At 66.9% G+C, this 55661-nt stretch carries 53 protein-coding genes and 2 tRNA genes (2 of these 55 only partly in view); 30 read left to right on the forward strand and 25 right to left on the reverse strand.

Features of this window, described 5'->3' with window-relative positions; translation table 11 throughout:
• The 3 genes in view from rpoD to ACIQCS_RS03675 are tightly spaced (at most 41 nt apart) and all read right to left on the reverse strand, a layout consistent with a single transcriptional unit that may run on beyond the window.
• Nucleotides 1-1818, reverse strand: the 5' portion of a protein-coding gene (gene rpoD, locus ACIQCS_RS03665) for an RNA polymerase sigma factor RpoD (protein ID WP_345851951.1). Its footprint begins 210 nt before the window's first position; 1818 of the gene's 2028 nt are visible here — the first part of the coding sequence; the start codon lies at nucleotides 1816-1818; its stop codon lies beyond the left edge, outside the window.
• 41 nt (nucleotides 1819-1859) lie between these two features.
• Nucleotides 1860-3743 carry a DNA primase gene (dnaG, locus tag ACIQCS_RS03670; RefSeq protein ID WP_345851953.1) on the reverse strand — a complete coding sequence of 628 codons (1884 nt, stop codon included), beginning with the start codon at nucleotides 3741-3743 and terminating at the stop codon, nucleotides 1860-1862.
• Between the two features lies 1 nt (nucleotide 3744).
• Nucleotides 3745-4197 carry a GatB/YqeY domain-containing protein gene (locus ACIQCS_RS03675; protein ID WP_280280130.1) on the reverse strand — a complete coding sequence of 151 codons (453 nt, stop codon included), beginning with the start codon at nucleotides 4195-4197 and terminating at the stop codon, nucleotides 3745-3747.
• Nucleotides 4198-4322: 125 nt separating this feature from the next.
• Between ACIQCS_RS03675 and carA the strand changes: the two genes are divergently transcribed.
• The 5 genes from carA (at nucleotide 4323) to ACIQCS_RS03700 (ending at nucleotide 10517) form a co-directional block, all read left to right on the forward strand.
• Nucleotides 4323-5486, forward strand: coding sequence for a glutamine-hydrolyzing carbamoyl-phosphate synthase small subunit (gene carA / locus ACIQCS_RS03680; protein ID WP_345851956.1), 1164 nt, complete (start codon nucleotides 4323-4325; stop codon nucleotides 5484-5486).
• Nucleotides 5483-5842 (forward strand): hypothetical protein, encoded by a 360-nt coding sequence (locus ACIQCS_RS03685; RefSeq protein WP_345851958.1) that lies wholly within the window; start codon nucleotides 5483-5485, stop codon nucleotides 5840-5842. The genes carA and ACIQCS_RS03685 overlap by 4 nt, the downstream gene beginning before the upstream one ends.
• On the forward strand, nucleotides 5842-9171 hold the full coding sequence (gene carB, locus ACIQCS_RS03690) for a carbamoyl-phosphate synthase large subunit (protein ID WP_345851959.1): 3330 nt from the start codon (nucleotides 5842-5844) through the stop codon (nucleotides 9169-9171). Before ACIQCS_RS03685 ends, carB begins: the two co-directional genes overlap by 1 nt.
• Before the next feature lie 207 nt (nucleotides 9172-9378).
• Nucleotides 9379-9855, forward strand: a complete 477-nt coding sequence (gene greA, locus ACIQCS_RS03695) for a transcription elongation factor GreA (RefSeq protein WP_187476922.1) — start codon at nucleotides 9379-9381, stop codon at nucleotides 9853-9855.
• Nucleotides 9856-9857: 2 nt separating this feature from the next.
• Entirely contained in the window at nucleotides 9858-10517 is a 660-nt protein-coding gene (locus ACIQCS_RS03700; RefSeq protein WP_345851960.1) for a rhomboid family intramembrane serine protease, read from the forward strand.
• Nucleotides 10518-10622: 105 nt separating this feature from the next.
• On the opposite strand, the gene ACIQCS_RS03705 is transcribed toward ACIQCS_RS03700, so the two are convergent.
• The 5 genes from ACIQCS_RS03705 to ACIQCS_RS03725 are packed head-to-tail and all read right to left on the reverse strand — an operon-like array spanning nucleotide 10623 to nucleotide 12347.
• On the reverse strand, nucleotides 10623-10841 hold the full coding sequence (locus tag ACIQCS_RS03705) for a DUF4170 domain-containing protein (RefSeq protein WP_086129681.1): 219 nt from the start codon (nucleotides 10839-10841) through the stop codon (nucleotides 10623-10625).
• Between the two features lie 59 nt (nucleotides 10842-10900).
• Entirely contained in the window at nucleotides 10901-11212 is a 312-nt protein-coding gene (locus ACIQCS_RS03710; protein ID WP_345851961.1) for a hypothetical protein, read from the reverse strand.
• Nucleotides 11212-11544 (reverse strand): DUF3618 domain-containing protein, encoded by a 333-nt coding sequence (locus ACIQCS_RS03715; RefSeq protein ID WP_345851963.1) that lies wholly within the window; start codon nucleotides 11542-11544, stop codon nucleotides 11212-11214. The genes ACIQCS_RS03710 and ACIQCS_RS03715 overlap by 1 nt, the downstream gene beginning before the upstream one ends.
• Nucleotides 11541-11882, reverse strand: a complete 342-nt coding sequence (locus ACIQCS_RS03720; protein WP_401530084.1) for a phage holin family protein — start codon at nucleotides 11880-11882, stop codon at nucleotides 11541-11543. Before ACIQCS_RS03720 ends, ACIQCS_RS03715 begins: the two co-directional genes overlap by 4 nt.
• A 15-nt stretch (nucleotides 11883-11897) precedes the next feature.
• The gene (locus ACIQCS_RS03725; RefSeq protein ID WP_345846434.1) at nucleotides 11898-12347 is read right to left on the reverse strand and encodes a hypothetical protein; all 450 of its coding nucleotides are present in this window, start codon (nucleotides 12345-12347) and stop codon (nucleotides 11898-11900) included.
• Nucleotides 12348-12461: 114 nt separating this feature from the next.
• Between ACIQCS_RS03725 and eno the strand changes: the two genes are divergently transcribed.
• The 7 genes from eno (at nucleotide 12462) to ACIQCS_RS03760 (ending at nucleotide 18631) form a co-directional block, all read left to right on the forward strand.
• The gene (eno, locus tag ACIQCS_RS03730; protein WP_345846436.1) at nucleotides 12462-13739 is read left to right on the forward strand and encodes a phosphopyruvate hydratase; all 1278 of its coding nucleotides are present in this window, start codon (nucleotides 12462-12464) and stop codon (nucleotides 13737-13739) included.
• A gap of 158 nt (nucleotides 13740-13897) precedes the next feature.
• Nucleotides 13898-14161 (forward strand): hypothetical protein, encoded by a 264-nt coding sequence (locus ACIQCS_RS03735; protein ID WP_345846438.1) that lies wholly within the window; start codon nucleotides 13898-13900, stop codon nucleotides 14159-14161.
• A gap of 234 nt (nucleotides 14162-14395) precedes the next feature.
• On the forward strand, nucleotides 14396-14839 hold the full coding sequence (locus ACIQCS_RS03740; protein WP_345846439.1) for a hypothetical protein: 444 nt from the start codon (nucleotides 14396-14398) through the stop codon (nucleotides 14837-14839).
• Entirely contained in the window at nucleotides 14836-15576 is a 741-nt protein-coding gene (locus ACIQCS_RS03745; protein WP_401530087.1) for a TorF family putative porin, read from the forward strand. The genes ACIQCS_RS03740 and ACIQCS_RS03745 overlap by 4 nt, the downstream gene beginning before the upstream one ends.
• Nucleotides 15577-15667: 91 nt before the next feature.
• The gene (locus tag ACIQCS_RS03750) at nucleotides 15668-16015 is read left to right on the forward strand and encodes a septum formation initiator family protein (protein ID WP_280280117.1); all 348 of its coding nucleotides are present in this window, start codon (nucleotides 15668-15670) and stop codon (nucleotides 16013-16015) included.
• A gap of 170 nt (nucleotides 16016-16185) precedes the next feature.
• A complete protein-coding gene (gene pdhA / locus ACIQCS_RS03755) occupies nucleotides 16186-17232 on the forward strand; it encodes a pyruvate dehydrogenase (acetyl-transferring) E1 component subunit alpha (RefSeq protein ID WP_345846443.1) in 1047 nt (348 codons plus the stop codon).
• Between the two features lies 1 nt (nucleotide 17233).
• Complete coding sequence (locus ACIQCS_RS03760; RefSeq protein WP_345846445.1) at nucleotides 17234-18631, forward strand: pyruvate dehydrogenase complex E1 component subunit beta; 1398 nt, start codon at nucleotides 17234-17236, stop codon at nucleotides 18629-18631.
• Between the two features lie 74 nt (nucleotides 18632-18705).
• Here ACIQCS_RS03760 and ACIQCS_RS03765 read toward each other — a convergent pair whose 3' ends face one another.
• Genes ACIQCS_RS03765 through ACIQCS_RS03775 form a run of 3 tightly spaced genes read right to left on the reverse strand, consistent with a single transcriptional unit; the run spans nucleotide 18706 to nucleotide 21811 of the window.
• The gene (locus ACIQCS_RS03765) at nucleotides 18706-19374 is read right to left on the reverse strand and encodes a pilus assembly protein (RefSeq protein WP_345846447.1); all 669 of its coding nucleotides are present in this window, start codon (nucleotides 19372-19374) and stop codon (nucleotides 18706-18708) included.
• On the reverse strand, nucleotides 19371-19997 hold the full coding sequence (locus ACIQCS_RS03770) for a TadE/TadG family type IV pilus assembly protein (RefSeq protein ID WP_401530091.1): 627 nt from the start codon (nucleotides 19995-19997) through the stop codon (nucleotides 19371-19373). The genes ACIQCS_RS03765 and ACIQCS_RS03770 overlap by 4 nt, the downstream gene beginning before the upstream one ends.
• Entirely contained in the window at nucleotides 19994-21811 is a 1818-nt protein-coding gene (locus ACIQCS_RS03775) for a TadE/TadG family type IV pilus assembly protein (protein WP_345846449.1), read from the reverse strand. Before ACIQCS_RS03775 ends, ACIQCS_RS03770 begins: the two co-directional genes overlap by 4 nt.
• A 105-nt stretch (nucleotides 21812-21916) precedes the next feature.
• Here ACIQCS_RS03775 and ACIQCS_RS03780 point away from each other — a divergent pair, with 105 nt between their 5' ends.
• Both ACIQCS_RS03780 and ACIQCS_RS03785 read left to right on the forward strand, forming a co-directional pair.
• A complete protein-coding gene (locus tag ACIQCS_RS03780) occupies nucleotides 21917-22576 on the forward strand; it encodes a squalene/phytoene synthase family protein (RefSeq protein ID WP_345846450.1) in 660 nt (219 codons plus the stop codon).
• 51 nt (nucleotides 22577-22627) lie between these two features.
• Nucleotides 22628-23128, forward strand: a complete 501-nt coding sequence (locus ACIQCS_RS03785; RefSeq protein ID WP_345846451.1) for an EF-hand domain-containing protein — start codon at nucleotides 22628-22630, stop codon at nucleotides 23126-23128.
• Here ACIQCS_RS03785 and trmFO read toward each other — a convergent pair.
• Entirely contained in the window at nucleotides 23101-24444 is a 1344-nt protein-coding gene (gene trmFO / locus ACIQCS_RS03790) for a methylenetetrahydrofolate--tRNA-(uracil(54)-C(5))-methyltransferase (FADH(2)-oxidizing) TrmFO (protein ID WP_345846452.1), read from the reverse strand. The genes ACIQCS_RS03785 and trmFO overlap by 28 nt on opposite strands.
• A 56-nt stretch (nucleotides 24445-24500) precedes the next feature.
• On the opposite strand from trmFO, the gene ACIQCS_RS03795 reads away from it, so the two are divergent.
• Genes ACIQCS_RS03795 through ACIQCS_RS03805 form a run of 3 tightly spaced genes read left to right on the forward strand, consistent with a single transcriptional unit; the run spans nucleotide 24501 to nucleotide 25977 of the window.
• A complete protein-coding gene (locus ACIQCS_RS03795) occupies nucleotides 24501-25145 on the forward strand; it encodes a lysoplasmalogenase family protein (protein WP_345846454.1) in 645 nt (214 codons plus the stop codon).
• Nucleotides 25142-25573: a DUF488 domain-containing protein gene (locus ACIQCS_RS03800; RefSeq protein ID WP_345846456.1), complete on the forward strand. Its 432-nt coding sequence runs from the start codon at nucleotides 25142-25144 to the stop codon at nucleotides 25571-25573. Before ACIQCS_RS03795 ends, ACIQCS_RS03800 begins: the two co-directional genes overlap by 4 nt.
• Before the next feature lie 14 nt (nucleotides 25574-25587).
• Complete coding sequence (locus tag ACIQCS_RS03805; protein WP_345846458.1) at nucleotides 25588-25977, forward strand: VOC family protein; 390 nt, start codon at nucleotides 25588-25590, stop codon at nucleotides 25975-25977.
• Between the two features lie 120 nt (nucleotides 25978-26097).
• Here ACIQCS_RS03805 and ACIQCS_RS03810 read toward each other — a convergent pair whose 3' ends face one another.
• From ACIQCS_RS03810 to ACIQCS_RS03860, 11 genes are all read right to left on the reverse strand, one after another.
• On the reverse strand, nucleotides 26098-28821 hold the full coding sequence (locus ACIQCS_RS03810) for a PAS domain S-box protein (protein ID WP_345851968.1): 2724 nt from the start codon (nucleotides 28819-28821) through the stop codon (nucleotides 26098-26100).
• A 147-nt stretch (nucleotides 28822-28968) separates the two neighbouring features.
• On the reverse strand, nucleotides 28969-30342 hold the full coding sequence (locus ACIQCS_RS03815) for a class II 3-deoxy-7-phosphoheptulonate synthase (protein WP_345851969.1): 1374 nt from the start codon (nucleotides 30340-30342) through the stop codon (nucleotides 28969-28971).
• A gap of 288 nt (nucleotides 30343-30630) precedes the next feature.
• On the reverse strand, nucleotides 30631-31587 hold the full coding sequence (locus ACIQCS_RS03820) for a hypothetical protein (protein ID WP_345846459.1): 957 nt from the start codon (nucleotides 31585-31587) through the stop codon (nucleotides 30631-30633).
• 105 nt (nucleotides 31588-31692) lie between these two features.
• Nucleotides 31693-32148 (reverse strand): SRPBCC family protein, encoded by a 456-nt coding sequence (locus tag ACIQCS_RS03825; RefSeq protein ID WP_345846461.1) that lies wholly within the window; start codon nucleotides 32146-32148, stop codon nucleotides 31693-31695.
• The gene (locus ACIQCS_RS03830; RefSeq protein ID WP_345846462.1) at nucleotides 32141-32476 is read right to left on the reverse strand and encodes a metalloregulator ArsR/SmtB family transcription factor; all 336 of its coding nucleotides are present in this window, start codon (nucleotides 32474-32476) and stop codon (nucleotides 32141-32143) included. The genes ACIQCS_RS03825 and ACIQCS_RS03830 overlap by 8 nt, the downstream gene beginning before the upstream one ends.
• A gap of 60 nt (nucleotides 32477-32536) precedes the next feature.
• Nucleotides 32537-33472: an NAD(P)-dependent oxidoreductase gene (locus ACIQCS_RS03835; RefSeq protein ID WP_345846464.1), complete on the reverse strand. Its 936-nt coding sequence runs from the start codon at nucleotides 33470-33472 to the stop codon at nucleotides 32537-32539.
• A gap of 97 nt (nucleotides 33473-33569) precedes the next feature.
• Nucleotides 33570-35018, reverse strand: coding sequence for a cysteine--tRNA ligase (gene cysS / locus ACIQCS_RS03840; protein ID WP_345846466.1), 1449 nt, complete (start codon nucleotides 35016-35018; stop codon nucleotides 33570-33572).
• 83 nt (nucleotides 35019-35101) lie between these two features.
• Nucleotides 35102-35320 (reverse strand): hypothetical protein, encoded by a 219-nt coding sequence (locus tag ACIQCS_RS03845; protein WP_345846468.1) that lies wholly within the window; start codon nucleotides 35318-35320, stop codon nucleotides 35102-35104.
• A gap of 243 nt (nucleotides 35321-35563) precedes the next feature.
• Nucleotides 35564-35860 carry a hypothetical protein gene (locus ACIQCS_RS03850; protein ID WP_345846469.1) on the reverse strand — a complete coding sequence of 99 codons (297 nt, stop codon included), beginning with the start codon at nucleotides 35858-35860 and terminating at the stop codon, nucleotides 35564-35566.
• On the reverse strand, nucleotides 35857-36333 hold the full coding sequence (locus tag ACIQCS_RS03855) for a M15 family metallopeptidase (protein WP_345846471.1): 477 nt from the start codon (nucleotides 36331-36333) through the stop codon (nucleotides 35857-35859). Before ACIQCS_RS03855 ends, ACIQCS_RS03850 begins: the two co-directional genes overlap by 4 nt.
• A 691-nt stretch (nucleotides 36334-37024) precedes the next feature.
• Nucleotides 37025-37098: transfer RNA gene (locus ACIQCS_RS03860), tRNA-Cys, on the reverse strand.
• A gap of 168 nt (nucleotides 37099-37266) precedes the next feature.
• On the opposite strand from ACIQCS_RS03860, the gene ACIQCS_RS03865 reads away from it, so the two are divergent.
• From ACIQCS_RS03865 to ACIQCS_RS03920, 12 genes are all read left to right on the forward strand, one after another.
• Nucleotides 37267-37947 (forward strand): protein-L-isoaspartate O-methyltransferase, encoded by a 681-nt coding sequence (locus tag ACIQCS_RS03865; RefSeq protein WP_345846473.1) that lies wholly within the window; start codon nucleotides 37267-37269, stop codon nucleotides 37945-37947.
• 14 nt (nucleotides 37948-37961) lie between these two features.
• Nucleotides 37962-39551 carry a TolC family outer membrane protein gene (locus ACIQCS_RS03870; RefSeq protein WP_345846474.1) on the forward strand — a complete coding sequence of 530 codons (1590 nt, stop codon included), beginning with the start codon at nucleotides 37962-37964 and terminating at the stop codon, nucleotides 39549-39551.
• A gap of 36 nt (nucleotides 39552-39587) precedes the next feature.
• Nucleotides 39588-40079: a DUF2497 domain-containing protein gene (locus ACIQCS_RS03875; protein WP_345846476.1), complete on the forward strand. Its 492-nt coding sequence runs from the start codon at nucleotides 39588-39590 to the stop codon at nucleotides 40077-40079.
• A 209-nt stretch (nucleotides 40080-40288) separates the two neighbouring features.
• Nucleotides 40289-42358 (forward strand): S9 family peptidase, encoded by a 2070-nt coding sequence (locus ACIQCS_RS03880; protein ID WP_345846477.1) that lies wholly within the window; start codon nucleotides 40289-40291, stop codon nucleotides 42356-42358.
• A gap of 131 nt (nucleotides 42359-42489) precedes the next feature.
• Nucleotides 42490-45285: a valine--tRNA ligase gene (locus ACIQCS_RS03885; protein ID WP_345846478.1), complete on the forward strand. Its 2796-nt coding sequence runs from the start codon at nucleotides 42490-42492 to the stop codon at nucleotides 45283-45285.
• 145 nt (nucleotides 45286-45430) lie between these two features.
• Complete coding sequence (locus tag ACIQCS_RS03890; protein WP_345846481.1) at nucleotides 45431-46471, forward strand: choice-of-anchor A family protein; 1041 nt, start codon at nucleotides 45431-45433, stop codon at nucleotides 46469-46471.
• 73 nt (nucleotides 46472-46544) lie between these two features.
• Entirely contained in the window at nucleotides 46545-47993 is a 1449-nt protein-coding gene (locus ACIQCS_RS03895) for an MATE family efflux transporter (RefSeq protein ID WP_345846483.1), read from the forward strand.
• Between the two features lie 18 nt (nucleotides 47994-48011).
• The gene (gene hemB / locus ACIQCS_RS03900; RefSeq protein ID WP_345846485.1) at nucleotides 48012-48998 is read left to right on the forward strand and encodes a porphobilinogen synthase; all 987 of its coding nucleotides are present in this window, start codon (nucleotides 48012-48014) and stop codon (nucleotides 48996-48998) included.
• Nucleotides 48995-49531 (forward strand): GNAT family N-acetyltransferase, encoded by a 537-nt coding sequence (locus ACIQCS_RS03905; RefSeq protein WP_345846486.1) that lies wholly within the window; start codon nucleotides 48995-48997, stop codon nucleotides 49529-49531. Before hemB ends, ACIQCS_RS03905 begins: the two co-directional genes overlap by 4 nt.
• The gene (locus tag ACIQCS_RS03910) at nucleotides 49528-50070 is read left to right on the forward strand and encodes a GNAT family N-acetyltransferase (RefSeq protein ID WP_345846488.1); all 543 of its coding nucleotides are present in this window, start codon (nucleotides 49528-49530) and stop codon (nucleotides 50068-50070) included. Before ACIQCS_RS03905 ends, ACIQCS_RS03910 begins: the two co-directional genes overlap by 4 nt.
• Nucleotides 50067-50597 carry a GNAT family N-acetyltransferase gene (locus tag ACIQCS_RS03915; protein WP_345846490.1) on the forward strand — a complete coding sequence of 177 codons (531 nt, stop codon included), beginning with the start codon at nucleotides 50067-50069 and terminating at the stop codon, nucleotides 50595-50597. The genes ACIQCS_RS03910 and ACIQCS_RS03915 overlap by 4 nt, the downstream gene beginning before the upstream one ends.
• A 632-nt stretch (nucleotides 50598-51229) precedes the next feature.
• Nucleotides 51230-53512 (forward strand): fused MFS/spermidine synthase, encoded by a 2283-nt coding sequence (locus tag ACIQCS_RS03920; protein WP_345846491.1) that lies wholly within the window; start codon nucleotides 51230-51232, stop codon nucleotides 53510-53512.
• Here the strand turns inward: ACIQCS_RS03920 and ACIQCS_RS03925 are convergent, their stop codons facing one another.
• A complete protein-coding gene (locus tag ACIQCS_RS03925; protein WP_345846492.1) occupies nucleotides 53513-54010 on the reverse strand; it encodes a hypothetical protein in 498 nt (165 codons plus the stop codon).
• Nucleotides 54011-54092: 82 nt separating this feature from the next.
• On the opposite strand from ACIQCS_RS03925, the gene ACIQCS_RS03930 reads away from it, so the two are divergent.
• Nucleotides 54093-54169 (forward strand) — tRNA-Arg (locus ACIQCS_RS03930).
• Here ACIQCS_RS03930 and ACIQCS_RS03935 read toward each other — a convergent pair.
• Nucleotides 54125-55661, reverse strand: the 3' portion of a protein-coding gene (locus ACIQCS_RS03935) for a recombinase family protein (protein WP_345851971.1). The gene runs 161 nt beyond the window's last position; only the last 1537 of its 1698 coding nucleotides appear in the window; its start codon lies beyond the right edge, outside the window; its stop codon occupies nucleotides 54125-54127. The genes ACIQCS_RS03930 and ACIQCS_RS03935 overlap by 45 nt on opposite strands.

Here is a 55661-nt window from a genome sequence, read left to right on the forward strand (position 1 = left end):
GACCGTTTCCTTCAGGTTCGCCTGGATCGCGGCATCGACCGGAATGACGGCGTTCTTGTCCTCGATGAAGTCGCCCAGGTGCGAATCCTCCTCGTCGCCGATCGGCGTTTCGAGGCTGATCGGCTCCTTGGCGATCTTCATCACCTTGCGCACCTTCTCGAGCGGCATGCTCAGCCGCTCGGCCATTTCCTCCGGCGTGGGCTCGCGGCCCTGCTCATGGAGGAACTGGCGGCTGGTGCGGACCAGCTTGTTGATCGTCTCGATCATGTGGACCGGGATGCGGATCGTGCGCGCCTGATCGGCGATCGAGCGGGTGATCGCCTGGCGGATCCACCAGGTGGCATAGGTGCTGAACTTGTAGCCGCGGCGATACTCGAACTTGTCCACGGCCTTCATCAGGCCGATATTGCCTTCCTGGATCAGGTCCAGGAATTGCAGGCCGCGGTTCGTGTACTTCTTGGCGATCGAGATCACGAGGCGGAGATTGGCCTCGACCATCTCCTTCTTCGCGATGCGTGCCTCGCGCTCGCCCTTCTGCACCATGTTGACGATGCGGCGGAACTCGGCGAGCGCCATGCCGGTCGACTGCGAAATCTCGGAGATCTCGATGCGGATGCGGTCGACCGCGCCGCCCTCGTTCGCGGCAAAGGCCGCCCATTTCTTGTCGAGGCCCTGGACCGACTGCAGCCACTGCTCGTCGAGCTCATGGTCGACATAGCGATCGAGAAAGTCCTTGCGGCTCACCTTGTGGCGCTCGGCAAGGCGCAGCATCTGCCCGCCCAGCGCGGTGAGGCGCCGGTTGAAGCTGTAGAGCTGGTCGACGAGATACTCGATCTTCTGCTGGTGGAACTGGACCGATTCGACCTCGGCCGTCAGCTCCTCGCGCAGCTTCTGGTACTTCTTCTCGTCCGAAGCGACGAGCTCGCCGCCGGCAGCCATCGCGTCGAGGCGCTGGAGCTGCATCTTCGAGAATTTCTTGTAGATCGACGTGATGTTGGCGAACTTCTCGAGCGCCTGCGGCTTGAGCGTCTCCTCCATCTGGGCGAGGCTGAGGGTATTGTCCTCCTCCTCGTCGTCCGAGGGCCGCGGCGTGCGGCGCTCGGTCATCGAATCCTCGTCTTCCTCCTCGGCGACTTCCTCGACCTCTTCCTCTTCCTTGTAGGAGGGGCCGGCGGCGGCTTCGCTGATCTCGCCATTGTCGTCCTCGGCGCCCTCGACCTGTTCGGCCGACGGACCCTTGGAGAGCATCGCGTCGAGATCGAGGATCTCGCGCAGCTGCATCGTGCCTTCGTTGAGCGCGTTGGACCAGCCGATGATCGCGTTGAAGGTGATCGGCGATTCGCACAGGCCCAGGATCATCGTGTCGCGACCGGCCTCGATGCGCTTCGCGATCGCGATCTCGCCCTCGCGGCTGAGCAGCTCCACGGCGCCCATCTCGCGCAGGTACATGCGCACCGGATCGTCGGTGCGATCGACAGTTTCCTTCTTCTTGGTCTCGAAGGCCGGGGCCGAATCGTCGTTGCCGTCGCTCGAATCGGTATCGTCGGCGCTGTCGTCCTCGGGCTCGGCGTCCTCGCCGGCTTCCTCGTTCTCGACGACGTTGACGCCCATGTCGTTGAGCGCCGCCATCACGTCCTCGATCTGCTCCGAGGACATCTGGTCCTGCGGCAGCATCTCGTTGAGCTGGTCGACGGTGATGTAGCCGCGCTTCTTCGCCCGCGCGACTAGCTTCTTGATCGAACCCTCGTTCAGATCGATCAGCGGCGCGTCACCCGCCTCGCCGGTATCGGTGACGTCCGCCATGTTCGCCTTGGCCATTCAAATCCTCGAAACTTGGATGGCGGCAATTATACGCCGCCCTAATCCTCGAAATTCTCGTCGTCCGCAAGCATCAGATTCGCAAGACGTGTTTCCAGCTCTTGTCTCTGCCGGAGCAAAGCCGTCTGCCGGGCGAACGCCGCGTCGTCGAAACGCTCGAGCATCGCAGCCGTTGCCTCCGCCAGCGCCGCGTCCACCGCCGGGCGCGCCACCATCACCGCGATCGCCTCGTTCAGGTCTTCGCGCGCCTTCTTTTCCTCGGCCTCGGGCCGGGTAAAGGAGAAAGGCAGGGTATCGGCCCGGAGCAGCTCGCTCGCCATCTGATCGAAACCGGACTTCGCCAATATGGTGAGGACCTTGGCGCGATCAAGCTGCCGGTCCTCGAGCGCGACGTCGACTACCGCCTCGAACAGCTTGCCGAGCGCGCCGGATGCGCCGCGCAGGGAGCCCAGCACCTCCATGTGGCGCGCGATCTCGGCGGGGTGGCGGATCAGCCCGGCGAGCACCGCCTTGGCCAGGATCGGATCGAGCCCGCCGGCCTGGACCGAACGGGTCTGCTGGGTCAGCGGCGGCTCGGGCGGGAGCCAGTTGCCGCGCCTGTCGCGCTTGCCGCGGGCAGGCAGCGCGCTCGGACCGCGTTGGGAGCGGCTCTCGAAGGCGCGGGGGCCGCGGCCGAAATGCGCGTCGGCGCGCTCGCGGAACTCGGCGAGATACTCGTGCTTCACGTTCGCATCGCCGATGCCGCCGGCCAGCTCGCCAAGGCGCCGCTTCAGGCCCGCGCGGCGCTCGGGCGTGTCGAGCGGCTCGGCGGCGACTTCGCTTTCCCAGAGCAGATCGACCAGCGGCCGCGCCTTGCCGAGCAGCGCCTCGAAAGCGGCGGGCCCCTGGGCGCGGACGAGATCGTCGGGATCCAATCCGTCGGGCAGGGTGACGAAGGCGAGGCTGCGCCCCGGCTCGAGCATCGGCATGGCCCGGTGCGCGGCGCGCAGGGCCGCCTTCTGTCCGGCCGAGTCGCCGTCGAAGCAGAGCAGCGGGACATCGGCGATCCGCCACAGCCGCTCGAGCTGATGCTCGGTCATCGCGGTGCCGAGCGGCGCCACCGCTTCGGCAAAGCCGGCCTGGGCCAGGGCGATCACGTCCATATAGCCCTCGACCGCGATGATCCGGCCCGTCTTGCGCGCCGCGGCCTGGGCGCGATCGAGATTGTAGAGCGTGCGCCCCTTGTCGAAGAGCGGCGTCTCGGGGGAGTTGAGATATTTGGGCTCGCCATCACCGATGATGCGCCCCCCGAACGCGATCGCCCGGCCGCGCGCGTCGCGGATCGGGATCATCAGCCGGCCGCGGAACCGGTCATAGGGATCCTTCTGCTCGACCGCGATCAGCAGCCCGGCCTCGACCAGCATCGGGTCGCCATAGGATTTCAGCGCTTCCTTCAGCTTGCCGCGCGAATCGGGGGCAAAGCCGATGCCGAAGGCCCGGGCGGTCTCGTCGTTGATCCCGCGCTTCTTGAGCACCGCGCGGGCCTCCGCGCCTTCAATGCCGTGGAGGCGCTCGACGAAGAACCTGGCCGCGTCCTCCATCGCCTCGTGCAACCCCTTGGCGCGCTCGGCCTTCTCGGCGCTGCGGCGGTCCTGCTCGGGCATCTCCATGCCGGCGGCCTGGACCAGCTCCTTCACCGCATCGATGAAGGGCAGGCCGCGCTGGTCGGTCATCCAGCGGATCGCATCGCCATGCGCGCCGCAGCCGAAGCAGTGATAGAAGCCCTTGTCGTCGTTGACGTAGAAGCTCGGTGTCTTCTCGTTGTGGAAGGGGCAGCAGGCGCGGAACTCCCGCCCCGCCTTCTGGAGTTTCACCGTCTTGGCGATCAGCCCGGACAGCAGCGTCCGGGCGCGGAGTTCGTCGAGAAAGGCGGGGGTGAGGGACACGTCAGGCGAGCGCCGCCTTCACCAGGCCGCTCGCCTTGCTCATGTCGAGCGTCGTCGCGTGGCGCGCCTTCAGCTCGGCCATCACCCGGCCCATGTCCTTCATGCCCGAAGCGCCGAGCTCGGCCTTGATCGCCTCGATCGCTGCCGTGGTTTCCGCGTCGCTCATCTGCGCCGGCAGGAAACGTTCGATCACCGCGACTTCGGCCTTCTCCGTGTCGGCAAGGTCCTGGCGGCCGCCCCGTTCGAACATCTCGATCGATTCGCGGCGCTGCTTCACCATCTTCTGGAGCACTTCGATCACCATCGCGTCGTCGTCCATCTGGACGGACCTGGTGCGCTCCTCGATGTCGCGGTTCTTGATCGCGCTCAGGATCAGGTTGATCGCCTGGCGGGTCCCCTTGTCGCCGGCCTTCATGGCGGTGATCTGGGCTGCCTTGATGTCGTCTCGGATCATTTCGTCTCTCATGAATCGGGAATTGCCCGCAATAGACCCGCGAACCGGTTGACGCGAGGGGGGTAGGGGTCTAGCGGGCGGCACTTAGCGACATTGCTGCACCTCAAATGGAGAGCCACCCCTAAATGGCCGACGCCACGCCTACGCCCATGCCTGCCGGAGCTACCGGTGTTCTGGTTTTGGCGTCGGGGGACGTGATCTGGGGCAGGGGCTTCGGGGCCGAGGGGCAGGCGGTCGGCGAAGTGTGCTTCCACACCGCGATGACCGGCTATCAGGAAATCATGACCGACCCGAGCTTCGCCGGTCAGATCATCAACTTCACTTTCCCGCACATCGGCAATGTCGGCGCGAACCCCGACGATATCGAGGCGGACGATCCCCATGCGCTGGGCATGATCGTGCGCGAGGACGTGACCGAGCCGAGCAACTTCCGTTCGACCGAGCATCTCGATGCCTGGATGAAGAAGCATGCCCGTATCGGCCTCTCGGGTATCGATACGCGCGCGCTGACCCGCCGCATCCGCCTGGCCGGCGCGCCCAACGGCGTGATCGCGCACTCGGCCGAGGGCAAGTTCGACATCCCCCTGCTGCTCGAGATGGCCCGCGCCTGGCCGGGCCTGGAGGGCATGGACCTGGCGATCACCGTCACCGCCGAGACCCATTATGGCTGGGAAGGCGGCGTGTGGCGCCTGGGCTTCGGCTATGATGATGGCGGTCGGGAAGATGCGCGTCCGCACGTCGTCGCGCTCGATTACGGCTCGAAGCGCAACATCTTCCGCAACCTGGTCCAGGCCGGTGCCAAGGTGACCGTGCTGCCGGCGACGGCGACGTATGAGCAGGTCATGGCGTTCAACCCGGACGGCTTCTTCCTCTCGAACGGTCCGGGCGATCCCGCCGCGACCGGCGAATATGCCGTGCCGGTGATCCGCCAGCTGCTCGAGACCGGCAAGCCGCTGTTCGGCATCTGCCTCGGCCACCAGCTGCTGGGCCTGGCCGTGGGCGCCGAGACGACCAAGATGTTCCAGGGCCATCGCGGCGCCAACCACCCGGTCAAGCGGCTGGAAGACGGCGCGGTGGAGATCACCAGCATGAACCACGGCTTCGCGGTGGAGCGCGAGACGCTCCCCGAGAATGCCCGCGAGACGCATGTGTCGCTGTTCGACGGCTCGAATGCGGGCATCGAGCTGACCGATCGCCCGGCGTTTTCCGTGCAGTATCACCCCGAGGCCAGCCCGGGGCCGCAGGACAGCCTGTATCTGTTCGAGCGGTTCGTGGGGATGCTGCGGTGATCCTAAATGCGCATGACAAGGCGCTGTTGATCGCGTTGCGCAAAGGCGATCACTTTGCGGCGAATCCGGGCGATGTAACTGAGCTACTTACATTATCTGGTGATGTCGGGCCGTCCGAAGGCTTGTCTAGCGCTCGGCGGCTCCACTCTGAGGGCTTAGCAGCGTTTGTTCACCACGGTGACGGGCGCACTCGGATGCGCATTACCGATACTGGTATCGCTTTCGCTGACAATCTTATCGAAGACGGGCGAAAAAAGACTTGGAAGGAGCGCCTCGCTGCCGTGTCACGCAGCGATTGGATTTCTCTGGCCGCTCTTATCGTCTCGGTTATCGCCCTTTTTAGGCCCGGAAACTAATGCCCAAACGCACCGACATCTCCTCCATCCTCGTCATTGGCGCCGGTCCGATCGTGATCGGCCAGGCCTGCGAGTTCGATTATTCGGGCACGCAGGCGATCAAGGCGCTCAAGGAAGAGGGCTATCGCATCGTCCTGGTCAATTCGAACCCGGCGACGATCATGACCGATCCCGAGCTGGCCGATGCCACCTATGTCGAGCCGATCACGCCGGCGATTGTCGCCAAGATCATCGAGAAGGAGCGCCCCGATGCGGTGCTCCCCACGATGGGCGGCCAGACCGCGCTCAACACCGCGCTGGCGCTCGCCAATGACGGCACGCTGGAGAAGTTCGGCTGCATCATGATCGGTGCGGACGCCGAGGCGATCGACAAGGCCGAGGACCGGCTGAAGTTCAAGGACGCTATGACCAGGATCGGGCTCGAAAGCGCCCGCTCGGCGATCGCGCATACCGAGGCGGAGGCGCTGGCCGGGCTCGAGCATGTCGGGTTGCCGGCGATCATCCGCCCCAGCTTCACCATGGGCGGCTCGGGCGGCGGCATTGCCTATAATCGCGAGGAATTCCTCGCGATCGTGCGGACGGGCCTCGACCTGTCGCCGACCACCGAGGTGCTGATCGAGGAGTCGCTCCTCGGTTGGAAGGAATATGAAATGGAGGTTGTCCGCGATCGCAAGGACAACGCCATCATCGTCTGCTCGATCGAGAATGTCGATGCGATGGGCACGCACACCGGCGACTCGATCACCGTCGCCCCGGCGCTGACGCTGACCGACAAGGAATACCAGATCATGCGCAATGCATCGATCGCGGTGCTCCGGGAAATCGGCGTGGAAACCGGCGGTTCGAACGTGCAGTTCGCAGTGAATCCGAAGGACGGCCGCCTGATCGTCATCGAGATGAACCCGCGCGTTTCGCGTTCGTCGGCGCTGGCTTCGAAGGCGACCGGCTTTCCGATCGCCAAGGTCGCGGCCAAGCTGGCGGTGGGCTACACGCTCGACGAGATCGACAACGACATCACCGGCGCGACGCCGGCGAGCTTCGAGCCGACGATCGATTACGTCGTCACCAAGATCCCGCGCTTCGCCTTCGAGAAGTTCAAGGGCGCGGAGGCCACGCTCGGCACCGCGATGAAGTCGGTCGGCGAAGTGATGGCGATCGGCCGCAACATCCATGAATCGATGCAGAAGGCGCTGCGCGGCCTCGAGACGGGCCTGAGCGGCTTCAACAATGTCGAGAAGCTCGCCGGCGCGCCCCGCGTCGAGATCGAGGCGGCGCTGGCCGTGCGCTCGCCCGACCGGCTGCTGATCGCGGCGCAGGCGCTGCGCGAAGGCTTCACCGTCGCCGAAGTCTGCGCGATCGCCCAGTACGACCCCTGGTTCATGGAGCGGCTGGCCGAGATCATCGCGGCCGAGGCCGAGGTGATGGAGAAGGGGCTTCCCCAGGATGCCGCCGGCATGCGCCGCCTCAAGGCGATGGGCTTCAGCGACAAGCGCCTGGCGTTCCTGGCGCTCAAGTCGGCGAACCTGCGCGAAGGCACCGATGCGATAGCCAAGTCGTCCGGTCTGATCGGCGAGGTCGTCAAGGCGATGACCGGCGGCGTGACCGAGAATGACGTGCGGGCGCACCGCCACAAGCTGGGCGTGCGCCCGGTGTTCAAGCGGATCGACACCTGCGCCGCCGAGTTCGAGGCGAAGACGCCGTACATGTACTCGACCTACGAGGCGCCGAGCTTCGGCGAGCCCGAGAACGAGGCCGCCCCGAGCGACCGCAAGAAGGTGGTGATCCTGGGCGGCGGCCCGAACCGCATCGGCCAGGGCATCGAGTTCGACTATTGCTGCTGCCATGCCTGCTTCGCGCTGGCGGACGCGGGCTATGAGACGATCATGGTCAACTGCAACCCGGAGACGGTGAGCACCGACTATGACACGTCGGACCGCCTCTATTTCGAGCCGCTGACCGCGGAGGACGTGCTGGAGATCCTGCACGTCGAGCAATCAAGGGGCGAGCTGATGGGCGTGATCGTCCAGTTCGGCGGCCAGACCCCGCTCAACCTCGCCAAGGCACTGGAAGAGGCGGGGATTCCGATCCTGGGCACCAGCCCGGACGCGATCGACCTGGCCGAGGACCGCGAGCGTTTCGCCGACCTGGTCGAGAAGCTCGGCCTGAAGCAGCCGGCCAATGGCCTGGCCCGCACCCGGGACGAGGCGGTCAAGATCGCCGAGCGAATCGGCTATCCGGTGCTGATGCGCCCGTCCTATGTGCTGGGCGGCCGTGCGATGGAGATCGTCGACTCCACCCAGCAGCTCGACGACTACATCCAGACTGCGGTGCAGGTGTCGGGCGACTCGCCGGTGCTGATCGACCAGTATCTGCGCGATGCCGTCGAGGTGGACGTGGACGCAATCGCCGACGGCACCGATGTGGTGGTCGCGGGCGTGCTCCAGCACATCGAGGAGGCCGGCGTCCATTCGGGCGACAGCGCCTGTTCGATCCCGCCCTACAGCCTGCCGGCGGAGATCATCGCCGAGATCGAACGCCAGACCGAAGCGCTGGCCCGCGCGCTCAAGGTCAAGGGCCTGATGAACATTCAGTTCGCGGTGAAGGATGGCGAAGTCTATCTGATCGAGGTGAATCCGCGTGCGTCGCGCACCGTACCCTTCGTCGCCAAGGCGATCGGCATCCCCGTCGCGAAGATCGCGAGCCGCGTGATGGCCGGCGAGATGCTGGCCGATCTGCCCAAGATCGACCGCGACATCGACTATATCGCGGTCAAGGAGGCCGTCTTCCCGTTCAACAAATTCCCCGGCGTCGATCCGGTGCTCTCGCCCGAGATGAAGTCGACCGGCGAAGTGATGGGCATCGACCTGGACTTCGCGACCAGCTTCGCCAAGGCGCAGCTGGGAGCGGGGACCGTGCTGCCGAGTTCGGGCCGGCTGTTCGTCAGCGTCAAGGACACCGACAAGCCGGTGATCCTGCCCGGCGTGCGCCTGCTCGCCGAGATGGGTTTCGCCATCGTCGCGACCGGCGGTACCGCTGATTTCCTCGCGAACGAGGGGATCAAGGTGGAGCGCGTCAACAAGGTGGCGCAGGGCCGCCCGCACATCGTCGACCGCATTCTGGACGGCGACATCGCGTTGATCTTCAACACGACCGAGGGCTGGCAGTCGCTGAAGGATTCGTCGGACATCCGCCGCTCGGCGCTCAATCTCAAGATCCCGTACTTCACCACGGCGCAGGCAAGCGCCGCGGCGGCGCGGGCGATCGAGGCACTGTCGAAGCACAGCCTGGACGTGCGGCCGCTCCAGGATTTCTACGCGTCGCGCGGCTGACCTGATCCGGCGGCTTCCCGGTATTCCGCCGGGCAGCCGCGAGGATTATTGCAGCTTCGGCCCGAAGATAACTTTCCTAGCCTTGCAGTGCGGCATTGGCAGGCTTATTATTCGCGTTCGCACAATTGATCTTCCCCCATCAGTATCCATGTGCGGGCGTTCCCCCGGGGGCGCTTGTGGGACGGGGCGTTTTGAAGGACTTGGTGGATGGCGACGGTCGACAAGATGCCGATGCTTCAGGAAGGCTATGACAAGCTTACCGCGGAGTTGAAGCGCCTGAAAATCGAACGCCCGCTGATCGTGGATGCGATCGAGGAAGCGCGCGCACATGGCGATCTGTCGGAGAATGCGGAGTATCACGCCGCCAAGGAGCAGCAGGGCCAGAACGAAGCCACGATCGCGGACATCGAGGGCAAGCTCAGCCGTGCCCAGATCATCGATCCGCGCGAGCTTTCGGGCGACAAGATCGTGTTCGGCGCGACGGTGACGCTGCTCGACGAGGACGACAAGCCGATCAAGTATCAGATCGTGGGCGAGACCGAGGCCGATGTCAGCAAGGGGCGCATCTCGTACAACTCGCCGATCGGCCGCGCGCTGATCGGGCGCAAGGTGGACGAGGAGGTCGAGGTCTCGGTTCCGGCGGGCGACCGCTATTATCTGGTGTCGCAGATCGAATTCATCTGAGCGTGCGCTTCCGCGATTCTCCCGCGACGATCACGATCGCGGCGGTGACCGCGCTGGTCAGCGCCCTGATCCTGATCACGCGCTATTTTCCCGAAGCGGCGATGCTGGGTGGATTTATCCCGGCGCGTCTGCAGGAGGCCGAACTGTTTGCGCCGGGAACATGGGCGGTGCCAGCCTTGCTGACGCCATTCTCGACCCTGTTCATCCATGGCAGCGCGCTGCAGATCTTCTTCAACGTGCTGATGCTGATCCTGACCGGGCAGAAGACCGAGCAGGTGATCGGCTGGCCGCAGTTCCTGCTGCTCTACATATTGGGTGCGGTGGTCTCCGCCGCGACCTATTTCCTGGTCACGCCCGATGCGCTCTGGCCGCTGATCGGCATGAACGGAGCCTTGTCCGCAGTGATCGGAGCCTATGCGCTGCTTTACGGCACGCCGCGCAATCCGCCGATCGGGCCCTTTTCGGCGCGTACCATATATGTGATGTGGCTCGCCGCGGCCTGGGCGGCGATCAGCATCGTGACGGCATTGCTGCAGCCCGCTTCCCCGGGCAGGTCGATTTGGGAAGTGCTCGCCTGGGGCGCCGCGGCGCCGATCGGCGGCTTCCTGGCCGGCCTCGCAGCCGCCCGGCCATTGTTCATGTGGCATTGGCGTAACGCCTGAGGCGCGCGCCCTTGCTGGGCCGGAGCCCGGCGAGAAGCTTCCTTGCACCACGAAGCGCATCGCAATCGGCTCCGCCATCCCCGGAGCCGATTGCGCCGGCGGCGTTCAGGCCTTGAGATCGGGCTCGAGCAGGCGATGCAGGTGCACCACCACATAGCGCATCTCGGCATCGTCCACCGTGCGCTGGGCGGCGCTGCGCCAGGCATTCTCCGCGCTGGCATAATCGGGATAGATGCCGACGACGTCCAGCTTGGACGGATCGACGAAATCGAGCGTCTGCGGATCGGTCACGCGACCGCCGAAGACGAGATGCAGCTTGCTCATTGGGCCTCCGAAAGCATTTTCTGGTTTATAGAGGCCTCTAGGAACGGGGCGCGCCGGCCTCAAGCCTTTTGCGCCGCTCCCTTTGCCGCATCGACGAGATTGCCGAACAGCGAGGTGACGCGTTCCTTGGCGTCCTCGCGGCTCGGCAGCAGTGCGTCGAACTCCGCCTTGCCGGCTTCCTTCACTGCCTGGACGGTGCCGGTGACCTTGCCGGCGAGCTGGCGCCCGGTGCCCTGGAGCAGGTCGCGCTCCTTCTGGCCGCGCGGAACCAGCATGCCGATCAATACGCCCAGCGCGACACCGCCGGCGACCAGCACATAGGGGTTCTCGGCCAGGCTCTCGCCCTGTTCGTTCGCGGGATTGGTGCTCATCACGAGGATCCTTTCTTGCCTTTACGCTTCAAACCCGTGGCCGGGTCGCGAGTTTCATGCCGTTTGGCGAGGATGTCGCCGATCCAGCCCCGTGCCATGACGAGGCCGATGGTAGCGGCGATACCGGCAGCGGCGAGGGGGCGGCTGCGCACCGCCTCCGCGCCCTTGCGCGCGACGGTGGCGACGCCCTGCGCGGCGGTCTCCACGGCGTCCTGCGCCAGATTGACGGGGCTCAGCCGCTCCTGGACCTGACCGAGCGTGCCGAACAGCCGCGCCCTGGCCGCCGCGATGCGCGCCCTTGCGGCATCCACGTCATGCGGATTCTCGCTCACGGTTTTTCCTTGAAGATGCGCTTCACATGCGTCCAGGCGAGCCAGCCCATCAGTCCGGCGATCGCCAGGAACGCGAGGACGACGAGCAGCGTCGCCAGGCCAGGGCCGACCAGCGGGGCGAGAGTGAGGACCAGCCCGACCACCAGCGCCACCGCCGCGGCCTGGGCAAGGACGAGCGCCACCGCGCCCATCCACAGCATTTCCCGCGCGTCACGCAGCTTCGCGCGCAGCAGCGTGCGATAATAGCCGATCTCGGCATCGGCATAGGCCCTGCCGTCATCGACCAGCTGCTGCAGCAGCTCGCCGATGCTCTTCCCGTCAGGCTGCGGCGCGTCCACCCCCCGTTTCGCCGCTTACGACTTGTCGCTGTCGGCCGCGTCCGACGCCGCATCCACGCCGGACTTGATCAGGCGCGCGAGCACGAATCCCAGGCCCGCCGCGACACCCACGGCCACTGCCGGGCTCTTGCGGACAAAGGCCGTGACGTCGGCGACCAGATCGTCGACTTCCTTGCCGCGCAGGCTTTCCGCGAAGTTCGATATGCCGTCCGCGGCGGAGCGGGCATATCTGCCGTAATTCTCGCCGAGCCGCGCATCGACGTCGTTGGCGGCCGATTTCATCATGTTCGCGACTTCGTCGAGCGCGCCCGTCGCCTTTTCCTTGCCTTCACCGGCCAGCGCGCGGGCGCGCTCGGCGGCCTGGCTGCCGAGCTTGCTCGCCTCCTCGCGCAGCTTGTTGGTCGCGGAGCCACCCTCGGCCGCAGCCGGAGCATTCAGCGTATCACCCGTCGTTTCGTCAGCCATGCCAAAAAACCTCCATGCCCATTGCGAAACAACCACGGCCACGTTTGCGAGTTCCATCGGTTGCCGTTAGAGGCCGCGTCGCGCCCTCACTGCCATACCTAGGGAGACCGTTCCGTGACCGCAATCATCGACATCCACGCCCGCCAGATTCTCGACAGCCGGGGCAACCCCACCGTGGAGGTCGACGTGATGCTCGAGGACGGTAGCTTCGGCCGTGCCGCGGTGCCCTCGGGCGCCTCCACCGGCGCGCACGAGGCGGTGGAGAAGCGCGACGGCGACAAGTCCCGCTGGCTCGGCAAGGGCGTCGACGATGCGGTCGAGGCCGTGAACAGCGAGATCTTCGAGGAAGTCGTCGGCATGGAAGCCGAGGACCAGGCCGATCTCGACGCCGCGATGATCGAACTCGACGGCACCGAGAACAAGGGCCGCCTGGGCGCCAACGCCATTCTGGGCGTGAGCCTGGCCGCCGCCAAGGCTGCCGCCGACGCGCGCGGCCTGCCGCTCTATCGCTATGTCGGCGGCGTCAACGCGCATGTCCTGCCGGTGCCGATGATGAACATCATCAATGGCGGCGAGCATGCCGACAATCCGATCGACTTCCAGGAATTCATGATCGTGCCGGTGGGCGCCGAGAACATCGTCGAGGCGGTGCGCTGCGGCTCGGAGATTTTCCACACGCTGAAGAAGAAGCTGCACGAGAAGGGCCTGGCCACCGGCGTGGGCGACGAGGGCGGCTTCGCCCCCAACATCGCCAGCACCACCGAGGCGCTGGACTTCATCATGTCGTCGATCGAGGCCGCCGGCTATACGCCGGGCGACGACGTGATGCTCGCGCTCGATTGCGCCGCCACCGAATATTACAAGGACGGCGCCTATCGGATGGTGGGCGAGGGCAAGACCTTCAGCTCGGCGGAGAACGCCGCGTTCCTGGCCGACCTGGCTGCCAAGTATCCGATCTTCTCGATCGAGGACGGCATGGCCGAGGACGATTGGGAAGGCTGGAAGGCGCTGACCGACCTGCTCGGCGGCAAGGTCCAGCTGGTCGGCGATGACCTGTTCGTGACCAATCCGAAGCGCCTGTTGCGCGGCATCGAGGGCGGCTATGCCAATTCGCTGCTGGTGAAGGTCAACCAGATCGGCACGCTGACCGAGACGCTCGAGGCCGTCAGCCTGGCCCAGCGCTCGTCCTATACGGCAGTGATGTCGCACCGCTCGGGCGAGACCGAGGATGCGACGATTGCCGACCTGGCGGTCGCCACCAACTGCGGCCAGATCAAGACCGGCTCGCTGGCCCGCTCGGACCGGCTCGCCAAGTACAACCAGCTGATCCGCATCGAGGAAGAGCTGGGCGACGCCGCGGTCTATGCCGGGCGCTCGGTACTGAAGAAGTAAGGCTATTCCTTCCCTCCCGCGCTGGAGGGAAGGATTTCCAGGCCGCCGGCCCTGCCCTTGCGGGGACGGCGGCAGCGGGGAGCGGGCGCGAAAGGCGGCACTGGCCGTCCTCAGGCATCCCGGTTGCCAGCCACCGATGCCGCTGGCACCAGATTGCAATGCGTCGCTTCTTTCTCGTTCTCGCCGGCTTGTTCTGGACGCTGCTGTTCGCGATGGCCGCCTTCGCCTGGTGGCGGAACGGTGCGTTCCATCCCGATCTCTATTATCTCCTCGGCATCCCGGCCGGGATGGTGGCGATCACCTTGCTCGTCGGCCGGTTTGCGACAAGGTCGCGCGCGGGCGCCGCGCTTCTGGTCGCGACCACCGGCTTGGCGATTTTCGCCATGTTGTGGTGGGGCGGCGTCTGGGGCGCCGATGTCTAGGCCGCGATAGGTCCGGCCATTCCGCCTTCGCGCTGCCGATCCTCACGATCCGGGCAACGCGCGAACCCCAGGGGAAGGGGCGGGCGCCGACCGCCGCGGGTTCGCCAGATCCACGCGATCATCGTGAGGAAGTGTTTCTGTCGGGACTCCGGCGGTTGCGCGGCGAGGTGCGCTTCTCCATCCGCCGAGGGGACGCCGGCCGGCAGGAGCCGGTGCGCCGCAAGGAAATGATCGATGAGCATTGTTCTCGCGCTCGGGCTGGCGCTTGCAGCCCCGGAACCGGTCCATTCGACCCTGGAGCATCGCACGAGTTTCGACCATGCCGGCGAGCGTGTCGACGCGCATTACCGCGCGCGCGTCGTCCTGGCGCGGCGCCAGATCGGCTCCGTCGCCAAGCCGGGCATGCCGTCCACCTTGCGCTGCACCTGGCGCGCGCACCTGCGCATCGAGCGCGAGGCACGATCCGGCCAGCAGCTGCGTTTGAACCGCAGCATCGAGCGAAGAGCGATGCTGGAGGGAAGCCGCCCGGGCTGGTGCGGCGCCGGCGAGAATGCGGTAACGAAGGAAATCGCCCGGCGTGCCGGAGAGCTCCGCGCGCACCTGCTGGCAGTGGCGAGCGAAGACCGGGCAGTGTTGAAGGCAGAGATCGAACCGAAGGGAGTACGCCGCGGGATATGAAAGTGACGCGTGCAATTCTGTTGCCGGCGGTGACGTTGGCCATGTTCTCGGGCGCGGTGGCGCGGGCGCAGGACCTCTCCGGCGGAGTCGAGCTGGCAACCGACGAGAGCCGCCGGGGCCTGAGCTGGAGCGGCGGCCGCGCGGTGGCTTCCGCCGATGCGCTGGTCGCGATCGGCGCGGCGGACGCGTCGGTCCGGATCGTGAGCCTGCGCGGCGCGTCCCGGCACGCGGGCGCCGATGCGGTGGCGGATCTGGAACTGGGGGCGGCGACGGACGCGGGGCCTTTCCGGCTGCGCGGGCACGTCGCCGCGCATCTGTTCACGGGCGCGCGCGCCCGCATGGACTATGTCGAACTGGGTGCCCGGGCCAGCTACACGCTGGGGCCGCTCCAGCTCGGCGCCGGCGCCGTCTATGCGCCGAGCCAGAGCGCGATCGGCGGAGACAATCTCTATCTGTTCGCCTCCGCCAATGCCGGCATTCCGGCAACGCCGATATCGGTTTCCGCCACGCTTGGGCGCAGCACGGGAAGCACGGACGATCCGGTGCGCGCCGCCAGGCTCAGGCCGCTGGGCGACTATACCGACTGGCGGCTGGGGATGGAGTATAACCAATTCCCCTTCACGATCGGGCTGGACTATGTCGGTACCAACCTCGCCCATGGTCCCGGCACCTCGCCATTCGCGGACCTCGGCAACAGCGGTGATCGCGTGGTCGCCCGCGTTCGCCTGGCGTTCTGAGGCCCTTGCCCGGCGCAGCTCCTTTGGAAAGGGGTTCCTCCGCACCAATACGGGCCTTGCGCGCGGCGCATGGTTAAGCGAAAAACACGGCATGCGCTCGCGTACCGCTTCTCCGTTCCAGACCCTGCTTCGCCGGGCCGGGCTGCCCGCGCTCACGCTGATCGCCATCGGTTTCTTCGGCTATAATGCCGTGCTCGGACCGACCGGCATCATGCAGACCAAGCAGACCAGGGCGGAGTATGAGCAGAAGAAGGCGGAATATGCCGCGCTCGACAAGCAGCGCGCCGCTCTGAAGAATCGAGTCGATCTGCTCGACAAGCGGCGCGGTGTCGACCCCGACCTGGCCGACGAGCTGGCGCGCAAGCAGCTCAACGTCGTCCGCCCCGACGAGGTCGTGATCCCGCTCCAGAAGCATGCGCCGGCACCCGCCGGGCGCTGATCTCTCGATGCTGCGTTGCAGCGTACGCAATCTGCACCTTTGGTTGTGCAGACTGCAATTGCCGTGGCGTCAACTGAACGGCACGCGCATTCCCGCGTTAGTTGCGCGGCGGGCGAAAACGCGCTTATAGGCACCCGCCTTCCCCCTCCCCGGACGAGGATTTCCTGATCGTGGCCAAAGCACCGGCTCGCAAATCGACTGAACCCGCAAAGACCAATCGCGAGCGGCCCGACGAGCCGCAGCGCTACCCGGCTTCCAAGGAGCAGCTGCTCGAATTCTACAAGCAGATGCTCCTGATCCGCCGCTTCGAGGAGAAGGCGGGCCAGCTCTACGGCCTCGGCTTCATCGGCGGCTTCTGCCACCTCTATATCGGGCAGGAAGCGGTTGCGGTCGGTCTGCAGTCGGCGCTCGACGGCGAGAAGGATTCGGTGATCACGGGCTATCGCGATCACGGCCACATGCTCGCCTACGGCATCGACCCCAAGGTGATCATGGCCGAGCTGACGGGCCGCGCCGCCGGCATCTCGAAGGGCAAGGGCGGCTCGATGCACATGTTCTCGACCGAGAAGAAATTCTACGGCGGGCACGGCATCGTCGGCGCGCAGGTGGCGCTCGGCACCGGCCTGGCGTTCGCGCACAAGTATAATGAGGACGGCGGCGTCGCCATGGCCTATTTCGGCGATGGCGCTGCCAACCAGGGCCAGGTCTACGAATCCTTCAACATGGCCGAGCTGTGGAAGCTCCCGATCATCTATGTGATCGAGAACAACCAGTACGCGATGGGCACGTCGGTCAACCGCTCCTCGGCGGAAGACCAGCTCTACAAGCGCGGCGAGAGCTTCCGCATCCCCGGCATCCAGGTGGACGGCATGGACGTGCTCGCCTGCCGCGGCGCCGCCGAGGAGGCGCTGGCCTGGGTCCGTTCGGGCAAGGGCCCGATCATCCTCGAGATGAAGACGTACCGGTATCGCGGCCACTCGATGTCCGATCCGGCCAAGTATCGCAGCCGCGAGGAGGTCCAGTCGGTTCGCGACAAGTCGGATCCGATCGAGCAGGTGAAGCGCGAGCTCGAGGACATGAAGGTCACCGAGGCGGAGCTGAAGACGATCGAGGCGGAGATCCGCAAGATCGTCAACGAGGCGGCGGACTTCTCCGAGCAGACGCCCGAACCCGATCCTTCCGAACTGTATACCGACGTGCTGGTGGAGTCCTACTGAGATGGCGATCGAACTGAAGATGCCGGCGCTGTCGCCCACGATGGAGGAGGGCACGCTCGCCAAGTGGCTCGTCAAGGAAGGCGATACGGTGAAGTCGGGCGATATCCTTGCCGAGATCGAGACCGACAAGGCGACGATGGAGTTCGAGGCCGTCGACGAAGGCACGATCGCCAAGATCCTCGTCGCCGAAGGCACCGACAATGTGAAGGTCGGCACCGTGATCGCGACGATCGCGGGCGAGGGCGAGGACGCGTCGGCGCCGGCTCCCGCCGCTGCTCCGGCTCCGGCGCCCACGCCGGCGGAGCCCGCCGCGGGCGAGGATGGCGGCCCGAAAAAGGCCGATAGCGGCACCAAGCAGCTCGCCAGCGAGAAGGCCGCCACCGTCAAGGACCCGGCGATCCCCGAGGGCACCGAGATGGTCAAGACGACCGTCCGCGAAGCGCTGCGCGACGCGATGGCCGAAGAGATGCGCAAGGATCCGCGCGTCTTCGTGATGGGCGAGGAAGTCGCCGAATATCAGGGCGCCTACAAGGTAACCCAGGGCCTGCTCGAGGAGTTCGGCGCGAAGCGCGTGATCGACACGCCGATCACCGAATATGGCTTTGCCGGCCTCGGTTCGGGCGCGGCGATGGGCGGCCTCAAGCCGATCGTCGAGTTCATGACCTTCAATTTCGCGATGCAGGCGATCGACCACATCGTGAACTCGGCGGCGAAGACCAACTACATGTCCGGTGGCCAGATGCGCTGCCCGATCGTGTTCCGCGGGCCCAACGGCGCCGCATCGCGCGTCGCCGCGCAGCACTCGCAGAATTATGGCCCGTGGTACGCCAGCGTTCCCGGCCTGATCGTGATCGCGCCCTATGACGCGCAGGACGCCAAGGGCCTGCTCAAGGCGGCGATCCGCAGCGAGGACCCGGTCGTCTTCCTCGAGAACGAGCTGATGTACGGCCGCACCTTCGAGGTGCCGAAGCTCGACGATTACGTGCTGCCGATCGGCAAGGCGCGCATCGTCCGCGCCGGCAAGGACGTGACGATCGTCAGCTACTCGATCGGTGTCGGCGTCGCGCTGGAAGCCGCCGAGAAGCTGGCGGCCGAGGGCGTCGATGCGGAAGTCATCGACCTGCGCACGCTGCGCCCGCTGGACACGGCGACCGTGCTCGAGAGCCTGAAGAAGACCAATCGCATGGTGGTGGTCGAGGAAGGCTGGCCGGTCTGCTCGATCTCGTCGGAGATCGTGGCGGTGGCGATGGAGCAGGGCTTCGACGATCTCGACGCGCCGGTGCTGCGCGTGACCAACGAGGACGTGCCGCTGCCCTATGCCGCGAACCTCGAGAAGCTGGCGCTGATCACTGCCGACAAGGTGGTCGCGGCGGTGAAGAAGGTCACCTACAAGGGGTGATATAGGGGCTGGGCACCGCGGAACCGCATCGGATATGGGAGAGGCCGGGGGAGACCCCGGCCTTTTTCATGCGATCAGCACGACGCCTTGGCGACGTTCTCGGCATTGTAGATCTGGCTGAGGTCGCGCCGGTCGCGCACCATCATCGACGCGATCTCGGTGATGGTCCCGCCCGGCGTGAGCGAGCTCCTGATCAGCGGCTTGTAGTTGTAATAGACCTCGACATACATCGTCGCGCCGCCATCGGGCGCGATCACCTGCCGGTTCTGGGGCCCCATGCCGTCCATGTTGGACGTCGTGGTGCTCGAATCCCTCAGATTGCCATATTGCGGCGAGAAGCCGGTGACGGCGCCCTTGCAGCGCTGCCAGACGATCTTGTACTTCCCGCTGGTATTGGGATTGGCCATCGGCTCAAGGTCCGAGATGATCACCCGGCCGTTGGTGAACAGGTCGAGTTCCCCGGATTGCAGCTGCGCGCCGGTCAGCAGGTCGTTGATGTCGATCTCGCTGATCGTCTTGGCCTGGAGCTGGCTGCCGGTGCCGATCCGCGAGGCGTTGTCGGCCAGGTGCAGCGCGATCTGGCTGATGCGCATCTTGGTGATGATGTAGTTGGTCATCTCGGCGCCGGCCAGGCTCAGCGTCAGCACGATCGGCAGTATGAAGGCGAACTCCAGCAGCGCCAGCCCGCTGGTGTCGCGGCCCAGCCGGCGCAGGAGCGCGGGGCGGGGAAGGGCGCGGATCATGCGCAGTACCGGACCACGGGCGCGCTGTAGCTGCCCTGGTCGCCATAGGGCTGGTTCTTGAGCACCGTCGATGCCGTCACCGTCGTGGTCCTCGATCCGCCGATGAAATTGTAGATCGGGAAGAAGCGGGGATAGGAAACCTTCACGGTGTAGAGCACGGCATCCTTGGCACCGCCCTGGCCGCTATTGCCGCCGTCCTTGTCCCAGGTGCCGTTCTGGTTGGCATCCTCATAGGGCTCGCCATTGTTGCAGGTGCCGTTGCGATCGGTATCGGTCCAGGCTTCCGCGCGGGCCGCCGATGCATCGGAGAAGGTCCGGTAGTTGCGGCGCGTGATCGCCACCACGGCATTGTTCGCGAGCGCCTTGGCCTGGGCAACCACGGCGGCGTCCAGCCGGGATTGGACCTCGGGGTCCCCGGCGTCCTCCAGCGTTGAATCGCGCGCCGTCTTCTGCACGATGCCCTGCAGCACGGCGCGCATGTAGAGCGTGTGCGCGATGTCGAACCCGCCGAGCAGCATCAGGCCCATTACCGGCGCGACGATGGCGAACTCCACCACCGTCACGCCGCGCTCGTCGCGCGCCAGGGGGCGTGCCCGCCGGAGAAGGGAAGGCAAGCGCGTCATTTGGTGAGCCTGAGCTGGGAGATCTGGTCGGCGATCGTCTTGAACGTCTGCTGCAGGGCTGCGGAGTTGCGCGCAGTGAAATAGCGCCCATCGCTGGCGCAGGTTTGCAGGCGGCTCTCGGTGGTGGCGTTGGAACCGCTGCCGAACGAGATCACCCACAAGGTGATGTTCTTGTTCTTCACCGCCGTGCACAGCGCCGTGAAGCGGGCATTCACCTGGTCATCGAACGACTGGCGCTCATTGGCGCAGCTCGACGCGCTGCCGACATCGGTGGTGGTCCGCTTGTCGAAGAAGCCCACGCCATAGGCCGTATAATCGCACGGCGCCGATACGGCATCGCCGTCGGTCATGAAGATCATGTGCCGTTCGATCTCGCCGCCCTGCGGGGTATAGGCATTCTCCGTTCCGAAGATGCCCGTCGGCGACATGAACCGCGCGCCCCACAGGATGCCGATGTCATGATAGGTGTTGCCGGTGGGATAGAGGCTGTCGACATAATTGTCGAAAGCGTCGGCGCTGGGCCATTGCTGCAGCTTCTTCGCCTCGGCGGGGCAGTAATAGGGGATCGAGTTGTAGTAGTTGTCGGTGGTGGTCGTCTCGGCGGCATCGAGCTGCGACCAGCTGCTGGTCCTGCTGCGTGCATAGATGAGGCCGGGAAGCGCCGGGCCCCACAGCGTCGTGCCGTCACCCTGGCTGGGCATCAGGTCCACGTTCAGGTCATAGGCGCCGCTGGGGATCGGGTAATAGCTCGACTGGCGCACCGTCGGCCGTTCCTCGATGCAGCCGTCCCAATTGATGGATCGGTTCGAGCCGTCATTGTTGAGCGGCATCGTGAAGCTGTTGTTCCACTGAGTGCCGTTCTTGAGGCCGCTTATGTTGGTGTTGATCTGGCCGTATTTCCACTGGGGCACATAGTAGCGCACCATCTCGAGACAGGCACTGCTGCCGCTCCGCCCCGTCGCGTTCGATATATATTGCGTGGTCGCGGTGTTCGCCTGCGGCACGCAGGAGCCGTTGGTCTTGCTGTGGTAGCGATTGTCGTTCCAGCCGGTCCAGTCCATCCCGACCTTGACGCGCGACTGATAGTCCCAGCTATTGGCGAAGAAGCTGGTCGGCAACAGCTTGCCCACGTTCACATTGGTCGAATAGGGGACGAAGCCGAAGCGGAGCTGCACCTGGCTGCCAGTGCCGCCGCTGGGCGCGCCGGTGGTGCAATTGGCATCGGTATCGAGCCGCGCGACGATCTCGTAGAAGCACTTCACCGCAGTCTTGAGCGAATTGATCTTGGTATCGGAATCGGTGCTGACCGCCTTGCTGCCCATCGATCCGGTGACGTCGAGCACGAACATCACATCGGTGTTGGGCAGGCGCATTTCGGCGTCGCAGGTCACCGACAGCGTCTCGCTGGTCTTGCCGAAGATGCGCATCAGCGTCATCGGCAGGTCCGCGGATGCCGTGCCGCTCACCTTGCCGGCATTTTCGGAGAAGGCACGCGAGCGCGCGGTCACGCCATAGGCGGACGCGTTGTAGTTCGCGTCGAAGAACCGCTCGGCCTGGGTGCGGGCGTAGTAATTGTTGAAGTTCCACACGCCGCCGCCCATCGCCTTGCGGCCAGCGAGCGCGCCCGCGTCGCAAGCATGTTGCAGGCGCGTCTTGACGATGTACATGCGGCTGATGTCCACGCCGCCGCCCACCATGCCCGCCAGCGGGATCAGTGCCACGGTCATGATGGCGAGCGTATTGGCGCGCACATCCCGCGCAAGCCTGCCCAGAAAGGCGCGCGCGGTCGCCAGATTCAGCCGTCCTTCATGCATGGAAGGGCCCCCCGTCCCCGATCAACGAGGCACCTTGGATCAATTGTCGCTAATTACGTATAAATCCGGATGGTTAACGCTACCCTTATGCGCCGGAGCGCCGGCATGACGGGGATCGTGGAGGATCCCGAGCGCGATCTGATCGTCACTTACGCGCCGATCGAACGCCGGGCGGGGCTGCTGGCGCTGCTGGCGCTCGACGATGCGCTGGCCCGGCTGCTGCGCACCACCAGGGAGCCCGCGCTCGGCCAGATGCGGCTCGCCTGGTGGCGTGAGGCGCTGGAAAGGCTCGATCGCGCGCCGGCGCCCGCCGAACCCGTGCTGCGGGCGCTGGAGGCAGAAGTGCTGCGTCGCGGCGTCACCGGCGCATCGCTGGTGCCGATCGTCCATGGCTGGGAAGTGCTGGTCGAGGAAGCGACTCTCGACGCCGATGCGATGCGGCGTTTCGCCGAGGGGAGAGGGCAGTTGTTCGTCGCCGCGGGCAGGCTGCTCGGCGGCGGGAACGACCCGTTGCCGGCGGCAGGGCAGGGCTGGGCGCTGGCCGATCTCGCCCATAACCTGCAGGCGGAGGAGGAAAGGGCCATGGCCCGCAATCTCGCGCGGCCGCTGCTCGATGCCGCCGCCGGGGCGCGCTGGAGCCGCCCGGCGCGGGCGCTCGGCGCGCTGGCGCACCGGGCACGGCTGGACCTCGCGGAGGCGCCGAAGCCGGCGGGCGCACCGGGGCGGGTGGGCCGGCTGTTGTGGCACCGCCTCACTGGACGTTGACCCGGCGCCCGGGCTAGCCTTGCTCTCGTCTCAGAGGGGGAGAGAGAAGGGATGTGGCGCTATCTCGTGGGCGCGGCGGGCGCGTTGTTGCTGGTCGTAGCCGGATTGTTCCTGTTTCGCGGCTCCGCGAGCACCGAAACCAGGCTCCCGCCGGCCCCCGCCACAACAGTTGCGTCCGAAACGGAGCAGGATCTCCCGGCCGAGCCGCCCAGCGCCGCCGCGAAGACGCGCGAGCAGAAACGGTTCGACCGGATCGACAAGGACAAGAACGATGCGATCACCAAGGACGAGTATTTCGCCCTGCGCCGCAAGCTCTTCGCCAAGCTCGACTCCGATCGCGACGGCAAGCTGAGCTTCGAGGAATGGTCGGTGAAGGCGGTCGACCGTTTCCAGGGGGCCGACAAGGACAAGTCCGGCACGCTGACCCGCGCCGAGTTCGCCACCACTGCGGTGAAGCGCAATGCCAAGCCGCGCTGCGCCTGCGCCCCGGCGAAGACGCAGGCGCAGGCGCCGGGCAGCTCCCGTCAGGAAGCCGGCGACAGCGAGGACTGAGCCATCCAGCCCTGCATCGCTTCGCGGGCGCGGCCGGTGTACATCTGCTTGCGATCGGCCTTTTTGGTCTTGCCGGGGATCGGCGGGAACAGCCCGAAATTGACGTTCATCGGCTGATAGGTCTCGGCCTCCGCCTCTCCGGTGATATGCGAGAGCAGCGCGCCCAGCGCCATCTCGCGCGGCGGCGGCGCCAGCGCCTCGCCCGCCAGCTCCGCAGCCGCGAAGCGCCCGGCGAGCAGCCCGATCGCCGAACTCTCGACATAGCCCTCGCAGCCGGTGATCTGCCCGGCAAAGCGGATATGGGGGGCGCTCTTCAGGCGCAGCTCGCCGTCGAGCAGTTCGGGCGACTTGATGAAAGTATTGCGATGCAGCCCGCCAAGGCGCGCGAACTCTGCTTTCTCCAGGCCGGGAATGGTCCTGAAAAGAGCAACTTGGTCGGCATATTTCAGCTTCGTCTGGAATCCCACCATGTTCCATAGCGTGCCGGAGGCATTGTCCTGCCGGAGCTGGACCACCGCATAGGGCCAGCGCCCGGTTCTGGGATCGTCGAGCCCCACGCCCTTCATCGGCCCGAAGCGCAGCGTGTCGACGCCCCGCTCGGCCATCACCTCGACCGGCATGCAGCCTTCGAAATAGGGGACGTTCTCCCATTCGCGGAACTCGGTCTTTTCCCCCGCGAGCAAGGCGGCGTGGAAGGCGAGATACTGCTCCTTGGTCATCGGGCAGTTGATATAGTCCTTGCCCGTGCCGCCCGGGCCGACCTTGTTCCAGCGCGACTGGAACCAGGCGGTTTCCATGTCGATGCTCTCGCGATGCACGATCGGGGCGATCGCGTCGAAAAAGGCGAGCTGGTCCTTGCCGGTCGCCGTGCCGATGCTCTCGGCCAGGCCCGGGGCGGTGAGGGGGCCGGTGGCGACGATCGTCGGCCCGGCCTCGGGGAGCCTGTCCACGCGCTCGCGGACGATCTCGATGTTCGGATGGGCCATCAGCGCGGCGGTCACTCCGGCCGAGAAGCCGTCACGGTCCACCGCCAGCGCCGAGCCGGCGGGCACCTTGTGCCGGTCGCCCTCGGCCATGATCAGCGAGCCCAGGTCGCGCATCTCCTGGTGGAGCAGGCCGACCGCGTTGTTCTGCGCATCGTCCGAACGGAAGCTGTTGGAGCAGACCAGCTCGGCGAGCCCGTCGGTCTGGTGCGCCGGGGTCATGGTGCCGCTGCCGCGCATTTCAGAGAGGCGGACCTTGAAACCCTGGTTCGCGAGCTGCCAGGCCGCTTCCGAGCCGGCAAGGCCGCCGCCGATGATGTGGATGTCGTGCATCGGCTTCCGATAGAGCGATGCTTGGCAGAGCGCCAGTCACGCGGCATCAAGGGCGGATGGACCGCAATCGCATCGAACCGCTCTTCGCCGCCGCGATCATCGCTGGCGCCAGCTATTACGCCAATTACTGGCTGGAGGCCGGCGGCGTCGCCGCCATCGTCTGGAAGGGACTCGGCGTCGGCCTGCTCGCTCTCTGGGCGCGCGGCAAGGCAGTCAACCAGGATGGGCGGATCATCGGCGCGGTGCTCGCGCTGGGCGCGCTCGGCGACGTGCTGCTCGAACTGCACGGCTTCACCATCGGCGGGGTGGCGTTCATGGCCGGCCATCTGCTGGCGAGCTATCTCTATCTGCGCCACCGCCGCCTTCCCGCGGCCAACTGGATCGCGCCGCCGATCGCCGCCGCCGTGGCGGTGCTCGCCTGGTATCTGTTCGCGACGCTGCCCAATCCGGAGCTGCTCGGAGTCTATGTGTTCGGCCTGGCGCTGATGACCGCCTCGGCCATGCTCAGCCGGCTCGGCGCGCTGGTCGCGGCGGGGGCGTTGCTGTTCTTCGCCTCCGACTGGCTGATCTTCCTGCGCATGGGGCCGCTCGCCGGCTCGCCGATTCCGCAGCTGCTGGTATGGCCGACCTATTTCGCCGGCCAGGCGTTGATCGCCTGGGGCGCGGTCCATGCGCTCCGCGGAGAGAAGGCGATCGCATGAGGATCTTCACCATCGGCTATGAAGCGACGACGATGGACGAGTTCCTCGCCGCGTTGCGCACGGCCGGGGTGGAGCGGGTGATCGACGTGCGGGCGGTGCCGCTCTCCCGGCGGCCGGGCTTCTCGAAGAACATCCTCGCCGCGAGCCTGAAGGCGGCGGGGATCGATTATGTGCTGCTGAGGCATCTGGGCACGCCCAAGCCCGGCCGCGATGCCGCGAAAAAGGGCGATGTGGACACGCTCCGCCAAGTCTATGCCGGGCAGCTCCATCTGCCCGAGGCGCAAGCGGAGGCAGCGGCGATGCGCGCGCTGGCCGCGGAAAAGCCGAGCGCGTTGCTCTGCTTCGAGCGCAATCCCGAGCATTGCCACCGGACGCTGCTGCTCGCGGCGGAGGGCGAGGGCGCGGAAATCGTCGATCTCTATCCCTGAGCAGGAGAAGGCAGATGCTCGATCATGTCGGCTTCGCGGTTTCGGACGCCGAGGCTTCGAGGCGTTTCTACGCGGCCGCCCTGGCTCCGCTGGGCATCACGCTGCTGATGACCGTGCCGGCGCACGAGAACGGCTCGGGCGGCACCGCGCATGGTTTCGGACGGGGCGACGATCCCTTCTTCTGGATCGGCGACAATGAGCGGGTGGGGGAGGGGACGCACATCGCCTTCCGCGCCGCCACTCGCGCCGAAGTGGATGGTTTTCACGCAGCGGCGCTGGCGGCCGGTGGGCGCGACCACGGTGCGCCCGGGCTCAGGCCGCAGTATCACGCGAACTATTATGCTGCCTTTGTGCGCGATCCCGACGGGCTCAACATCGAGGCGGTCTGCCATGCGCCCGCCTGATAAAGGCCAGGGCGACCGGAGGTCGTTCTCCGGTCGCCCCGTAGTTTGGGGAGCCGGCGGCACAGAGGGGCAAGGCGCCGGCTGAGGTCGCTCTTGCATCTCGGGTCTTGCAACGGTGTTTCAGTATGTTTCGCCGTGGAGCCGGGCGGTTTCCTCCGTCGCCGCGGACGGCAGCGCGAAGCTGAAGATCGCGCCGCCGCCGGGGCCGTTCTCGGCCCAGAGCCGCCCGCCATGCGCTTCCACGATCGTGCGGCAGATCGGCAGGCCGAGCCCGGTGCCACTCTCCTTCGTGGTTCGAAACGGCTCGAACAGATTGTCGAGCATCGCTTCGCTGAGGCCGCCGCCGCTATCGGCGATCTGGACGACGACCTCCTCCGGCTCGACGCGGGTCGTTATGCTCACTTCGCGGCGGGCGCGTCCCGCCGTGGCCTCCACGCCGTTGCGGATGAGGTTGCTCAGCACCTGCTCGATCTGAAGGGCATCGCCGACCAGATTGGCCGGCGCCGGATCGAAGTCGCAGTCGATCCTCGCCTCGCGCGCGATCTTGAGTTGCCGCACCGCCGCACAGGCCGAGTAGATCACTGCGTTCAGGTCGAGGCGCGCCTGGACGATTTCGCCGCTGACCGTGAAGGAGCGGATCTTGCGGATGATGTCGCCGGCCCGGAGCGCCTGCACCCGGGCATGGTCGAGCGCGTCGAGGATGTCGTGGTCCGGCTCCCCGCGCGAGCGCGTGAGATAGCGGCAGGCCTCGAGATAGTTGGTGATCGCCGCGAGCGGCTGGTTGAGCTCGTGCGCCAGCGTCGATGCCATAGCGCCCATGGCGTTCAACCGGGCAAGCCGGAGCAGCTTCTCGTGCACCTCGCGCAGCTGAGCATCGGCTTCCACGTCATGGGTGATGTCGATCACCAGGCCGAGCAGCCGCGGCTGGCCGTCATGCGGGTCGTAGCGGCCCTGCAGCGTCACCCAGCGTATCTCGCCATCGGGCATCGTCAGCCGCAGCGTCATGTCGAGCGGGCCCCTGATCCGCCTGGCGCTGCCGATCGCCTTGCGCAGCTCAGCCACCTGCTCCGTGCCCAGTCGTTCCGCGACATCGGCCATGCGATACTCGCCCTCGCGCCATTCGAGGCCGAACAGGCGCGCGCTCTGCGGCGAATGGCGCGAGCCGCCGCGCACCAGGTCGATCTCCCACACGCCCACCCCGGCGGCTTCCTGGGCCAGGCGGAGCAGCTTCTCGCTCTCCTCCAGCGCGCGCTGCGCGGCGATGCGCGGCGAGATGTCCTGGAGCACGACCGCGATATAGTCTTCGGTGCCGTCGCCCGAGCGGACGAGATTGGCGGTGCAATGCACGGGGCGCAGCGCCCCCTCGTGCGTCACCACCATGCGGTCGTCCGAATAATAGGCGACTTCACCCCGCGCCAGGGCCCCGATCCCCTCGATGGTCGCGGGCCACTCCTCGGCAGTGCTGGTCTTGCGGCAGCTCTCGCCGATCAGCGCCTCGCGCGGATGGCCGGTGAGCTCGCAGATCCGTTCGTTGACTTCGAGGAACACGCCCTCGAGCGAGAGCCGGCCCACGCCCACGCCGGCCTGCTCGAACACGGCGCGATAGCGGCGCTCGGCCTCTTCCAGCTTGCGGCGTGCCTCCATCTCGGCAGTCACGATCTCGCTCGCCAGCACGATGCCCGCGATGCGGTCGTCCTCGTCATACCAGGGGCGATGGCTCCAGCGCACATAGTCGACGCTGCCATCGGCATGTAGCAAGGGGTCCCCGTCCCCGGAAAGCTGCTCGCCGTCGAGCACGCGCGCGAACATGGCGCGGCGCTCGGGCGAGCAATCGGGGAAGACCTCGAAATGGCTATGCCCCTCGAGCGCCATGCCCTCAGGCAGGTGATGATCGGCGACATAGCGCTGCGAAGCGGCGACATAGCGCATGTCCCGGTCGAGGATCGCCACCGCGGTCGCGGCATCGCGCGCCATGTTGGTGAGGTTGCGCCGCGAGACTTCGATCCGCTTGGCGGCGATGCGAAGCTTGTCCTCGGCATGGCGTTCGTCCGCATGGGCGGCGAGCAGGGCGATGGTCGCGCAGGTGACCGCGACGAACATCTGGGCGAGCAGCACGCGATTGTCGGGCGCGGCGAGCGCGAACGGCCCGGTCGCGATCTCGGTGCTCCACAGCACGATCACCGCGCAAATGGCCATGGCGGTGGTCGCGCCGCGCAGGTGCCAGCCCAGCGCCGCGAGCACGAGCGGCGGGAAGATCGCCCAGGCGACGGGATCCTCGCGGGGCAGCAGGAAGACGACCGTCGTCACCACGGCGCAAAGCAGCATGGCGGCGACGAAGCCGGTCCACCGGAGGAGCGACCAGCGCTCGCGCAGCGGCCTTGCCCAGACGAGCACGAATGGCGCCGCCAGGATCATGCCCAGGCCCTGTTGCGCGAACTTCTCGACGAAGTTGGTCGGCCGGCCCGCCGCGATCGTACCGAGCGCGACGATCCCTGCGGCCAGCAGCGATCCCGCCAATGCTGCGGCGAACACCCAGAGGATCGAGCGCGGATCGAGCAGTTCCGTGGGCCGGACGCCGCGCCGGCGGATGATCGACGCGGTCAGCAGCGCGCCGAACGCCAGGCCCAGCGCGGCGGCGAGCTTGGCGACCAGCGGATATTGCGGCTCGAAGATCTCATAGGTGGCGAGCACGGCGATCGCGAGCAGCGGCCAGAGCCGGGTGCTGCTCAGGATCAGGCCGCTGACCGAAACTCCGATGGCGATGCCGATCGGGGGATTCCGGCCGGTGAAACGGTGCCACAGGGCCCAGCTAATGCAGCCGATCAACGCACCCGCAAACAGCATTAGCGCCGGACGCACCGACGCAGCCCAGTCCTCTGGCAGACGCTCCCTCACCGTTGCCAACTAAAACTCCGCGTAAAGCGCAGTCCATCCAAGATGCTGACAGCGATGTAAATCCGCTAAATTACGGATGTGTTCCGCAACAATTGATCAAGCAGCGGCCTTACGGCGTTCCGCCATTTCCTCGTTGAGCATTTCGGCCAGCAGGAAGGCGAGTTCCAGGCTCTGTCCCGCATTGAGACGTGGATCACAATGGGTGTGGTAGCGATCGGCAAGGCCCTGCTCGGTGATGTCGATCGCGCCGCCGGTGCATTCGGTGACGTTCTGCCCCGTCATCTCGGCATGGATGCCGCCCGCGAACGTGCCTTCGGCGCGGTGGACCGCGAAGAAGCCACGCACCTCGGCCAGGATCCGCTCGAACGGCCGGGTCTTGTAGCCATTGGCGGCCTTGATCACGTTGCCGTGCATCGGATCGCAGCTCCACACCACCGGATGCCCCTCGCGCTTCACCGCGCGGACGAGCTTGGGCAGGCCGGCCTCGATCTTGTCATGGCCATAGCGCGTGATCAGCGTCATCCGTCCCGGCGTCCGGCTCGGATTGAGCGTGTCGAGCAGGCGCAGCAGCGCGTCGGGCTCGAGGGTGGGCCCGCACTTCATGCCGATCGGATTGCCGATGCCGCGCAGGAACTCGACATGGGCCGAGCCCTCGAAGCGCGTGCGGTCGCCGATCCAGAGGAAGTGCGCGCTGGTGTCGTACCAGTCGCCGGTCAGGCTGTCCTGGCGCGTGAGCGCTTCCTCATAGGGCAGGAGCAGCGCCTCGTGGCTGGTGTAGAAATTGGTGGCCTTGAGCTGCGGCACGCTGTCCGCGTCGATGCCGCACGCGGCCATGAAGTCGAGCGCCTCGCCGATCCGGTCGGCCAGGTCGGCATATTTCTTCGCCCAGGGGCTGCGGCCCATGAAGTCGTGGGTCCATCTGTGGACCTGGTGCAGGTTCGCATAGCCGCCCTGCGCGAAGGCGCGCAGCAGGTTGAGCGTCGCCGCCGACTGCGAATAGCCCTGGAGCATCCGCTGCGGATCGGGCATGCGCGCCTCGGCGGTGAAGGCGATGTCGTTGACATTGTCGCCGCGATAGCTGGGCAGCTCGACGCCGCCGATCGTCTCGGTATCGGCGGAACGCGGCTTGGCGAACTGGCCGGCCATGCGCCCGAGCTTCACCGTCGGCAGCTTCGAGGCGAAGGTGAGCACCACCGCCATCTGGAGAATGACGCGGAACGTGTCGCGGATGTTGTTCGGGTGGAACTCGGCAAAGCTCTCGGCGCAGTCGCCGCCCTGGAGCAGGAAGGCCTCGCCACGCGACACCTTGGCGAGCTCGCTGGTCAGCTCGCGCGCCTCCCCGGCGAAGACCAGGGGAGGGAAGGACGTGAGCTGGGTCGTCGCCGCGTCGAGCGCGCCCTGATCGGGGTAATTGGGGAGCTGGCGCGCCTCGGCCGCCTTCCAGCTCGACGGGCTCCAGCTCGCATGCATGTCGTTCTCCGCATCGCGCACGGTGACGTTCCAGTCGGCGGCGCCGGCGATGCCGTGCGCGGCGATCAGGTTCATGACCTTGGCGTTCGCGCGCTTGCCGTCCTTCTCCCAGCCCTGGACGGTGGAGCCGGGAATGTCGAACCACGCGCCGAACGCGGCGCGGGTGAGGGAGCGTTCCTCGCGGAAGCGGCGGATCTTGGTGCCTGCAAGTGTGGTCATAGCTCGGGAGGCTTACCCTGGCTGGGTAAATTCATGCAAGCGAAAAATTTCCCCGACAGGGTAAATCCCTCAGCCCCGGCGGAACGACCAGTTCACGCCGCCCGGGCCGGAGAGCCGCAGGCCGCCGCCGGCATTGCTGTAGCTGTAGGTCTCGCTACGTGGCGAGATCGTGCCCGAGCCGCCCTTGCCGCAGCCGCTCCAGCTCTCCTGGCCGCCCTGGATCGCGAAGGTCATCTTGCCGCCCCCGGTCTGGATGCGGCCGAGCTTCTCCTGCGTGATCGTCTTGGAGCAGCCCTTGCCTTCCGGCTGGACCTTGGTGATCCGCCAGGTGAAGGTGCCGTCCCGGCGGATGACGAGGTTCATCTGGCGCCGCACGGTCACCGGCATGGACTCGGTCACGATCGTGGTGTTGGTCGCCGAGCCGGGGCCGAAGGTGCCGCCCAGATTGGTGCCATAGCCGGTCGCCATGCTCGGCTGGAACATGATCCTGGAGCCGATCACCAGCTCGGTGCCGGTCGAGGACTGCGACCAGCTTCCCGCCAGCCCCGGAATATCCCCGTTCGAGGCCTTGGCCGCAGTCTGGTCTCCCTCGACTCGCTTCACCGCGATGCGCACCGCGCTGGCCGGCGCCGCGATCTCGGCGCCGTCGCGGGCGATCCCCAGATAGTCGCCCGGTGAAGCCTCGTCGTCGCCATCGACATCCTGCCATGCGATGAGCTGCCACGGCCCGCGATCGGGCAGCGCCAGCGCATAGGCCCAGGTCGAGCCGCCTGCCTGGCGCAGCGGCGCCTCGATCTTGGTCTTGCAGCTCTGATAGGGCGAGGAGCAGGCAACGACCTTGCCGCCTGCCATTGGCACGCCCGCCGGCGCCTGGACGTCCCCGGTGATGGAGAGGCTCTGCCGCGCGGGCCCGGCCGCCGCTTCGGATGCGTTGGCGGCGGCCTTGTCCGGCGTGCCCGCGAAGCAGGCGGACGCGGCGAGCAGCAGTGCCGGCGCGAAGACGATGGAGCGAGCGGCAACGGGCATGGTGGTCCTCCTGAACCCGGGGAAGGGACAGGTGCCGTGCTGGCGTGCCGAGGATGGCGGGCATAGCGTTCCGCGACGAATGCCCGCCCTGGCGCAACGAAGCCGTCAGCCGGGCAGCGTCTCGGCCAGCTTGTCATATTGGAGGCTGATCCCGTGGAAGCGGGATCCATTGTCCTCATAGCCGTCCAGATAGATGCCATGCTCGGTGTGGAGCAGGCGGGTGCCGTCGCCGTCGGGCAGCAGCTCGATCGAGCAGAGGTTCACGGAGATCGGCTTGCCGTTCAGCTTCATGCGATAGGCGTAGACGATGCGGGCATCCGGCACGATGTCGTGATAGGAACAGTCGAAGCGCGTGACCGTGCCGCTCTTCCAGCGGCCTTCCAGATGCTCGGTGCCGCCCACCCGGAAATCGAAGTGGCGATCGACCATCTCCCAGGTCTCGTTCGGCCCCGAAAACCAGCGCGCCTTGCCCTCCTCGGTGGCGAACGCCGCGAATACCCTTGCCGGGGCCTGCTTGAAACGGCGCTCGATGACGAACTTGTCGTGGACGGCTTCAGCCATGGTCCTTCTCCTTGTCCTGCGCATCGAGGAAATGGGCGAGGCGGTCGTAGCGCGCCTCGGTCGTGCGGCGGCGCTCGATGATCCATTGCTCCACTGCGGCGAGGACGAGCGGCTCGAGCGTGCAGGTGCGCACCCGGCCCTGCTTCGCGGTGCGCACCAGGCCGGCGCCCTCGAGCAGGCGGATGTGCTGCAGGAAGCTCGGCATCGCCATGGTGAAGCCGGCAGCGAGCGCACTCACGCTGGCCGGCCCATCGCCCAGCCGCTCGACCACCGCGCGGCGCGTGGGATCGGCAAGGGCGGCGAATGCGGCATCGATTTGATTAGGCATTTGCCTAACTAATAACCCGCCGGCATCCGATGCAAGCAAAACCGAGGCGGGCGGGAGATTTCAGTATCCCGCGGCGAGATCGACTTCGTTCCGGAGCGGGCGACCCTCCACAAAGGCCCGGGCATTCTCGACGAACAGCGCGGCGGCGCGCAGGAACATCCGCGTCTGGCTGCGGCCGGACAGGTGCATCGAGTGGATGATGTTCGCCGTGCTCCACAAGGGATGCTCGGGTGGCAGCGGCTCGGGCGTGACCGTGTCGAGAAACGCGCCGGCGATCCGCCGCCGGGTGCAGGCCTCGATCAGCGCATCCTGGTCGATCAGCTCGCCGCGGCCGACATTCACGATCCAGGCGCCGGGCTTCATCGCGGCCAGCTCCTCGGCGCCGATCATCGCGCGGCTCTCGGTGGTGGCGGGGGCGGCGAGGAACAGCCAGTCGGTCTCGGGCAGCAGCGCGCGCCAGGCGTCGGGCCGCACCGTGCCTTCGGCGCCCGAGCGCGTGACGCCGGTCACCTCGACGCCGAACGCCGCGAGCCGTTCCCCGATCAGCCGCCCGATCGTGCCATAGCCGATCACCAGCGCCTTGCTCTCGAACAGCTCGAGCTTGCCCGGCGCATCGGTCGGCCATTCGTGGCGGTCCGCGGCGCGCACCACCTGGTCGAAGCGCTTGGCGGCGACCAGCGCGCCCATCACGGCATATTCGGCAACGGCATGCGCGTTGACGCCGCTGCCATTGGTCACGCGGGTGCCGCGGGCCTGCAACAGGCCGGTATCGAGCGCGTCGAGCCCGGCATAGATGGTCGACAGCCATTGCAGCCGCCCGGCCGCCGCCACGGCACGCGCCCATTCGCGCGGATCATTGTGGTCGAGCCAGCCGATATCCGCGTCGGCGACGAGCGCGACCGCCTCGTCGGCGCTCGTGAACCAATGGACGTCGAGCCCGGCCGGGAGCTGCGGCTCCACCAGCGGGCGGGCGAGGGCGGGAAGCACGGCCTTCATGGACCGGAGGCTAGCGCGCGCCCGGCCCGGGTCAAAGGCCTAGATTGCGATCCCGGTCGGGATTCGGGCCGGGCGGCGGCGAGCGCGCCTTTCTCCGTCAGTCGAGCACCGGCTTCCAGTCCCAGCCCAGCGGATCGCCGTCCATTACCTCCACGCCTGCCGCGGCGAGTTCGTCGCGGATCGTGTCGGAGCGCTGGAAGTCCTTTACCAACCGGGCTTCCTTGCGCTCGACCAGCCGGTCCTCGATCTCCCGCGCGGTGATCGTGGCGCTCGCAGGCCGCATGCGGAGCTCCTCGCGAGTCAGCTCGAGCAGCCGCAGGCCGAGCACTGCATCGAACGCCGCGAGCCCGGCCAGGCGGTCGGCCGGCGACAGCTTCTTCTCGGCGAGCAGTTCGTCGAGCGCCGGCAGCGCCCTGGGCGTGTTGAGATCATCCGACACGGCTTCGTCCAGCCGCGCCAGCCAGGCCTGGGGCGCCGTGCCTTCGCCCTCGGCCCGGGCCTTGAGCGCCGTCACCGTCATCACCAGCCGCTTGAGCCGGGTCAGTGCCGCCGCCAGGTTCTCGGCCGAGAATTCCAGTTCGCTGCGATACTGGGCGGAAAGGCACATCAGCCGGTAGGCGAGCGGATGCACGCCCGCGTCGATCAGCGACTGGAGCGTGGTGAAGCCGCCCTTGGACTTGCTCATCTTCCCCTGGCGATCGACCAGGAAGTTGTTGTGCATCCAGAAATGCGCGCCCGAATCGCCGCAGCCGCAAAAGGCCTGATTCTGCGCGATCTCATTGGGGTGATGGATCTCCCGATGGTCGATCCCGCCGGTATGGATGTCGAAGGGAGCCCCTAGATACTTGATGCTCATCACCGAGCATTCGAGGTGCCAGCCCGGCGCGCCCTTGCCCCAGGGGCTGTCCCATTCCATCTGGCGCTGCTCGCCCGGCGGCGATTTGCGCCAGATGGCGAAATCCTGCGGATGGCGCTTGCCGGCCACCGGATCGATCCGCCCTTCCGCGGCATCGTCCCGATTGCCGGCGAGGCGGCCATAGTCGGGCACGGTGGTCACATCGAAATACAGGCCCGAATCGAGCGTGTAGCAATGCTCCGGCGCGATCTTCTCCGCGAAATCGATCATCTCGGCGATATGGTCGGTCGCGACCGACCAGCGCGAGGGCTGGCGGATGTTGAGGTCGGCGATGTTCTGCTTGAACGCCGCGGTATAGTGCGCCGCGATGTCCCAGATGCTCTTCGCCTGGGCGCGGGCCGCCGCCTCCATCTTGTCGTCGCCGGCATCGGCGTCCGACGTCAGATGGCCGACATCGGTGATGTTGATCACATGGGTGAGGGGCCCCCATGCATTTTCCCCGGCCTTCCAGCTCAGCACCCGGCTCAGCGTGTCGGTGAACACATAGGCGCGCAGATTGCCGAGATGGGCATAGTTGTAGACCGTCGGCCCGCAGGAATAGACGCGCACGCCCCGTTCGGGATCGAGCGGCTGGAAAACCTCCAGGCTGCGGGTCAGCGAATTGTAGAGCGTGAGTTGGGCGCCGGTCATAGGGGCGGCATAGCGGCTCGTCGGCACGCTGCAAGTGTCGGGCGGGTCCGTTGCCGATCCCGCGCATGTCCCGGCGCCAGGGTTCAGGCGGCCAGTGCGGCTTCACCCCGCTGACGGATCAGCCCGCTGCCGGTACTCCCGCCCACCATCAGCGGCAGGGCAGTGGCGCAAAAGGCGCATTCCGCAGTGAACCGGCCAATCACCCAATGGGATCCGCCGCAGCCCGGACAGTAATTCTGCTGCTGCGGACGGTACGCGACGCGATAGCCGGTAAGGGCGTGTCGGATGCCGAAATCATACATGCCTCGTCTCCCGATAAGCGCGGGATCAACGGCAATGAATCGCGATTTGTTCCGCATCCGGGCCGGTTCGGTGTCGATGGTCCGTGCGATTCGATCGATGAGTTGCGGGAAAGACACACATGCGGCGGAAATGCCGGCGCCCCGATGCAGGGAAGGGGAGTGACGGCGGTGCAGAAATGAAGTGGGAAGCGTCTCCAGGCCGAGCTGGCCAACTGCGTGTCGAGCCAAGCGAGGGGAGATGCTTCATTTCTGGTCTCCTTCCGCGGGACGGCTGAGCCCCGTGGCCGGCATCGCGTTGGACGCCGCCGCCGCCAGCTCGCTCCGTTCCGCGCTGTCCCAGAGGCGGTTGATCATTGCGCAGACCTCGCGGAAGCTCAGGAGAAGCGCGGCGAAGAGCCCGGCATCGGCGAGCGGCACCTTCCCATCCGGCGACATGTGCGAGATCGCGCCGCTGAACACGTAGCCGATCAGGAGCAGCACCGCCCCCGCGAGAAGCGCCAGAATGACCAGCGCGGCGGCTTGGAGATGGAGCTTGCTCATGCAGCCAACTGGTAGTGCGGGCCGTCGATGAAAGCGGTCTTCCCGGCGGCACGACGGCGCGTGACATAATTGTTCACTGCCTGCTCAAGCTCTGCCGGCGATCCGCCAAGCTGCTCGAACGGTCGATCCCAGACACCGCCCCAGATCAGGCGAACATCGCGTTCAATCGCCGCGCGATGGACCGCAGAGGCGATGACGAAGATCGGTTTCCATTCCCAGCGCAATTGCCCGTTGATGAAGGGTACGAGATCGACGGCATGGCTGAACCCGTCGCTCTGCTTCATGTGCTTCGATGCCATGGTTTTCGACACGCCGCGCCGCACATATTCGCGCTGTTCGGCTTCGGTGCGCAGGCCGTCATGCACGGTGAAGTCCTGCTCGCTCAGCGTGATCGCGCGTTCGACGACATCGATGAGCTTGGGATGGACGCCGACAAGCTCCGCGCGGGATGCATTGCCAAGAGTATAGGTCATTTCTCTGCTCCGTTCTACTCAAGGTGGGTCATCGCGGGCTACTCACTGCTTGATGATCTCGAACTGGAATCGGATATTGTCGGGATCGCCGACCGGAATCGCCCCCGTCATTGCCTGGCTCTCCGAACAGGCCTCGCCCGGTGCCCTCATGCCACGCGGGCGAAACAGCCCTGAGTGTCTCGTTTTCGATAGTGAAGGGCGCAACCAGCAGTTGCGCCATTACGGTCCCAAGCACTGCCCACCAGGCCCCTACAGGGGCCAAGATGCCTCCGATCCAGATGAGATTCAGCACCACAGGCGGAATCGATGGCGCCCCTGCCGGCCCGTTTGCCGGGCATCGGATATGCCGCACCCCGAGCAAGGGCACTGCCGATTGCCCGAACAGGTTCGCGCCCGGCACAGGGGGGCGCCCTTCCAGGCTGCATGTGTGATTACCCAGGGCAGGACGATGACGCGCGCTATCGCGGTGAACGGCGCACGGCCTTCGCAAGGCGATGATGCGCCGAATGGCGAAACTCGACATGGCGAATCGGACGCTCAAATCGGCGTCCGGCCACAGGCGGGACGAGGAGGTTTCGGCCTACACTGGAGCGGCGAAGCAAGACCGCCTTGCCGACGAAGCAATCGTCCTGGCGGCGAGGTGGGAGTTTAACCGCCATGTGGTGAGAACGGCGATAAATATGATGCTGCGTGGAGGCCCGAGCCGGAATCGAACCGGCGTGCAAGGATTTGCAGTCCTCTGCGTCACCACTCCGCCATCGGGCCTCGGAGCGAGCGGCGGCAATGCGCAGGTGCTTCGCCCGCTGTCAACATTGCAGTGCAAAAATAGCTGCGCGCATTGCTTGGCGAAGGGTTGCGAAGGGGATACAAGCCGCCCTACATAATCAGTGTATTGCACAACTAATACGGTTGTGCCAGATAGCCGGGGTAATGATGGCTCTTACGGTAGATTCCGCGCCTGCCGAGGCGAACCGCTTCGAAGTGATGCGCCACGCGATGGTCGCCAGCCAGCTGCGCACCAACGCGGTCAATGACGCCCGCGTGGTCGAGGCGATGGCGCGCCTCCCGCGCGAGGATTATCTTCCCGAGGCGCATCGCGCGATCGCCTATCGCGACACGTTGCTGCCGCTCGCTGGCGGGCGCAGCCACAACCTGCCGCTCGCCACCGGCCGGCTGCTCACCGCGGCCGAGATCCGGCCCACCGACAAGGTGCTGCTGATCGGCGCCGCGGGCGGCTATGCGACGGCGCTGCTTGCCGGCCTCGCCGGGTCGGTGGTTGCGGTAGAAGAGGAGCCTGGCCTCGTGGCGCTCGCCCGCACCGCGCTCGCCGCCTATGCCAATGTCGAGCTGGTCGAAGGACCGCTCGCCGCCGGCCATGCCCCGGAAGGCCCCTATGACCTGCTCGTCGTCGACGGCGCGGTCGAGGCGCTTCCCACGGCGCTGCTCGACCAGGTCGGGCCCGATGGCCGCGTGGTGGCCGGCCTCCTCGATCGCGGCGTGACGCGCCTTGCGGCGGGCCGCCGCACCGAAGGCGGCTTCGGCCTCGTCGATTTCGCCGATATCGAATGTGCAGTTCTTCCCGGTTTCGAGCGCCTACGAACCTTTCAATTCTGATCTGAAAGAGGCTCATGCGAATTTCCTCTCTGCTCCTGGGCGCCAGTCTTGTCGCGATCGCCGTGCCTGCCGCCGCGCAGACCACGACGACGCGCGCCGGCACCGATACTCCCGTGCAGGTGGTGGGCACCGGCGCGCCCGCCCAGACGGCGCAGCCGACCACTACGCTGCGCGATGCGCTGGTGCTTGCCTACAACACCAATCCGGGCCTCCAGTCGGAACGCGCCAACCAGCGCGCCAATGACGAGAATGTGCCGATCGCCAAGGCCGCGGGCCGTCCCGGCGTGAACGGCACCGGCTCGCTGAACACCAGCCCCTATAACAGCGACGCGACCATCGGCCCGAGCCGCAACGGCAATCTCGGCCTGAACCTCTCGGTGCCGATCTACAGCGGCGGCGCGGTGCGCAACTCAGTGCGCGGCGCGGAGACTCGCGTCTCCGCCGGCCAGGCCAGCCTGCGCGGTGCCGAGGCGCAGCTCTTCACCGATACGGTGACCGCCTATGTCGACGTGCTGCGCTTCGAGGCGATCGTCCGCCTCAATCAGCAGAACGTCCATGTCCTCGAGGTCAATCTCCAGGCGACTCGCGACCGGTTCGAGGTCGGCGACCTTACCCGCACCGACGTTGCCCAGTCGGAGGCGCGCCTCGCGCTCGCCGAGAGCCAGCTCCGCACGGCCGAGGCCGGGCTGATCGGTTCGCGCGAGAATTACATCCGCATCGTCGGCGCTGCGCCCGGCGTGCTCGCCCAGCCGCCGGCGCTGCCGGGCCTGCCGGTCGACGTGGCCGATGCCGAACAGGCTGCGATCGCCGGCAATCCGAACCTCGAGGCCGCGCAGAAGCAGCGCGATGCCTCGCGCTTCGACGTCAGCGCCGCCAAGGCCAGCCGCTCGCCGCAGGTGAGCATCGGCGTCGGCAGCAGCTATTATAATTATCTGGGCTCGCTCACGCCGCAGGCGCGCTCGGTCATGGGCCTCAACCCGGACGGGATCTCGACCACGCTCGGCGCGCAGCTCAGCCTGCCGGTGTTCCAGGGCGGCCGCCCCGCCGCGCAGGTCCGCCAGGCCCAGGCGCGCGAGGCGTCGGCGATCGAGACCGTCACGCTCACCGAGCGCGGCGTGATCGCCCAGGTGCGCTCCGCCTATGCCAGCTACCAGTCGGCGCTGCGCGTGATCGAATCGTCGCGCGTCGCCGTCGATGCCAACAAGCTGAGCCTTGAGGGCGTGCGCGCCGAGAACAGCGTCGGCACCCGCACGATCCTCGACATCCTGAACGCCGAGCAGGAACTGCTCAACAGCCAGGTCAACTATGTCACCGCCGAGCGCGACGCCTATGTCGCCGGCTTCACGCTGCTCGCCGCGATGGGCCGGGCCGAGGCGCAGGATCTCAACCTGGACGGCGGCCCGCTCTATGATCCGGGCATCAACTACAAGCGCGTGAAGAATCGCTGGTCGGATCGCAACGACGATCCCGAGCCCCAGGCCGTCGGCACGCGCACCAACCAGACCCCTGCCCAGACGCCGGCCGTCACCACCACGTCGCTCGATCCCGTGCTTCAGCGCGGCGATGCCACGCGGCCTGTTGACATTAACCGTAAAAATCCCTGATGACGCGCCTCCGGGGCTTTCAGGAGTAGCCGGTTGATGGGGGACATCAGTAGCGAGCCGTCGATGGAGGAGATTCTGTCCTCCATCAAGCGCATCATCGCCGAGGAAGGCGATGCGGCCATCGCGACGCGTGCGCGCCGCGGCGGACGCGCGACGACGGTGGCGGACAAGACCGCCGCCATCGACGAAGTGCTCGAACTGAGCCAGCCGGTCGACGAGGATAGACTGGAGACGCCGACGCCGATGTCGATGGGTTCCCCCACGCCGCCCGAAGCCGCTCCCAAAGCTGCCGCCGAGGTGCCTGCCGACCCGATCCTGTCCGACCGCGCTGCCGAGGCGACGCGCGGCCCGCTCGAGGCGCTGTCGCGCATGGTGGTGAAGCCCGAGGTGAACGGCGCTGACACGCTGGAGGGCATGGTGCGCGAGATGCTGAAGCCGATGCTGCGCGACTGGCTCGACGCCAATCTGCCGCGGCTGGTGGAAGAGATGGTCGCCCGCGAGATCTCGCGGATCACCGGGCGGCAATAGGCCGTTTCTCAACGCCGGGGCCAGGGCGGGGGACTCATATTCCCCACGAAAGCGCGGGCCCATCTGGTATATTCTCCGCGAATATGCCGGCGAAGCTTGCGGCCCATCCCGGAGACGGGCTCCCGCTTTCGCGGGGATGACGGAATATGGCCGGCCTTGGCGGCGCTGACCGATTGTAACGGCCGCAACCTTCCGGCTATCCTCGCGGCATGAAATACATCCTGCTCGCGAGCGTCGCGCTCGCTTTCACCGCTGCGCCCGCGCTGGCGCGTGACCTCACCATCCAGGACGTCGCCACCCTGTCGCGCGTCGGCGCCCCCGCGGTCTCGCCCGATGGCCATTGGCTCGTCTGGCAGCAGCGCGAGACCGATATCGCTGCCAATCGCGGCCGCTACGACCTGTGGCGCCTCGACCTCACCGTGAAGGGCGCCAGGCCCGAGAAGCTCGTCGCCGAGGCCGATGTCAACGAGACCAGCCCGCAATTCTCGGCGGACGGCAAGACCGTGTGGTTCCAGTCGGACAAGGGCGGCGAGGATGCCGTGTGGGGCATCGCCATCACCGGCGGCACCCCGACTCAGCTCACTCATATCCCGGGCGGGTTCAACGGGTTCAAGGTCTCGCCCGACGGCAGCAAGCTGCTCGTCTGGGCCGATCGCAAGCCCGGCGCCCCCAGCCTGGAGCCTGCCATGGTCAAGAAGGATCCGAACGCCGGTTCCGGGCGCACCTATGATCAGCTGTTCGTCCGTCACTGGGATAGCTGGTCGAACGGCGAGCGCTCGCAGCTCTTCGTGCTGCCCTTCGGCCCGAACGGCGCCACCGGCAACGGCGTGGCCATCGTCGGCGGGCTGATCGGCGACACGCCTTCGAAGCCCTTCGGCGGCGGCGAGGAAGTGTCGTGGAGCGCGGACGGCAAGACCGTCTATTTCGCCCTGCGCGAGGCCGGCCGGATCGAATCCAAATCGACCAATCTCGACATCTTCGCTGCCCCCGCGGACGGCAGCTCGGCGCCGGTGAACCTCACCAAGGCGAACGAGGGGATGGACAACCTCCCCACCGTCTCGCCCGACGGCAAGTGGCTCGCCTATTTCTCGATGGCGCGCGCCACTTATGAGGCCGATCGCCAGGTGCTCCAGCTGCGCAACCTCGCTACCGGCGAGACCAGGGCACTTACCCAGGCCTGGGACCGTTCGGTCGGCTCGATCGCCTGGGCGCCGGATTCCAGGGCGCTGTACGTCACGGCCGAGGATACCCAGGAGACTCCGGTCTGGTCGGTCGATCCGCAGACCGGCAAGGTCGCCCGGCTCACTCAGCTCGGCAACGTCACCGCGGTGGTGCCGACCAGGGGCGGCATCGTCTATTCGATGAACAGCCTTACCGCGCCGGACGATTTCTACCAGCTCAAGGGCAAGGTCAGCACCCGGCTGACCTCGGTCAATGCGGAGAAGCTTGCCGGCATCGACCTGCCGAAGGTCGAGCGCTTCAGCTTCGCCGGCGCCAATAACGACACGGTCTGGGGCTATGCGGTGCGCCCGGCCAGCCTGGCCGAGGGCAAGAAGGCACCGATCGCCTTCATCGTCCATGGCGGCCCGCAGGGCAGCAGCAACAACAGCTGGTCCTATCGCTGGAATCCGGCGGTATTCGCCGGTGCCGGCTATGCGGTGGTGGCGGTCGATTTCCACGGCTCCACCGGCTATGGCCAGGCCTTCACCGACGCGATCCGCAACAATTGGGGCGGCTGGCCGCTCGAGGACCTGCAAAAGGGCCTCAAGGCCGCGACAGACAAGTTCTCGTACCTCGATGCCGGCAATGCCTGCGCGCTCGGCGCCTCCTATGGCGGCTATATGATGAACTGGATCGAGGGCCAGTGGCCGGACCGGTTCAAGTGCATCGTCCAGCATGACGGCGTGTTCGACGCCCGCGCCATGGCCTATGAGACCGAGGAGCTGTGGTTCGACGAGTGGGAGCATGGCGGCAAGGCCTATTTCGAGGACCCGGCGGCGTTCGAGAAGTGGAACCCGGTCAATCATGTCGACAAATGGAAGACCCCGCAGCTGGTGATCACCAGCGAGAAGGACTTCCGCATTCCCTATACTCAGGGTCTCGCCGCCTTCACCGCGCTCCAGCGCCGCGACATCCCGTCCAAGCTGCTGGTGTTCCCGGACGAGAACCACTGGGTGCTGAAGCCGAAGAACTCGATGCAATGGTATGGCACCGTGCTCGGCTGGCTGGACCGGTATACCGGCAAGCAGCAGGATGCCGGCACCGCGGTGGCGAAATAGCCCCATGACCGTCACCCCGGCGAAAGCCGGGGTCTCGTGCGGCTCCTTTCCCGCAATCGCCCGAGATCCCGGCTTTCGCCGGGATGACGATGGGTTGTGCATCTCATGCACACCTCGCTAAGGGCAGGGGCATGACCACCGAACTGCCCAAGACCTTCGACCCCGCCGAACTCGAATCCCGCTGGTACCGGCATTGGGAGACCAACGGCCTGTTCCGCCCCGAGCGTGACGGCGCCGATCCCTGGACGCTGGTGAACCCGCCGCCCAACGTGACGGGCAGCCTGCATATCGGCCATGCGCTCGACAACACGTTGCAGGACATCCTGGTCCGCCACGCCCGGCTGAAGGGCAAGGATGCGCGCTGGGTGGTCGGCACCGACCATGCCGGCATCGCGACCCAGATGGTCGTCGAGCGCCAGATGAACCTCAGGCAGCAGAAGCGCACCGACTTCACGCGCGAGGAGTTCGTCGCCAAGGTCTGGGAGTGGAAGGAAGAGAGCGGCGGCGAGATCACCCAGCAGCTCCGCCGCCTCGGCTGCTCGATGGACTGGGCCAATGAGCGCTTCACCATGGACGAGGGCTTCTCCAAGGCCGTCCTCAAGGTGTTCGTCGAACTCCACAGGCAGGGCCTGCTCTATCGCGACAAGCGGCTGGTGAACTGGGATCCGGGCCTGGGCACCGCGATCAGCGACCTCGAAGTCGAGACCAGGGACGTCAAGGGCAGCTTCTGGCGCCTGAAATACCCGCTGGCGGACGGATCGGGCTTCATCGAAGTCGCCACCACGCGCCCCGAGACGATGCTGGCCGACATGGCAGTGGCGGTGAACGCCGAGGACGCGCGCTACGCGGATCTGGTCGGCAAGATGGTCAAGCTGCCGATCACTGGCCGCCTGATCCCGATCGTCACCGACGAGCATGCCGATCCCGAGCTCGGCTCGGGTGCGGTGAAGATCACGCCGGGGCATGACTTCAACGACTTCGAGGTCGGCAGGCGGGCCGGGATCGAGGCGCGCGACATGCTCAACATGCTCGACGCCAAGGCTCGGGTTGTTCAAACGCAGAAGGGCGGCATCCCCGAGGAGTTCATCGGCAAGGACCGGTTCGAGGTGCGCAAGCTGGTGGTCGAGCGGCTCAAGGCCGAGGGCTATCTGATCCCGCACATCGACAAGGATGGCGAGGAGCACGACGCCGAGCCGCGCACGATCGCGACGCCGTTCGGCGATCGCTCGGGCGACGTGATCGAGCCGTGGCTGACCGACCAATGGTATGTCGATGCCGCTACCTTGGCCAAGCCGGCGATCGAGGCGGTGCGCTCGGGCGCCACGAAGATCGTGCCGAAGAGCTGGGAAAAGACCTATTTCAACTGGATGGAGAACATCCAGCCCTGGTGCGTCTCGCGCCAGCTTTGGTGGGGGCATCGGATTCCGGCGTGGTTCGGGCCCAGCTTGGAAAAACCGGGCGAGAAGGCGATTTTCGTCGCCGAGAACGCGGATGATGCGTTGGCTCAGGCGACCGCATACTACATCAATGATTTGCAACCCGGTCCGGGGTTGGGCGTCGTGATGGTCGACGACGAATCCGAGGCGCGTCGCGTCCATGACAAACACGGAAACCGCGTGGGAATCTGGCAGGACAGCGACGTCCTCGACACCTGGTTTTCCTCCGCGCTGTGGCCCTTCGCGACGATGGGCTGGCCGGAGAACCCCGATGCCACGCTCGGCGGGCGCTATCCCAACGACGTGCTGATCTCGGGCTTCGACATCCTGTTCTTCTGGGATGCCCGCATGATGATGCAGGGCTTGCACTTCATGAAAGCAGTGCCCTTCAAGACCTTGTATCTCCACGGTCTCGTCCGCGCGGCGGACGGGCAGAAAATGTCCAAGTCCAAGGGCAATGTCGTCAACCCGCTCGGGCTGATCGACAGCTATGGCGCCGATGCGCTGCGCTTCTTCATGGCGGCGATGGAAAGCCAGGGCCGCGACATCAAGATGGATGAGCGCCGGATCGAGGGCTATCGCAACTTCGCGACCAAGCTGTGGAACGCCGCGCGCTTCGCCCAGTCGAACGGCATCTCGGCCTCGACCACGCTCGAGCCGCCCGCGGCGCAGCTGGCGGTCAATCGCTGGATCGTCGCCGAGACGGTCGCCACCGTCCAGGCGATCGACCTCGCGCTGGCCGATCTGCGCTTCGACGAAGCGGCGAACAGCATCTATCAGTTCGTCTGGAGCCGCTTCTGCGACTGGTATCTCGAGCTCATCAAGCCGGTCCTTCAGGGCGAAGGCGCCGAGGGTGCCGAAGAGACGCGGGCGGTGGCGGGCTGGGTGCTCGACCAGATCCTGGTCATGCTCCACCCGTTCATGCCCTTCATCACCGAGGAGCTGTGGTCGAAAATGGGCCCGCGCGATCACGAGTTGATCGTGGCGAAATGGCCGATGGCCGATGCCCGCGCGCTCGATCCGGCAGCGGCGCAGGAGATCGACTGGCTGATCCGGCTGGTGAGCGAGATCCGCGCTGCCCGCACCGAACTGAACGTGCCGCCGGGCGCGCGCCTGCCGGTGTTCATGCGCGACGCCTCGGTCGAGACCAGCGCGCGCCTGGGGCGCCAGGAAGCCGCGCTGGCGCGCCTCGCCCGTGTCGATCAGGCCGCCGGCGAAGTGCCTGCCGGCGGCTCGCTGCAGATCATCGTCGACGAGGCGACCTTTGTGGTGCCGCTCGGCGATGTGGTCGACATCGAAGCCGAGAAGGCACGCCTCGCCAAGGCGATCGCCGCGGCCGAGAAGGAGCGCGACGGCCTGGCGGGCCGGCTGGGCAATGCCAGCTTCGTCGAGAAGGCCAAGCCCGAGGCAGTCGAGAAAGCCCGCGCCGACCATGCCGAGAAGACCGCCGAGGCCGAGCGGCTGAGCGCGGCGCTCGCGCGGCTGGGCTGACCCGAATCGTCATCCCGGCTTTCGCCGGGATGACGGAGATGGGCGAGCCTCCCGATACGGGACGCCGTTAACCATAGTTCGCAATATCCTCCGGGCATCCCAGCCCCTTTAACCAATTCCGAGTCGTTAACCCCTCGGAGTCGCCATGAACCGCTTCCTGCTTCCCGCCGGCGTCGCCGCTGCGGCGCTGTTCGCCGCCGTGCCCGCATCCGCCCAGTCCATCGCCGGCCTCGATGCGCTGCGCACCTGGAACCTGGTCGTGCTCGGCGACCTGACCTCCTCGTCGGAAGTCGAGGGGCGGACCTTCGTCGGCGGCAACCTCAACGGCAATTCCTCCAACTATCAGATCGCCAATCCCGCCCCGAGCCCGCTCGGCGTGCCTGGCCTCACCGTGGTGGGCGATGTCAACGGCTCGACCAAGAACCTCAACAACGGTTCGGGCGCGGTGATCGGCGGCAACGTCAACAGCGGCTTCAACCTCAACGGCCCGGCCCAGACGGTGAAGGTCGGCGGCACGATCGCCAACACCAACGTCAACCAGAATACGGTACAGTCGGGCCTGACGGCGAGCGATCCGGCCTTCTCGGTCAATCTGAAGCAGCAGGGCAGCCTGCTCACCAGCAGCCTCACCGACCTGTCGCGCACGCTGGGCGGGCTCGATGCCAACAGCAACCTGGTGACCGCCGGCAATCGCGGCACCTTCAACGCGGTGCCGAACGCGGACGGCGTGGCGGTGTTCAACATCAGCGCCGCGGATCTCGACAAGATCGGCGAGATCCAGTTCAACCTGAACGGCGCCGACACCGCGATCGTCAACGTCAGCGGCGCGAACGTGACGCTCAACGACAATTTCCTGGGCGGCACCCAGGGGCTGGGCCAGCACGTGATCTGGAACTTCCCCGATGCGAAGACGCTGAACGCCACCACCGCCTGGGGCGGATCGGTGCTCGCGCCGAACGCGGCGGCGACCACCGGCAACTATATCCAGGGCTCGGCGGTGTTCGGCAGCCTCGTCCAGAACGGCGAGTTCCACCTCGGCACCTATACCGGCACCTATACGCCGCCGGGCACCACCAACCCGGGCGGCGGCGATCCCAGCCCGATCCCGGAGGAGGCGCTGGGCCTGTTCGCGCTGGGCACGATCGCGCTCTGGGTGATGCGCCGCCGGCGCGTCCAGCCGGCTTGACCTGACCGCCGCCGGGTGCTGGTGAGGGGCGGCGGGAGGTCCTTTTCCGCCGACTCCAACCAGAATGAGCGCCATGGCCGGTCCTCCCCAACGCCACGACCTGACCCAGGGCCCGATCAGCCGGACGCTGCTGATGTTCGCGCTGCCCACGCTGGGCTCGAACATCCTCCAGTCGCTGAACGGCTCGATCAACTCGATCTGGGTCGGCCGCTTCCTGGGCGAGCAGGCACTGGCGGCGACCGCCAATGCCAACATCATCATGTTCCTGATGTTCTCGGCGGTGTTCGGCTTCGGCATGGCGGCGACGATCCTGATCGGCCAGTCGATGGGCCGGCGCGACGTCGAGGCGGCGCGGCGCGCCTTCGGCTCGGCGATCGGGCTGGTGATGGGCGGCGCGGTGGTGATCGCGGTGCTGGGCTGGCTGTTCGCCCCGCAGATCCTCCGCCTGCTCGCCACTCCCGGCGAGGCGCAGGACATGGCGCGCGACTATCTGCGCGTCATCTTTCTGGGCCTGCCGTTCAGCATGCTCGGCGTGCTGATCCAGATGAGCCTGCGCGGCACCGGCGATTCGATCACGCCGCTCTGGTTCATGGTGCTGAGCGTCACGATCGACGCGGGGCTGAACCCGCTGCTGATCCAGGGCATCGGCCCATTCCCCCGCATGGGCATCGCCGGCTCGGCCACCGCGACGCTGCTCGCCGGGCTGGCCTCTTCCTTCGGCCTGCTCATCTACGTCTATTGGCGCGACCTGCCGGTGCGGCTGCGCGGCCATGAGCTGCATTATCTGATCCCGGAAAGGGCGCTGGTCCGCACCATCGTCGCCAAGGGGCTGCCGATGGGCGCGCAGATGCTGGTCATGTCCACCGCGGGCCTCACCATGATCGGGCTGGTCAACCGGCTCGGCGTCGACACCGCCGCGGCCTATGCCGTCTCGCAGCAGCTCTGGACCTATATCCAGATGCCGGCGATGGCGATCGGCGTCGCCGTGTCGAGCATGGCCGCGCAGAATATCGGCGCGGGCAGATGGGACCGGGTGAACGCGATCACCCGCGCCGGGCTGGCCTACAACACCGTCATCACCCTGGTCGTGATCGTCGCGATCCTCCTGTTCGACCGTCCGGTAATGGCGCTGTTCGTCGGCGGCGACAGCCCGGCGATCCCGATCGCGCGCCACATCCAGCTGCTCGCCAGCTGGACCTTCGTGATGTTCGGCGCGACCATGGTGCTGTTCTCCACCGTCCGGGCCAATGGCGCCACTGTGCCGCCCCTGGTCATCCTGGCGATCACGCTCTTCCCGATCCGCTTCGGCTTCGCGGTCCTCGGCCAGCGCTGGTTCGGCAGCGACGCGCTGTGGCTGGCCTTCCCGATCGGGTCGGCCTGTTCGCTGGCGCTGGCGGCGCTCTATTATCGCTATGGCCGCTGGCGCAGCGAAGTGCTGGAAGTGCCGCCCGAGCCCGTCACGGTGGAGGAGGAGACGCTCGCCGCGACCGAGCCCGCGGGACGCTTGCAACCCAATTGCTGAGGGCGCATCAGCGCGGCCATGAGTCAGTATCCCGCGCTCCGCCTCCGCCGCACCCGCGCCTCCGAATGGAGCCGCCGGCTGCACGCGGAAACCGTGCTCACCCCGGCGAACCTGATCTGGCCGCTCTTCGTCACCGAAGGCGCGGCGGAAGAGCCGATCGCCTCGCTCCCCGGCGTCTCGCGCTGGGGCGTGAAGGACATCGTGGCGCGCGCACGCGAGGCCCGCGACCTCGGCATTCCCTGCCTGGCGCTCTTCCCCAACACGCCGCGGGAGCTGCGCACCGATGACGGGCGCGAGGCGCTCAACCCGGACAATCTGATGTGCCGGGCGATCCGCGCGATCAAGGACGCGGTGCCCGATATCGGCGTGCTCACCGACGTGGCGCTCGACCCCTATACCGCGCACGGCCATGACGGCATCGTCGATGCCCAGGGCTATGTCCTCAACGACGAGACCAGCGCGGTGCTGGTCGACCAGGCGCTGCTCCAGGCCGAGGCGGGCGCGGACATCGTCGCCCCGTCGGACATGATGGACGGCCGGGTGGGCGCGATCCGCGGCGCGCTGGAGGCCAATGGCCAGGTCAACGTCCAGATCATGGCCTATGCCGCCAAATATGCCTCGGCCTTTTACGGCCCCTTCCGCGACGCGGTCGGCAGCCGCGGGCTGCTCAAGGGCGACAAGAAGACCTATCAGATGGATCCGGCCAATGCCGAGGAAGCGCTGCGGGAAGTCGCGCTCGACCTGGCCGAGGGTGCGGACAGCGTGATGGTCAAGCCCGGTCTGCCCTATCTCGACATCATCCTGCGCGTGAAGGACGCGTTCCAGGTGCCGGTGTTCGCCTATCAGGTCTCCGGGGAGTACGCGATGATCGAAGCGGCCGCGGCGGCCGGGGCAGGGGAGCGCGAGGCGCTGGTGCTGGAGACGCTGATGGCGTTTCGCCGCGCCGGCTGCTCGGGCGTGCTCAGCTATCACGCGCCGCTGGCGGCTCGGCTGCTCGCCGGATGATCGCGACCGAGCGCCTGATCCTCCGCCCCTGGCGCGAGGCGGACAAGCCCGTCTTCCACGCCCTTGCCAACACGCCGGCGATGATGGAGCATTTCGGCGGCCCCGTGCCGCGCGCGAAGCACGACGCGATCATCGACAAGATGATGGTGCAGCAGGCGCGCCACGGCCATTGCATGTGGGTGGTCGAGATCGGCGAGACCGGCGAGATGGCCGGCGTCTGCGGCGTGCGCATCGGCGGCCATCCCGGCACGCCGGTGCCCGAGGAGCTGGAGATCGGCTGGCGCATCGGCGAGAAATTCTGGGGGCAGGGCATTGCCCGCGAGGCGGCCGAGGCAAGCATCGCCTGGGGCTGGGCCAACACCGCCCGCCCGCGCATCGCCGCCTGGACGGTGATCGGCAACCGCCGCAGCTGGGGGCTGATGGAGCGGCTCGGCATGCGCCGCCGCGCCGATCTCGATTTCCGGCATCCCGATTATGCGCCCGGCGATCCCTTCGGCGCGATGATCGTCTACGCGATCGACCGCCCGGCATGATCGAGACCGCGCGCCTCAGCCTGCGTCCCTGGACGCCCGCCGACCGTCCGGCATTCGAAGCCCTGGTCAACACGCCGGCGATGATGGCGCGGCTCGGCGGGCTGAAGGCGCCGGCGGACATCGATGCGATGTTCGCGCGGCGGCTGGAGGATCAGGCGCGTTACGGCTTCTGCTATTGGGCCACTCTGCTCCGCGAGACCGGCGAGCTGGTCGGCAGCTGCGGCCTCCGCATCGCCAGCAACTATGGCCCCGAAGCGCCGGTTGCCGGCATGCCGGAGATCGGCTGGCGCATCGCCGAGGCCCATTGGGGGAAGGGCTATGCCCGCGAGGCCGCCGCAGCGAGCATCGCCTGGGGCTGGGCCAATCTCGATGCGCCGGCGATCGGCGCCTGGACCACGATCGCCAACGATCGCAGCTGGGGGCTGATGGAGCGGCTCGGCATGCGTCGTCGCCCCGATCTCGACTTCCATCTCCGCGCGCATGCCCCCGACGATCCCGTGGGCGCGATGATCGTCTACATCCTGGAGCGCCCCCGATGATCGAGACCGAACGCCTGGTCCTGCGCCGCTGGCGGGAAAGCGACCGGCCGGCCTGGCACGCCATGGGCCGGGATCCCGCGGTGATGGAGTTCCTCGGCCCGCCGTTGAGCCCGGAGGCCGCCGATGCCGCGATGGCGCGGCAGAACGCCCTGCTCGATGCCCATGGCCATTGCTTCTGGGCGGTCGAGCGCAGGGAAGACGGCGCGTTCCTCGGCTTTTGCGGCCTCAAGCCGGGTCCGGAGGGCACACCGCTCTTCGGAGAGACCGAGATCGGCTGGCGTTTCGCGGCGGCTCATTGGGGCAGGGGCTATGCCCGCGAGGGGGCGCAGGCGAGCCTTGACTGGGCCTGGGCCCATCTCGACGTGCCGACGGTCGCGGCGATGACGGTGCTCGGCAACGCCCGCAGCTGGGGGCTGATGGAGCGGCTGGGCATGGTGCGGGTTCCCGCCGAGGATTTCATCCATCCACAGGCGCCCGACTGGCTGAACCCGCACATCACCTATCGGATCGCACGGCCCCGGGCGTGAGGCGCCGGGACATGCCGGTGCTTTCTCTCTTGCGATCCGGAGATTCTGCCACTTCCCGGGTTATGGCGGGAGCCTGGGTCACGGGCTCCTATTCTCCACCGTCATTCCCGCATCCATCGTCCTCCCCGCGAAGGCGGGGATCCAGGATAGTATGGGACAATCGAAGCAATTGCGCGCGGGGTTGTTGGAGACGGTAAAGCGACCCTCGCGGTCCTTGCGCGTGGCCCTGGATCCCCGCCTTCGCGGGGAGGACGGGGAGAGGGAAGCGGGGATGACGGAGAGCGGGAATATGCGTCCTCGACCCGGGCCCAATCGACAGCTGGCCGGGCCGAATCGACATCTGGAGTGCAGGTGGAGTGCAGGAGCCGCGATGGCCCCATCTACCCCACGCGCTCCAGATCGAACCGAGATCGGGACTGTCCGCGCACCCGGGCCCTTTACTAGTAGGGTTTCCTCTGCTTGCGTCCACGGCATGATCGTGTCGCACATCCCGCAGCCCGCCATATCCGGACAGGGCCCAAATTCCGGGGAGGGAAATCGGGCCCCCCATAGGCTAAACTTCGTAAACTTCCGCGCGTGGTTCATCCATCGGCAAGCCGAAGCGCTGCACAGCGGCGCGGAGGCCTGAAGCGATGGAGAATGCAATCGACGACGGGACGCCGCAGGCCGGCACGCGTGCCACGCGCTGGCTGTTCGTCGCCGCGATCCTCGCCGGCTCCTTCCTGCTCTTCCTCGTCCAGCCCATGGTCGCGCGCATGGCGCTGCCGCAACTGGGCGGCGCGCCTGCGGTGTGGAACAGCGCGATGCTGGTCTATCAGGCGCTGCTGCTCGGCGGCTATTCCTATGCGCACTGGCTCGGCCGGGTGTCGCCGCGGGCCCAGGGGACGATCCATCTCGCAGTGCTCCTGATCGCGGCGCTCTGGCTGCCGATCGGCGTGATCGCGATGGAATTGCCCGGCGATGCCGAGCCCGCGCTCTGGGTGCCCTGGCTGCTCGTCGCCTCGATCGGCCCGCTGTTCTTCGCCGTCTCGGCCCAGGCGCCGCTCCTCCAGCGCTGGTACAGCATCGCCAGCCATGGGCGCGATCCCTATGCCCTTTACGCCGCCTCCAATATCGGCAGCTTCGGCGGGCTGATCGCCTATCCGCTGATCGTCGAGCCCAATCTGGCGCTCAAGGGCCAGAGCTGGCTGTGGACCGGCGGCTATGTCCTGGTCCTGGTCCTCGTCGCGGGCTGCACCGCGCGCCTGCCGCGCCGGGCGGAAGGCGAGCCGCATGTCGCGCATCATACGCCCGCGCCGCCCTGGCGCCGGGTGTTCCACTGGATCGCGCTGGCGCTGGTTCCCTCGGGCCTGATGCTGGCGACGACGACCTTCCTCACGACCGACATCGTCGCGGTGCCGATGCTGTGGGTGCTGCCGCTCGGCCTCTACCTGCTCAGCTTCTCGGTGGCTTTTCGCGACAATGCGGTGCTGCCCGAGATCCTTACCAAGTTCGCACCCGTCATCATCCTGATGTTCGGCGCGACGCTGATCGCCGGCCACCAGCAGCTCGCCTATCTCAATGCGATCATCGGGCTGTTGCTGCTCTTCACCGTATCGGTGACGCTGCATGCCCGCATGTATGCCCTGCGCCCGGCGCCGGACCGGCTCACCGGCTTCTACCTCGCCATGTCGGTGGGCGGCGTGCTCGGCGGCGTGTTCGCCGGCCTGATCGCGCCGATCCTGTTCGACTGGACCTATGAATATCCGCTACTCGTCCTCGCGGCGGGCGCGCTCTGCCCGCAGATGTTCCTCCTCGCGGCGATCGGGGATTTCTGGCGGCACGGCACCCGCGGCAAGACGATCACGCTGGTCGCGCTGGTCGCGCTGCTGGTCTGGCTCGGCGCGGTCAATCCCGGCAACCTGCTCGGCATCATGCACGAGCAGATCGCCTTTGTGCTCGTCGCGCTGCTCGGGCTGTTCGCGGTCGGGCGCCGCCCGGCCTATCTGGCGGCGCTGGCGGGCGGCCTCATCCTGTTCGGCGGCTATCGCTCGATCCAGCTCTCGCTCACCGATGCCCGCACGCGCAGCTATTTCGGTGTCTATACCGTCACGGACTATGACGATGAGCGCCAGCTGGCGCACGGCACCACGCTCCACGGCATCCAGCTGAAAGGCGCGCTCTCGACCCGGCCGACCACCTATTACGTGCCGGGATCGGGCGTGGGGCAGGCGATGCAGGCGCTGCCCGATCTCTATGGTCCCGCCGCGCGCGTCGGCGTGGTCGGCCTCGGCACCGGCACGCTCGCCTGCTATGCCCGGCCCGGCCAGAGCTGGCGCTTCTTCGAGATCGATCCGGCGATCGTCCATCTCGCCCGCGATTCGGGCAAGTTCACGTTCCTGCGGCAATGCGCGCCGCAGACGCGCATCTCGATCGGCGATGCGCGCGTGCGCCTCACCGAGACGCAGAGCGCCAGCCTCGACCTGCTCGCGCTCGATGCCTTCTCGTCGGATACGGTGCCGATGCACCTGCTGACGCGCCAGGCCTTCGCCACCTATGGCCGGGTGCTTGCCCCGAACGGGCTGCTGCTCGTCCATATCTCCAACCGGTTCATGGCGCTGGCTCCCGTGGTGTCGGCCGCCGCGCGCGATGGCGGCTGGAAGGCGGTGCGGCTGTCCTACGAGCCGGAGCCGCATTTCGTCGCCACGCCGCAGCCGGGCGGCGGCACGAAGGTGGATCAGGTGGAGCCCCGGGCCGAATCGGCGTCGGAATGGATCGCGCTCAGCCATGACCAGGCGGTGCTCGACCGGCTGGTGGCGCGGGGCGGGGGCTGGCGGCGGCTGCGGTCCTGGCCCGGCTTCGAGCCCTGGACCGACGATTATGCTTCGGTGATGCCGGTGCTCCGGGTGCTGCACCCGGAGCTGGCGGGGAACTGACTAGCCGCCGGTGCCGCCCAGCGCGGCCTCGAGCGAATCGATTCGAGCCTGCTGGGCCGAGGCGGCGCGATCGGCGTCGGCCAGGGCGGCGTCGAGCGCCGGATAGGGCGGCAGGCCGTCGACGCCGCGCTGGGTCGCCAGTTCGTCCAGGTCGGACAGGGCCGTCACGGCCGGGCGGCGCAGCTCGGCGAGCTGGCCCATGGCCACTTGCGCCTGCAGCCACGCCTCGGAGCCCTGGGGCAGCCCGCGCGAGACGGCGATCCGGGCCTCGGCATCCTGGGCGCCGGCGGTGAAGGCCTTGGCGCCGGCGTCGAGCGTCGCGCGGATCTCGGCGATGCGCTTGTCGAGCGCGGCGTCGGGCGTTGCGACCGGCACCGGCCGCTCGGGCTCGGCGAGGCTCGTCGATTCGATCGGGCGAGGCAGCAGCGAGGGGTATCGCCCCGTCGCCTGGGTACAGCCGGCGAGCCCGGCGAGGCTGAGCAGCAGAATAAATCGCATGTCAGCGCCTTATGCCTGTGGAAAACTGCACGCAACGGCTTGCGCGATCTGAAAACCGCTTCTAAAGGCACCCCTCCACAGCGCGCCCGTAGCTCAGCTGGATAGAGCATCAGACTACGAATCTGAGGGTCGGACGTTCGAATCGTTCCGGGCGCGCCATTTTGGATCAAAGGCACGAACGCCTAGCACCGCCGCCTCTACGCCAGAGGCGGCGGTTAGCGTTCGGAGCAACTCACTGCGCAAGCCGCGAATCCGAACCTCCGTCTTACTGACCACTTCGACACGCTGGGCGACCGCGCGGATGTGATCGCGCGCGAATGAGCCATCGCCCCGCCGCAGCTTTCTGCGCGCCGCCATTGCGAAGGCGCGCAGGCTCTCGGGCGTGATAGCCGGGCCGATCTTCTCAATATGGGCCACCGCCCGTTCGGCGTCGCCCCTGGCTTGGTCGCGTGTTGCCGTCAGTTCGGCGATTCGATCCTTGAGCGAAGGATCGCTCACATCGATCACGCCATTCTCGATCGCATCATAAAGTCGCTTGAGCTTGGCTTCGGCCTCGGTCGCGCGGCGTTCCAGATCGGCGACATGAAGGCGCCGCCGATCCACCCATTCGTCGCGGCGTTCGAGGATCTGATCCATCATCTCCTCAAGCCGTTTAGGATCGAGCAGGCGCCACTCCAGATGCCCGACGACGGCTTCGTTGAGCCGATCCATCGGAACCGTGATGCCGGGGCAACCCTTTGCGCCCTGCCGCGCCTTCGTGGAACAGGTGTAATAGCGATACTCGCGGCCGACGCTGCTGGTGCCGGTGCGCAGCGTCATGGCTCCGCCGCAGCATGCGCAGAAGCAGATGCCGGTGAGCAGCGTTGGGCCGCCCACCGCCATCGGCGGCATCATCTTCGGACTGCGCGCCTTGAGCGACCGCTGCACCGCCTCGAACTCCGCCTCCGAGATTATGGCCGGCACTTCCATAATGGCGTGCTCGCTCTCGGGCTTTGGTGCCTTAGTGCGATAGTCCCGATAGTTGAACTTGTGCCGGCCAATATAGGTCGTGCGGGTGAGCACCTGATGCACTCCCGCGATGCCCCAGCGCCCGCCGTCGCGGGTGCGAGTGTTGTTGTCATTGAGCCACGTCGCGATGGCCTTGAGGCCCATCGGGCCGTTATCATCAACCCCGTTCAGCGCCATCCGGTAGATGCGCCGCACGGTCTCGGCCTGGATCGGGTCGATCTCCAGCTTCTTTTTGACCTTCGCGCCGCGCTGCCCGGCCTCGACGATCCGATAGCCAATGGGCGGCCGCGCACCATTCCAGAAGCCCTGCCGGGCATTCTCCTTCATCGACCGCAGCGTGTGCTTGCCGTTCTCCTTCGACTGATACTCGTCGAACAGCGTCATGATCTGGCGCATCATCACGCTCATCGGATCGTCGCCCAAATCCTGCGTAATCGAGATCAGCCGCACGCCGTTCTTCGCCAGCTTGCGGACATAGAACTCGAACTGGAACTGATCGCGGAAGAAGCGCGAGAAGCTGTGGACGAGGATCACGTTGAACGGCGATGGCTTCTGCATCGCCGCGTCGATCATGGCCTGAAATGCCGGCCGGCGATCATCGGTTGCGCTGTTGCCAGGCTCGACGAAATCGGCCGCGACCTCC

The organism is Sphingomonas sp. NPDC092440, assembly GCF_044754985.1.
Taxonomy (GTDB): Bacteria; Pseudomonadota; Alphaproteobacteria; order Sphingomonadales; family Sphingomonadaceae; genus Sphingomonas.

Bases quoted from the DNA above. Each gene is read 5' to 3' on its own strand.
- ACIQCS_RS03675 (WP_280280130.1), bottom strand. From the start codon at position 4,197: ATGATCCGAGACGACATCAAGGCAGCCCAGATCACCGCCATGAAGGCC.
- carA (WP_345851956.1), top strand. From the start codon at position 4,323: ATGGCCGACGCCACGCCTACGCCCATGCCTGCCGGAGCTACCGGTGTT.
- carB (WP_345851959.1), top strand. From the start codon at position 5,842: ATGCCCAAACGCACCGACATCTCCTCCATCCTCGTCATTGGCGCCGGT.
- greA (WP_187476922.1), top strand. From the start codon at position 9,379: ATGGCGACGGTCGACAAGATGCCGATGCTTCAGGAAGGCTATGACAAG.
- ACIQCS_RS03705 (WP_086129681.1), bottom strand. From the start codon at position 10,841: ATGAGCAAGCTGCATCTCGTCTTCGGCGGTCGCGTGACCGATCCGCAG.
- ACIQCS_RS03710 (WP_345851961.1), bottom strand. From the start codon at position 11,212: ATGAGCACCAATCCCGCGAACGAACAGGGCGAGAGCCTGGCCGAGAAC.
- ACIQCS_RS03725 (WP_345846434.1), bottom strand. From the start codon at position 12,347: ATGGCTGACGAAACGACGGGTGATACGCTGAATGCTCCGGCTGCGGCC.
- ACIQCS_RS03735 (WP_345846438.1), top strand. From the start codon at position 13,898: ATGCGTCGCTTCTTTCTCGTTCTCGCCGGCTTGTTCTGGACGCTGCTG.
- ACIQCS_RS03740 (WP_345846439.1), top strand. From the start codon at position 14,396: ATGAGCATTGTTCTCGCGCTCGGGCTGGCGCTTGCAGCCCCGGAACCG.
- ACIQCS_RS03745 (WP_401530087.1), top strand. From the start codon at position 14,836: ATGAAAGTGACGCGTGCAATTCTGTTGCCGGCGGTGACGTTGGCCATG.
- ACIQCS_RS03750 (WP_280280117.1), top strand. From the start codon at position 15,668: ATGCGCTCGCGTACCGCTTCTCCGTTCCAGACCCTGCTTCGCCGGGCC.
- ACIQCS_RS03760 (WP_345846445.1), top strand. From the start codon at position 17,234: ATGGCGATCGAACTGAAGATGCCGGCGCTGTCGCCCACGATGGAGGAG.
- ACIQCS_RS03765 (WP_345846447.1), bottom strand. From the start codon at position 19,374: ATGATCCGCGCCCTTCCCCGCCCCGCGCTCCTGCGCCGGCTGGGCCGC.
- ACIQCS_RS03770 (WP_401530091.1), bottom strand. From the start codon at position 19,997: ATGACGCGCTTGCCTTCCCTTCTCCGGCGGGCACGCCCCCTGGCGCGC.
- ACIQCS_RS03775 (WP_345846449.1), bottom strand. From the start codon at position 21,811: ATGCATGAAGGACGGCTGAATCTGGCGACCGCGCGCGCCTTTCTGGGC.
- ACIQCS_RS03780 (WP_345846450.1), top strand. From the start codon at position 21,917: ATGACGGGGATCGTGGAGGATCCCGAGCGCGATCTGATCGTCACTTAC.
- ACIQCS_RS03785 (WP_345846451.1), top strand. From the start codon at position 22,628: ATGTGGCGCTATCTCGTGGGCGCGGCGGGCGCGTTGTTGCTGGTCGTA.
- trmFO (WP_345846452.1), bottom strand. From the start codon at position 24,444: ATGCACGACATCCACATCATCGGCGGCGGCCTTGCCGGCTCGGAAGCG.
- ACIQCS_RS03795 (WP_345846454.1), top strand. From the start codon at position 24,501: ATGGACCGCAATCGCATCGAACCGCTCTTCGCCGCCGCGATCATCGCT.
- ACIQCS_RS03800 (WP_345846456.1), top strand. From the start codon at position 25,142: ATGAGGATCTTCACCATCGGCTATGAAGCGACGACGATGGACGAGTTC.
- ACIQCS_RS03805 (WP_345846458.1), top strand. From the start codon at position 25,588: ATGCTCGATCATGTCGGCTTCGCGGTTTCGGACGCCGAGGCTTCGAGG.
- ACIQCS_RS03810 (WP_345851968.1), bottom strand. From the start codon at position 28,821: ATGCTGTTTGCGGGTGCGTTGATCGGCTGCATTAGCTGGGCCCTGTGG.
- ACIQCS_RS03815 (WP_345851969.1), bottom strand. From the start codon at position 30,342: ATGCATGCGAGCTGGAGCCCGTCGAGCTGGAAGGCGGCCGAGGCGCGC.
- ACIQCS_RS03820 (WP_345846459.1), bottom strand. From the start codon at position 31,587: ATGCCCGTTGCCGCTCGCTCCATCGTCTTCGCGCCGGCACTGCTGCTC.
- ACIQCS_RS03825 (WP_345846461.1), bottom strand. From the start codon at position 32,148: ATGGCTGAAGCCGTCCACGACAAGTTCGTCATCGAGCGCCGTTTCAAG.
- ACIQCS_RS03830 (WP_345846462.1), bottom strand. From the start codon at position 32,476: ATGCCTAATCAAATCGATGCCGCATTCGCCGCCCTTGCCGATCCCACG.
- ACIQCS_RS03835 (WP_345846464.1), bottom strand. From the start codon at position 33,472: ATGAAGGCCGTGCTTCCCGCCCTCGCCCGCCCGCTGGTGGAGCCGCAG.
- cysS (WP_345846466.1), bottom strand. From the start codon at position 35,018: ATGACCGGCGCCCAACTCACGCTCTACAATTCGCTGACCCGCAGCCTG.
- ACIQCS_RS03845 (WP_345846468.1), bottom strand. From the start codon at position 35,320: ATGTATGATTTCGGCATCCGACACGCCCTTACCGGCTATCGCGTCGCG.
- ACIQCS_RS03850 (WP_345846469.1), bottom strand. From the start codon at position 35,860: ATGAGCAAGCTCCATCTCCAAGCCGCCGCGCTGGTCATTCTGGCGCTT.
- ACIQCS_RS03855 (WP_345846471.1), bottom strand. From the start codon at position 36,333: ATGACCTATACTCTTGGCAATGCATCCCGCGCGGAGCTTGTCGGCGTC.
- ACIQCS_RS03865 (WP_345846473.1), top strand. From the start codon at position 37,267: ATGGCTCTTACGGTAGATTCCGCGCCTGCCGAGGCGAACCGCTTCGAA.
- ACIQCS_RS03870 (WP_345846474.1), top strand. From the start codon at position 37,962: ATGCGAATTTCCTCTCTGCTCCTGGGCGCCAGTCTTGTCGCGATCGCC.
- ACIQCS_RS03875 (WP_345846476.1), top strand. From the start codon at position 39,588: ATGGGGGACATCAGTAGCGAGCCGTCGATGGAGGAGATTCTGTCCTCC.
- ACIQCS_RS03880 (WP_345846477.1), top strand. From the start codon at position 40,289: ATGAAATACATCCTGCTCGCGAGCGTCGCGCTCGCTTTCACCGCTGCG.
- ACIQCS_RS03885 (WP_345846478.1), top strand. From the start codon at position 42,490: ATGACCACCGAACTGCCCAAGACCTTCGACCCCGCCGAACTCGAATCC.
- ACIQCS_RS03890 (WP_345846481.1), top strand. From the start codon at position 45,431: ATGAACCGCTTCCTGCTTCCCGCCGGCGTCGCCGCTGCGGCGCTGTTC.
- ACIQCS_RS03895 (WP_345846483.1), top strand. From the start codon at position 46,545: ATGGCCGGTCCTCCCCAACGCCACGACCTGACCCAGGGCCCGATCAGC.
- hemB (WP_345846485.1), top strand. From the start codon at position 48,012: ATGAGTCAGTATCCCGCGCTCCGCCTCCGCCGCACCCGCGCCTCCGAA.
- ACIQCS_RS03905 (WP_345846486.1), top strand. From the start codon at position 48,995: ATGATCGCGACCGAGCGCCTGATCCTCCGCCCCTGGCGCGAGGCGGAC.
- ACIQCS_RS03910 (WP_345846488.1), top strand. From the start codon at position 49,528: ATGATCGAGACCGCGCGCCTCAGCCTGCGTCCCTGGACGCCCGCCGAC.
- ACIQCS_RS03915 (WP_345846490.1), top strand. From the start codon at position 50,067: ATGATCGAGACCGAACGCCTGGTCCTGCGCCGCTGGCGGGAAAGCGAC.
- ACIQCS_RS03920 (WP_345846491.1), top strand. From the start codon at position 51,230: ATGGAGAATGCAATCGACGACGGGACGCCGCAGGCCGGCACGCGTGCC.
- ACIQCS_RS03925 (WP_345846492.1), bottom strand. From the start codon at position 54,010: ATGCGATTTATTCTGCTGCTCAGCCTCGCCGGGCTCGCCGGCTGTACC.